The organism is Stenotrophomonas sp. YJH_SMC_64, from assembly GCF_059371375.1.
In genome coordinates, this window is record NZ_JCAFUN010000004.1 from 222,288 (window position 1) to 277,432 (window position 55,145).

Sequence of the window (55,145 nt, forward strand, 5' to 3'; positions counted from 1 at the left end):
CTGTCTTCGAAGAACATCACACCCAGCCGCGATTGGATCCAGTCGAAGTGCGCGGTGGGCAACGGATGCTGCTGTGCGTCGGCGACGATGAAGTCTGCGTCCAGTCCTGCCGCCTCGGCGCGTTGACGGGCCAGCGCCAGCATCGGCGCGGAGATGTCCAGGCCGGTGCAGTGCGCCGACGGGCGTGCGGCGGCTGATGCCAGCAGGCTGGCACCGGTCCCGCAGCCTACATCCAGCAGTTGCGTGACGGTGTCGGGCAGTTCGTCGACCAGCAGGTCGGCCAGGGGTTGGAACAGGCCGTCGAGGATGGCCTGCTGCGCAACCCAGATCTGACCGCCGGGGCCGTTCCACAGCGCGTTCTGATCAACGGGGAATGTACTGGTCATGGTCTTGCCTTGCGGGGAAGTCGCCCATAGGTTGGCGCTTGAAGGTCACTTGAGGTCAAGCCCGTGCGTGAACTGGATATCGGCGAGGTGGTCAAGCGCAGTGGCGTGCCGGCCTCGACCCTGCGCTACTACGAACAGCTTGGGCTGCTGCAGGCACTGGGCCGTCGCGGCCTGCGCCGGCAGTACGACGAGCAGGTGTTGGAGCGGCTGGCGCTGATCGGTCTTGGCCAGGCGGCCGGGTTGTCGCTGCAGCAGATCGGGTTGTCGCTGCCGCCGCAGCATGGATGTATCTCGCTGGACCGTGAGGCGCTGCTGGCACAGGCCGATGTGCTGCAGCGGCAGATCACCCAGTTGCAGCGGGTGCGCCGGCACCTGCAGCGCGCGGCGGCCTGCCCGGAAGCGCAGGACGCGCGGCAGTGCGGTTCATTCCGCAAGCTGCTGCGCGCACAGCAGCGCATGGCGGGTGGGTGAGAGAAGCATCCACGCATGGCGTGGATCTACTTCACCACGACCTCGGTAGATCCACGCCATGCGTGGATGAATCAATCGCGGGTGCTGACTTCCCAGGTGGCGTGCAGCACGCCCGGCACGTGTTCCATCCGCGCCAGCACCACATCCAGCTCATCGGCACTCACGGCGGTACTGACCAGCACCGCGATCACATCGGTGGGTGCATCGGCATGCTCGACCACCTGCACGTCGCCGACCGGATACTGCGCAGCCTCCAGCGCATCGACGAGACGCTCGCGCACCCGCGGCACGGCTTCGGCATCCACGCTCAGGCGCACTTCGTAGGTCGCTTCGGTGGCGGCCTCGTTGATCGGGATACGGTTGATCGCATTCACCAGCGGCCGCAGCAGGGTGTTGCCGGCGATGATCAGCACGGTCAGCAGCACGCCTTCGGCCAGCATGTCCGCGCCGGTGCAGCTGCCCACCGCCGCCGAGCACCACAGGGTGGCGGCGGTGTTCAGGCCGCGTACGTTCATGCCTTCCTTCATGATCACGCCGGCACCTAGGAAGCCGACGCCGGAGACCACGTAGGAGATCACCCGCACCGCCTCGGCGCTGCCGGCGATGCGCATGCCCAGGTCGACGAAGGCGGCGGCGCCGACGGCGACCAGCACGTTGGTGCGCAGGCCGGCGGTGCGTTGCCGGTACTGGCGCTCGGCGCCGATCAGCGTGCCCAGCACGAAGGCGGCCAGCAGGCTCACCACGGTGTCGGCGAAGGGACCGGCCTGGAAGGTCTCAATGAAGCGCATGGCCGGAGTCTACCCGGTCATGGTGACAGTAGATCCACACCACGCGTGGATTTCCAGCGGTCCACGCCACGCGTGGTTAGTCAGGTGCCAGAAACGACTTAATCCCCTCCGTCCCCTTTTTGCGGGATCAGTCGGTGTCCTCGACGCGCTCGCCCATCAGTTCGCGCTGGCGCTTGTCCAGTTCCTCGGCGTAGCGCTTGCGTACGAAGGCTTCAGAGACCACGCCCAGCACCTGGCCGTCGGCGGCGACCACGGCCAGTTCGTCGGCCTGGGTCTGGTCGAAGCGCTGCATCACGCTGACCACGTCCGCTGCTGGCGGCAGCGACACATCTCGGTTCTCGGCCAGCTCGCCAATCGTGGTCTCCGGCTTCACGCCGTCGCCGTAGACGCGCGGAATCTGCACGATGCCGGCGTAGTGGCCTTCGCTGTCGATCAGGATCACCCGGCTGCCCGAACCCAGCGGGAAGCGCTGGCGGAACGCGGCGGCATCGAGATCGGCCGGCGCGGTGGCCACGCCCTTGCGCATCAGCCGGCCGGCGTTGAGGTTCTGCACCCAGCCGACGTCGCGGGCGCTCTTGATGGTCTCGCCGCGCAGGTGCATGCGCCAGGTCGAGAACGAATAGCCGAACCACTGCCGCACCAGCGTGCTGGACACCAGCACCGCACTCATCACCACGCTGGTCAGCAGGAAGTCGTGGGTGCCTTCCAGCACCAGCATGGCCATGGTCATCGGCGCGCCGACCACCGCCGCGGCCAGCGCTGCCATGCCGGCCAGCGCGGCGGACGTGGCGTCGACCACCGGCACGCCGGTGGCCATCGCCAGCAGGCCGGCGAACAGGGCGCCGACCAGGGTGCCCATGAACAGCGAGGCGAAGAACAGGCCGCCACGGAAACCAAACCCGAGAGAGATGCCGGAGGCCAGGCACTTCAGGGTCAGCAGGCCGCCGATCCAGATCAACGGCAGGTGGGTAGTCAGGTCCAGGTGCAGCGCGCCATGGCCGGACGAGAGCACCTGCGGGCTGGCCAGGGCCAGCGGGATCAGCAGCAGGCCGCCCACCACCGGGCGACCCCACAGCGGCAATGGACTGCGCTTGACCGTGCCTTCGATCGAAGCGATCAGGCGCATGATGACAATGCCGACCATCGCGCAGCAGCAGCCGAGCAGGCCGTAGATGGCGTAGTCGGCGGCGCGCACGTCGATGGTCGAGGCAGCGGGCAGCAGGTAGGCCTCGATGCCAGCCTGGTCGGCCACGAACGCACCGGCCAGCGCGGCGACGGCCACCGGTGCCAGTGCGGCCGGGGTGTAGGCGCCAATGACGATTTCGAAGGCATAGAACGCACCAGCCAATGGCGCACCGAAGGCGGCGGCGATGGCACCGGCGGCACCGGCACCGACCAGGATGCGCACGTCGTTGCGACGCAGGCGCATCACCCGGCCCAGCTGCGAACCGCTGCCGGCACCCATCTGCGTATACGAAGCCTCCAACCCGACCGAGGCGCCGCAGCCATTGGACAGCAGTGTCTGGGTCAGCACGATCAAATTGTCGCGCATCGACATGCGGCCGCCATGCAGGGCATTGGCTTCCACCGCATCGAGCAGGGGGCGCTTAAGCCGCGTCGCGGCCAGGCTGACCAGGCCGACCAGCAGGCCGCCCAGTGGCAGCACCAGCAGCGCGGTCCAGGTCAGCGAGGGCAGGGAGCTCAGGCGCATGCCTTCGTCCAGCCCATACAGCGTGCCCTGCAACCAGCGCGCGATGCCCGACTGCAGCAGGGTCAGGTAGCCGGCGATCAGTCCGACCAGCAACGCCAGTGCGATGAACCACAGATCACTGCCGCGCAGCCGCAGGCGCAGGCCCTGGAAAGCTGAGTGCAGGCGCGATGACGAAACAGGCAGTGACATGGTGGCGGCATGATACGCCGCCACCGTGATCGCCACCGTCACTGCATCGGGCGATTACCGCTTCAGAAGCGGTAGTGGCCCTGCACGTAGAAGGTACGCGGCGCGGCCACCATGCGGCCGGCGTTGCCATCGACGTTGCGGGTGTACCAGCGCTTGTCGGCCAGGTTGTTCACGCCCAGGGCGATCTCGCTGTCACCCAGTCCCGGCACCTGCCAGGCCACCTGCGCGTTCCACAGGCGAACACCCGGCACGCGGCCCACGCGCGCATCGGCGCTCTCGGCCCAGGTGTTGGCGGCGTCGGCGTACTGGCCGCTCTGGTGGGTGCTGGAGACATTGAAGGTCCAGCCGGCCAGTGCGTAGCGGGCGCCGACGCTGTCGGTGTCGCGCGCGTAGAAGGGCACGTCCAGGCCACGGTTGTCGCCGGACTGCTGGATCGCCTTGGTCCAGGTGTAGTTGGCGTACAGCTCCAGCCCGGCCAGCGCGCTGTCCTCGGCGAAGCGGTATTCCAGTGCGCTCTCCACACCCTTGTGATCGGTGGCGCCGATGTTCTGGAAAGTCGGCGGAGTGATCCCCGGCACCTGCAGGATCTGGTTGTCGAAGCGCATCTTGAACACGGTTACTTCCGCGCGCAGTGCACCGTCCTGCCAGCGCGCACCGAGTTCGGTGGTCTTTGCAACTTCCGGGTTCAGCGGATTGCTGGCGGTCTGCGAATTCAGCTGGATGTTCTGCACCGGCCCGAACGAGGTGGTGTAGTTGCCGAACACGGTCAGCTGCGGGGTCAGCAGGTAGGCGATGTTGAGCGAGGGCAGGGCCTTGTCGTTGCGGCTGCTGAAGGTCGCCGTGCCACCGGCCTGGCGGCGGTCCATGTCGATCCATTCCATGCGCACGCCCGGGGTGATCCGCCACTGGCCGATCGCAATGCGGTCGTCGATGTAGAACGCGTGGGCGTCGGTGGCATTGTCGAAGCGGTTGGTGGCGCTGGCTACGCCGGTGCGGCGGGTGACGGTGTAGCTGCGGTCGTTGCCACGTTCGCGCAGGAAGCGGTAGCCGGCGGTGATGTCGTGCACGCTGGCGCCCCAGTGCAGGCGCTGGGTGTAGCGCGGCTCGATGCCGAGCACGCGGTAGTCACGCGGCTGCACGGTCAGCTGGGTGTTGGCGGCGTTGATCAGCGAGCTGGCGCGGCTGCTTTCGTTGTAATAGGCCAGCACCTCGAACTCGCTGTTGGCCGACAGCGTGTTGGTGTAGCCCAGGTCGATGCCGGTGCGGTGGCCCTTCCAGAAATCGGTGGGGCGGGTGTTCTGGAACGGATCGGCCTGGTACTGGGCGCGGGTCAGGCCGCCCGGGGTCAGCGAACGCACATCGTAGTAGGACAGTTTGGCGCGCAGTTCCTGCTGTTCGTCGATGGCATAGGCGAACTTCAGCGCGAGGTCGTTGAAGCGGTCATCGCTGCCCTGGCGCCAGCCGCGCCCGTCCTGGCCCGAGTAGAGCAGCGCCGCGCCGAGGCCGTTGCCGCCGGTGCCGCCGAGGAAGGCGTTGTACTGGGTGCTGTCACCGCCGCCATGGTCGTAGGCGCTGTAGCGCACACCCGCTTCGCCGTGCAGGCCCGCGCCGGTCGGAATGGCGCGGGTGCTGAAGTTGATGATGCCGCCCACGTTCTGTGGGCCGTAGCGCACCGCGCCGCCGCCGCGCACCACGTCGATCGATTCGATGTTGGACAGGCTGGTCGGTGCGAACGACAGCTGTGGCTGGCCATACGGCGCCACCGCCAGCGGCACGCCGTCCAGCAGTACGGTCGAGCGCGGCGAGTAGCGCCCGGTCAGGCCGCGCACGCCGATGTTCAGCGAGACCGAGCTGCCGGCCGTGCCGGAGTTGTCGGTGACCTGCACGCCGGGGATGCGGCGCATGGCATCGCCGATGCTGGCCGCGCCGCTGGCCTCGATGCGCTGGCGGTCGACCACCGTGCGCGCGCCGGCGAAGCTCTTGACGCTGTCATGCAGGCCGGTGCCCAGCCAGCTGCCGGAAACCTGGATGCTGTCCAGCGTGGTGGCGCCGTCCTGGGCGAAGGCACGGGTGGCCGGGAGCAGGCACAGGGCGAGGGCGGCAGCCAGGGGCAGGCGGGCCGGTTGCAGGGCGTGGATGGGCATCGGTGCGAGTTGTGGAAGGTCGTAAATGAGAATTATTGCTGATTCCATTCGCTATTGGAATGTGCCTCCGGTTCATGCCGATGCCCCGGTGGTAGAGTGGGCGATTGCTTCCTGACCCGCTGAGATCCGCCATGTCCCAAGCTGCCTTCTACCCCGTCGGAACCCCTGGCCAGCCGTGGGGAGCGGCGGAGCGGGAGGCGTGGCGTGGCCGCCAGCAGCGCCTGCGTCGCTATGACGAAGAGGTGCTGCCGCGCATCGAGGCGTTGGCTTCGCGCTTTGACAAGGTGGCCTACGGCCAGCTCGACTACGCGGGCGAAACCTACACCTTGTTCGCCCTGCGCAGCCGCGACTGGAACCCGGCGCTGCCGGCTGCCCTGGTCACCGGTGGCGTGCACGGCTATGAGACCAGCGGCGTGATGGGCGCGCTGGAGTTCCTCGAAAAGCACGCCGCCGACTATGCCGGCAAGGTCAACCTGCTGGTGACGCCGTGCGTGAATCCGTGGGGCTTCGAGCGCATCAACCGCTGGAACTTCGATGCGATCGACCCGAACCGCAACTTCCGGGCCGACGGCCCGGCCCGCGAATCGACCGCCGTCATCGAACTGATCGCGCCGTACAAGGGCCAGTTCGTGCTGCACATCGACCTGCACGAAACCACAGACAGCGACGAGAGCGAGTTCCGCCCGGCGCTGGCCGCGCGTGACGGCAAGCCGTTCGAGCCGGGCCTGATTCCCGATGGGTTCTACCTGGTGGACGACAGCGAGAACCCACAACCGGCCTTCCAGCAGGCGGTCATCGCCGCGGTGGAGAAGGTCACCCACATCGCGCCGGCCGACGACAAGGGCGAGATCATCGGTTCGCCGGTGGTGGCCCATGGCGTGATCGAGTACCCGTTGGTGAAGCTGGGCCTGTGCGCCGGCATTACCGGCGCGAAGTACACCACCACCACCGAGGTCTACCCGGACAGCCCGCGGGCAACCCCGCAGCAGTGCAACGACGCGCAGGCGGCGGCGGTGTGCTCGGCGCTGGATTACGCGCTCGCCCATCGTTGATCGGCAGTGCCGGCCGCTGGCCGGCAACCACGGGACACTGGGATTGCCGGCCAGCGCCCGGCACTACCTCATCCAAGCGCGTCGACCCACCACAGTGCGGCCGGTCCCGGCGGGGTGTCGCGACGCCACAGCAGTGCAACGACGCGCAGGTGGCGGCGGTGTGCTCGGCGCTGGATTACGCGCTCGCCCATCATTGATCGGTAGTGCCGGCCGCTGGCCGGCAACCACGGGACACTGGGATTGCCGGCCAGCGCCCGGCACTACCTCATCCAAGCGCGTCGGCCCACCACAGTGCGGCCGGTCCCGGCGGCATGTCGCGACGCCACAGCAGTGCAACGACGCGCATTTGGCGGCGGTGTGCTCAGCGCTGGACTACGCGCTCGCCCATCGTTGATCGGCAGTGCCGGCCGCTGGTCGGCAACCACGGGACACTGGGATTGCCGGCCAGCGCCCGGCACTACCTCATCCAAGCGCGTCGGCCCACCACAGTGCGGCCGGTCCCGGCGGGGTGTCGCGACGCCACAGCAGTGCAACGACGCACAGGTGGCGGCGGTGTGCTCGGCGCTGGATTACGCGCTCGCCCATCATTGATCGGTAGTGCCGGGCGCTGGCCGGCAACCACGGGACACTGGGATTGCCGGCCAGCGGCCGGCACTACCTCATCCAAGCGCGTCGGCCCACCATAGTGCGGCCGGTCCGGGAGGCGTGTCGCGGCGCCACAGCAGGTCGCTGTGGATGCGGCGCGGCCACCCGGGCAGGGTCAGTTCCACCAGTTGCCCGCGGTCGTAGCGTTGCACCAGCGCGCGGGGCAGCTCGGCCCAGCCGATGCCGTCCTCGGCCATCTCCATCACCATCAGGTAGTCGGTGGCGGTCCAGGCCAGGCCGGTGACCACGCGCGATTGATCGACTTCCGCGCTCAGGCGCACCTGCCGATGCCGCGCCAGTTGTGCTGCGGCGCGACGCCCGGCGCTGGCCAGCGGATGTTCGCGCGCCACGTATACCGACAGTTCGCTGTGATGGGCCAGCGGCCGGGCCATCAGGCCATCCGGATAGTGTTCCTGTCGCGGCAGCAGGCCCAGTGCGGCGCGGCCGCTTCCGACCAGCTCCAGCACGTCCTCACCCTCCGCATCCAGCCATTCCAGTTCGATCTCCGGGAACGCCTCGGAGAAGCGCTGCAGGATCCGCTGTTCGGGATCGAGCTGATAGACATCGGAGAACACCACGGTCAGTCGCGCTTCGACCGGTGCGGCCAGGCGCACGCTCAACTGTTGCAGGCGCGCATCGGCAGCCAGGATCTCCTGCGCGTGGCCAAGTACCTGTCGCCCGGCCTCGGTCAGCTGCGGGTAGCGCCCGCTGCGATCGAACAGACTCACGCCCAGGTCGGTTTCCAGGTGGGCAATGGCGGTACTGACTGTCGACTGGGTCTTGCGCAGGCGTCGCGCGGCGGCCGAGAACGAGCCCAGCGCCGCGGCTTCCACGAAGGCCTGCAGGGATTCAGGGGAGTAGGGCATATATCCATCGCTCCTGTCGATGGAATCCATTTTGATTCCACCGTAAAAGGCGATGATACTGGCCGCCGTCGCCCCTGTCTGCGGGGCGTTCCGGACCCTCCACGCCCGGCGTGGATCCATTGATGAGGCGGCGTGGTCCCCGCCCTGCAAGGAGCTTCACATGTCCCGTACTGTTCCCGCCCGTGGCGCGCTGGTCGCCTGGGCCTGCCTGACCGTGGCGATCGTCGCCGAAGTGGTCGGCACCTCGTTCATGGCCCACGCCGCCCGCGATGGCGGCTGGACCGGCTATCTGGTCATGGCCGGCGCGCTGGCGCTGTCCTACTTCTTCCTGGCGCAGTCGGTGCGCCGCATCGCGGTGGGCGTGGCCTACGCGGTATGGGAAGGCCTGGGCCTGACCCTGCTGACCGTGGTCGGCCTCACCGTCTTCGGTGAAAGCCTGTCGCTGCAGCAGCTGGCCGGCCTGGTGCTGGCGGTGGTCGGCATCGTCTGCGTCACTCTCGGGGAGGCACACTGATGAACACCCTGGCCCTGTTTTTCGTGATCTGTTCGGCGCTGATCGACGTCGCCGCCAACATGATGGTGGCCAAGTCGGAGGGCTTCCGCCGCTGGCGCTGGGGCGTTGGAGCCATCGTCATGGTCTGGATCGCCTTTGCCCTGCTGGGCCAGGCCGTGCGTTACATGGACCTGGCCACCGCCTATGCAATGTGGGGGGCGATCGGCGTGATCGGTACCGCCACCTGCGGCCGCCTGCTGTTCGGCAATCGCCTGCGTCCGATCGGTTGGGTCGGCATCGCATTGGTGACCGTCGCGGTGCTGCTGCTGAGTACCGCGAAGTAGCGCGTCGCCGTGCCAACCAAGGTTGGCATCTACCGGTGCGGAAGCGCTGTGCCAACCAAGGTTGGCGCCTGCCAGAGCGTGAGCCGCCGCAGGCAAGCGCCCCGAAGGATCTCTCCGGGGCGTTGCTGTTTCTGCAGCAGTTAGAACCGTGCGGTGAAGTTCAGCCGCGTGGTGCGGCCCGGGCCCGGCATCAGGCTCATCGCCAGCGTGTCCATGTAATAGGTGTTGCGCAGGTTGCTGACCACCAGTTCCACTTCGGCCTTCGGGGTGAACTGCCAGCGCGCATAGAAGTCATAGATCGCGGTCGGCAGGTAGATGTTCTGCAGGCCGGTCGAGCCGGTGGTGTTCCAGGGCTTGTCCAGTTCATGGGTGGGGCCGCTGTTGTAGGTGCGGCGGATGCCGGTATCCAATCGCTTGTCGAACAGGCAGACGCCCAGCGTGCTGTGGATCGAGTACTTCGGCGGGTTCTGCGCGTTGACGAACGAGGTGCCGAAGCCGCCGTCCACGCAGTCCGGTGTGGTGTCCAGCTTGCTCCACTTCGCATACGGGTCTTCGCGCAGGCGTTTGGCAGTGGCCGCATCGCAGGTGCGCGCGCGCTGGTAATAGCTGGCCGACAGGTCCAGGTAGGCGATGCCGGCGTCATAGCCGGACTGCAGCTCGTAGCCCGACACCGTGTAGTTGTCGACGTTGTCGACATGGAAGGCCCAGTTGCTGGAATCGAAGCGGCGGGTGATGGCGTTGTCGATATCGTTCTTGAACCAGGCCACCTTGAACGCCAGCCGGTCACCGTCGCGCCACAGGTCCTGCTTGAGCAGGCTGAAGCCGATGTCCCAGGAGCGGTTCTTTTCCGGCTTCAGGTCGGCCACCGGCGCCGAGGTGCTGTTGCCCAGCGTCGATTCGAACAGGCTGGGCATCTTCCAGCCCTGCGCGTACTTCACGTAGAAGAACGTGTCTGCGTCGAGGTTGAAGCGCGCCTCGGCATAGGGTGCGAAGCCGTGGCCCGAGCGCCGGATCGCCGGCTTGTAGCCCCAGGCGGTGGGAATCTGCTTGGTGTAGAAGCCATTGGCACCACGCGGATCGCGGATGAATCCGTCGAAATCGTAGCTCTGGCCCAGCGTGCTGTCGCCGTACGGCGTGGCGCGCAGCGAGTCATACGTGTAGTTGCCCTGTGCATCCGGGTACCACTCCTTGTACCAGCCCGGCAGCAGCTGGCCACCCTTGCTCAGGCGCGCGAAGGTGTAGCGCAGGTCGCGCGATTCACTGACGAAGGCCACGCGGTTGCGGTCGCGGGTGCGGTAGTCGATGAAGCGGCCGCCTGCGGTCAGCGACAGCCAGTCCCACGGCTGCCATTGCAACGACGCCACCACGCTGGCCTCGCGGCGCGTGCCCGATCGCAGGTAACGGTTGTTGTTGTAGTCCACCGGCAGCACCGGTGAGTTCGGTGCGGTGTCTTCGTGCTGGAAGGACGCGCCATAGCGCAGCGTCCAGTCGCCCAGATCGTTGCTGAAGCGGGTGGTGTTGCTGCTGTCCAGGCCCCAGCGCCGGGTCTTCACGTCCGACTGCAGGCCCGGGCCGTAGGTCTCGCCCAGCGTGTCGGGCATCTGGTCGTTGGGCACGTCCTTGAACAGCGGCGTGTTGGCGATATTGCTGTTGAACATGCGGCTGGTGGCGGTGGTGAACCACAGCGTGCTGCTCAGGTCCAGCCACGGGTGCGCCTCGGGGCGGTAACGATGGCGCAGCGAAGTGGCGTTGACCCGCATCTTCCCGGGCTCGAACTGGAACATCGTGTTGGCCTTGTCCACGTAGGTCACCCACTGGTTGGACTCACCCACGCGGCCGATCGCCGACGGCATGATTTCGCCGAAGCTGGAGTTGAAGAAGCGGTGGCTCAGCTCCAGGCGCTGGTCCGGGTTGGGCGTCCAGGTGAACTTCAGCAGCGCCGATTCGTTGTCGGTGTGCGTGTTCAGGACTTCATCGCCCGGGTGGTACAGCTTGGAAACGGCCTGGCTGGACATGCCGGTACCGCCGCTGGACAGGTGCTGGTCCTCGTAGCGGTGGGCGCCGTTGCTGCCGGCGAAGTAGTTGCCCTGGCGGCGCCGTGCGTAGGCTGCGACAAGCTGCCAGTCTTCGCCGCGCTGGGCGAAGGCGACGCTGCCGTTCCAGTCGCGCGGGTCGCGCAGGCTGTTGCGGTTGTCGCTGCCACGCGCGATCTGCTTGAAGGTGCGGGTGCGGTCGATGCTGTTGTCGGCCACGCCGCCGCGCACACGCAGTCCCCAGGCCTGGCCGTCATCGAGTATGTCCTCGGCCTTCAGCGTTTCCATGTAGACCACGCCACCGATCGCGCTGGCGGCATTGGCGGCCAGGCTCGGTCCCTTCTCGATGCTGATCGCGCTGATCAGGTCCGGGTCCAGGTAGCTGCGCTGCTGCACGCCGGCATAGCCGCGGTACACGTCGATGGCCTGCTGGCCGCCGTCGATGATCACCGGCACCCGGTTCTGGCCCTGCAGGCCGCGGATGTTGACGTCCAGCGCGCCGCCATTGCGTACGTCTCCGGTGTGCACGCCGACTGCGCCGGCCAGCACATCGCCGATCGACTGGCCGCGGAAGCGTTCCAGCTGCTGGTGGTCCAGGTGCACGCGCGAGCCGCTGTCACGGTAGACAGCATCGGCATCGGCAAGCCCCCACGGCGAAGCACCTTCGCTGGCCTGGCCGGCCACGCGCAGGGTGCCGATCTGGCGTACGCCGGCGTCGGTAGCCGGGGCGGCCTGCAGCACCACGCCGCTGGCATCACGCTGGAACGAAAGGCCGGTGCCGGTGAGCAGCTGTGCCAGCGCGGCCTCGGTGTTGAGCGAGGCCTGCACGCCACCGCTGTGCCGGCCGCGGGTCAGGCGCGCATCGGCAGCGATGGACAGGCCGGACTGCTGACCGAACGCGGTCAAGGCCTGGTCGAGCGGACCGGCCGGGATCTGCCAGCGAACGGCGGCGGCAGCATCCTGTGCGTGGGCGGCGGCCGGCAACAGGCACGGCGTGGCCAGGGCCAGGCACAGCGCGATGGCAAGCGGGCGAGGGGAAGGGCAGGGTAGTTTCATGGGGGCGGCGACATCCGCAATGGGTTCCCTTGTAGTGCCCGCCGAGCGCGCAGAAAGGGAACCGCGATTTCAACGCGGACGCACAACGGTCCACCATGGCCAGCGCTGCTCGATGCGGATCGGCAGGGCGCGCGCCAGCAGTTTCAGGGCCTGCAGGCTGTCCAGGCGCGGCAATACCGCGGTGACATTCAATGCGGACAGTGCCGGATCGCAGCCCAGATAGCCCCGATGGTGACGGGCCAGTTCGTCGATCACCCGGATCAGTTGCGTGTCCTGCACCTGCAGGCGTCCGTCCTGCCAGTCGCCGCGCAGAGGATCGGCAGCGACCGTTGTGAGCCCCCCCATCGGTCCGATCTGCAGCGCACTTCCCGCAGGCACATCCAGCGCCGCGCCGAACATCGGCAGGCACCGCACCACGCCCTCGAACACGTCCAACCGGCTGTGCTGCGCTTCGCGGCCGACCGCGAAGCGGGTTCCGATCGGCTGCAGGCGCGCGCCGGGTACATGCACGGCCAGGGGCAGGCCGACGAATGCGGGGTGGTGGCCGGTCTGCAGCAGCAGTTCGCCGCGCAGCAGATGCAGGGCGCGGTTGCCGTTGCCGATGTCGACGGTCACTTCGCTGCCGGCGTTGAGCCACAACTGGCTGCCATCGGCCAGCGTCCAATGACCGGTGCGCCCGGCAGCGGTGCGTTGCGTCTGCAGGTGGCGCTGCGCCTGCAGCCCGTGCAGGCCGAGAAGCGAGACCGCACCGATGCCGAGTGCGCCGCCGAGACTGCGAAGCGCGCGGCGGCGGCGATGGCCGGCGGCATCGAGCGCCGTTGCTGCCGCCGGTGCCGACAGCGGGGCGAACGACTGCCAGACCGCCTCGACCCGGCGCCAGGCGTCGGCGTGACCGGCGTCGGCCTGCAGCCACGCACGCCAGTGTTGCTGGTCGTCGTCGCTCCAGCCCTGTTGGCGCAGCGCGAACCACTCTGCCGCCTGCTCCAGCGCCGGGCCGGCCACTGCCGCGCTCATGCCGCCGCGTCGCCGGACAGGCGCAGGCAATGCAGCATCGCCTGCGCCATGTACTTCTTGACCATGCGCTCGGACACGCCCAGCTGTTGGCCGATCTCCGCATAGCCCAGTCCGGACAGCCGGGCCAGCAGGAAGGCACGCCGTGGCCGCTCGGCCAGGCCGGACAGCATGTCAGCGATGGCATGCAGCAGCTGCAGCGCCTGCGTACGCTCCTCCGCAGAGGGATGCACCGGCTCCGGTTGTGCGGCCAGCGCGGTCAGATAGGCGCGCTCCAGGTCCGCGCGCTGCCAGTGGTTGACCAGCAGCGCGTGCGCGATGGTGCTGAGATAGGCGCGCGGCAGGCGCAGTTCGGACGGATCGACGCGCCGGCTGAGCAGGCGCAGGAAGGTGTCCTGGGTCAGGTCGGCGGCGCAGTCGGCGTTGTGGGTGCGGCGGCGCAGCCAGCCCAGCAGCCAGCCATGGTGTTCGCGGTAGAACCCCGCCAGCGCGGTGCTGGAGGCGGCGGGCACGGCCATCGGCACGGGTCATTAATGAGAATGATTCCTATTATAGGGCGATCGGGCGGCGCACGACAAATCCTGCGCATGCCGCAGCAGGAGAGATCGCCGGATTTGCGATGCCCGGCGTGCTCGCCGACACTGCGGCTTTCCACAAGGAGTGCCCGCATGTTCAGCCACATCACCGTAGGAACGAACGACATGGATGCCGCGCGCCGCTTCTACGATGCCCTGTTCGCCGCGATGGGGGCACGTCCGGGTGTGTTCGACGAAAAGGGTCGGCTGCTGTACTTCAAGGATGGGCGGATGTTCGGCGTCACCGCGCCCATCGATGGGCAGCCTGCATGCCATGCCAACGGCGGCACCATTGGTTTCACCCTCGACAGTGCCGAGGCCGTGCGCGGTTGGCAGGATGCTGGCGTGGCCCATGGCGGTACGGCCATCGAAGACCCGGCTGGCATCCGCAGCATGGCCGGGCGCCAGCTGTTCCTGGCCTACCTGCGCGACCCGGACGGCAACAAGCTGTGCGCGGTGCATGTGGTGCATGTGATGTCGTGATTGGACAGTACGCGCGTGGCCGCGATGCACGCGGTCCGCGCGCGGCTGCGCTCGCAGGTACGCTTCGGCGCGCGCGTGATAACACGGAATGGCGGGCCGGGCCTGTGACCACAGGCCGCAACTTCATGCTCTGTCCACTGCGGTTCAGCCAGAATCGACCGGCTAACCCTTTGATCTACCGGAGAACGCCGCCCCATGGATGTACTGGAGCCGCAACAATCCCCGGTGCGCACCCTTCGGCCTGTGTTCGCCTTCGCGGCGATCGTTGTCGTGGCGTTCGCGCTGTTCGTCAGCCTGTTCCCGCTTGGTGCGGGCCGCCTTCTGCTGAAGGCACAGGACTGGGCCGCACTCAATGTCGGCTGGTATTACCTGCTGGCGATGACCCTCTACCTGGTGTTCGTGGTCGGCGTGGCGCTGTCCAAGTACGGTGGCATCAAGCTCGGCGCCGACCATGACGAGCCGGAGTTCAGCTACCTTTCCTGGGCCGGCATGCTGTTCGCTGCCGGCATCAGCATCACCCTGTTCTTCTTCTGCGTTTCCGAACCGCTGACCCACTACCTGCAGCCGCCGCAGGGCGATCCGGCCGCGGGCGAGGCCGGCGCGCGCCAGGCCATGCAGCTGCTGTTCCTGCACTGGGGCCTGCACGGCTGGGGTGTGTTCGCGCTGGCGGCGATGGCGATGGCCTACTTCGCCTACCGCCACAACCTGCCGCTGGCCCTGCGCTCGGCGCTGTACCCGTTGATCGGCAAGCGCATCAATGGCCCGATCGGCTACACCGTGGACGCGCTGGGAATTGTCGCTACCGTGTTCGGCATCGGCGCCGACATGGGCTTCGGCGTGCTGCATCTCAACGCCGGCCTGTCGCACCTGTTCAACATCCCGCATTCCAACCTGGTGCAGATCATCCTGGTGGTCAGCATGATGGGCGCGGCGGTGGCCGTGGCCGTCTCCGGCGTGGAGAAGGGCGTGCGCTGGATGGCCAACATCAACATGCTGCTGGCGATCGCGCTGGTGCTGTTCATGCTGTTTGCCGGGCCGACGCAGTACCTGTTCAGCACGCTGATGCAGAACCTGGGCGACTACCTGGGCAGCGTGGTCGGCAAGAGTTTTGATGTGTATGCCTACGGCGGCCGCCCCGAATGGCTGGGCGGCTGGACGGTGTTCTACTGGGCGTGGTGGATCGGCTGGGCGCCGTTCGTCGGCCTGTTCATCGCGCGCATCTCACGTGGCCGCACCATCCGCGAATTCGTGTTCGGCGTGCTGCTGATCCCGCTGGGCTTCACCCTGGCCTGGCTGTCGATCTTCGGCAACAGCGCGCTGGACCAGGTCCTGCACCACGGCCAGCAGCAGTTGGCACAGCTGGCGGTGGATGATCCACCGACGGTGCTCTACGCGTTGTTGGATGGCTACCCGTGGAGCCGCACGGTGATCGCGGTGACGGTGCTGGTCAGCTTCATTTTCTTTGTGACCTCGGCCGACTCGGGGGCGGTGGTGTTGTCCACGCTGTCCTCGCATGGCGGTGCACCGGAGGATGATGGTCCGCGTTGGCTGCGTGTGTTCTGGGGCACGGTGATCGCCGTACTGACCGCCGGGCTGCTGCTGGCTGGGAGCATCGATGCGCTCAAATCTGCGGTGGTGCTGGCGTCGCTGCCGTTCTCGGCGGTGCTGCTGCTGATGATGTGGGGGCTGACCCGCGCCTTCAGTGACGAGTCGCACCGCAAGCGCGCGCTGCAGTACCGGCCCTCGCCGCTGATCGGCGACGATCGCCATCACCAGGGCTGGCGTCAGCGCCTGAGCCAGGCCATGCACTTCCCGGTGCGCGACCAGGTCTACCGCTTCATGGACGATACGGTGAAGCCGGCGATGGAAGCGGTGGCCGAACAGCTGCGCGGGCAGGGTTGGGATGTATCCACCCGCTTCGAGGCCGGCGACATGGAGCTGACGGTCAATCACGGCGAGCAGCAGGACTTCCTGTACCGAGTGATCCTGAGCGGCTACCTGACCCCGTCGTTCGCCGCCCAGCAGCTGCGCAACCAGCGCTACTACCGCGCTGAAGTGCATCTGTTCGAAGGCAGCCAGGACTACGACCTGGTGGGCTACAGCCGCAAGCAGATCATCAACGACATCATCAGCCAGTACGAACGGCACCTGCAGTTCCTGCACCTGAGCCGGTGATGCGGTGGGTGCGGACCGTTGGTCCGCACACCCCTGCAGAGCCGAGCCCATGCTCGGCTCTGCAGGTGGCGCATCAGAACCGGTAGCGCGCCCCCAGCGAAACGAACTGCCCGCGCAGGTTGTACTGGCTGATGTCGAAACCATTGGAGCCACCGGCCGGGTCGAACGGCGGGTCCTTGTCGGTCAGGTTCAGCACCGACAGCGACAGCGTGGTGTTGGGAATCCCTTCGTACGCCACGTACAGGTCCAGCTGGTGATACGGCTTGATGCGATCACGCAGGCCGGGGTTGCTGGTCGCTGTCGCCACGCGCTGGTCATAGCCGCTCACGTACTGCAGGCTCAGCGTGCTGCTCCAGTCGCCCACTGCCCAGTTCAGCGACGTAGTGCCGCGGGTGCGCGGCAGTGCGCCGTGGCGGTTGTTGCCGGCCCCTTCATACGGTGCCTGACCGGCCACCAGCGGCTGCTTGAAGCTGAGCAGATGGGTCCAGCTGCCGGCCACGGTGAAGTTGCCCCAGCCTTCGGTGCGGAAGGTGCGGTTGGCTTCCAGGTCCAGGCCCGAGGTGGTCAGTTCGCCCTGGTTGGCATACTGGTTGGTGATGAACTGGATGCGTCCCTGTGCATCACGCTGCACGCGGCCGGGGAACAGCGTCGGGTTGTCGACGATGAACTGCGCGCTGTCCGGCTTGACCAGGTTGTCCTGCTCGATGCGGTACCAGTCCAGGCCGATGCTGGTATCGCCATCGGGCGACCACACCGCGCCCACGTTGAAGTTGCGCGAGCGTTCGGCCTTCAGGTCCGGATTGCCGGTGCGGATGTTGGTCACGCCACGGCTGCCACCGGGCTGCAACGGATCCAGCGGATCGATCACCGAGCCATAGCTGACGGTCTGGCCCGGCGCGATCTCCGGCAGCGAAGGCGCGCGGAAGCCACGCGAGAACGAACCACGCAGCAGCAAGCTGTCCAGCGGCTGCCAGCGCAGCGCCACCTTCGGCGAGAACGCGTTGCCGAAGTCGTCATAGTGGTCGCCACGACCGGCCACCTGCAGCTCCAGCGTGCGGTGCAGCGGCACGCTCAGTTCGGCGTAGGCGGCGCTGACCTGGCGCTCGCCGTTGACCACGTTGATGGCCGGGCGCAGCTCGGTGCCCGACAGCACCTGCGCACTGGTGCGCGCGTCCAGTGATTCCTTGCGGAACTCGGCACCCCAGGCGAAGCCGACCGCACCGGCCGGTAGCTCCCACAGCGAGGTCGAGGCCTTCACGTTCAACGAATGCAGCTTGTACCAGCCCGGACGCTTGGTCTGCAGGCGCAGTGCATCCAGCGCCCCCGGCGTGCTGGACGGGTTGAGGAAGTTGTAGTTGCCATCGCGCAGGATCTGCTCGAACGCGTAGCGGTTGACGAAGTTGTCGACGTATTCGCGCTGCGAGCTTTGCGAGGTCAGCGCCGCCACTTCCCAGTCCCATCGCTCGCCGCTGCCACGCACGCCGGCCAAGGCGCGGTAGAACACCTGCGTGTTGTCCTTCAGGCGCGGGCCGAGGTCGAAGAAGGTGTACTCGAACGGCAGTGGCGTGCTGCCCGGATTGTTCGGGTGGCCGACCGGCAGCACCGCCGGCACGTCGATCAGGGTGCCGGTGGCCGGGTTGTACGCGCGCAGGCCCGGGCCGACGGTCAGCGGCGCGCTGAAGATCTGGTCGGCCTTGTTGTGGCTGTACAGGACATCGGCGAACGCCTCGACGCTGTCGTTGAAGCGGTAGGTCGCGCTCAACGACGCCTGCAGGCGCTCGGCGCCGGGCTGCAGGGTCTTGAACGGCTGCGCGTTGAAGGCGCAGGCCTGGCCGGGCAGGGTGCTGCCGAAATCGCTGTACGGGCGCAGCTGGCTGCCATCCGGGCAGTTGGCGAACGGTTGCGGTGCGCGCGGGTTGGACAGCCAGTTGCCACCGGCGGTGGACCAACCGGCCAGGCGACCGCCGGGCTTGTCGCGGAAATCGCCGCTGCGGGTGTAGGCACGCTGGTCGGCGTCGAGGCGATCACGCTTGAGCAGGTCCAGCCCGAACAGCACGTTCCAGCCCTGCTGTTCGAGGTCACCGAAGCCAGCCAGCAGGTTGACCTTACGCTCGTTCAGGCCGCCTTGGGTGGCGGTACCGAAGCCGCCGCCGACTTCCACGCCCTGGAAGTTCTTTCGCAGGATGATGTTGATGACGCCGGCGATGGCATCGGAACCGTACACCGCCGAGGCGCCATCCTTCAGCACTTCGATGCGTTCCACTGCGCTGATCGGCAGCGCGTTGAGGTCGACGAAGGTGTCCTGGGTGTTGAGCGCAAAGCCGAAGTTGGACACACGATAGCCGTTGACCAGCACCAGTGTGTTCTTCGGCGACAGGCCACGCAGGCCGATCGAGGCCGAGCCGGCGGCGAAACTGCCGGTGTACTGCTCGTCGAAGCTGTTGCCGGCATTGGCCGACAGGTTGCGCAGCACGTCGGTGAGGGTGGAGCGGCCGGTCTGCTCGATCTGTTCGCGGCTGACGATCTGCACCGGATTCGGCCCGGCGGTATCGCTGCGCTTGATGTTGGAGCCGGTCACCAGCACGGCGCCGAGGGTGGTGCTGTCCTTGCCAGTATCGGCGGATTCAGCGGCGCCGGCAGCGCCGGCGGTGAGGCCCAGCGCGATCGCGCCGGCAAGCAGGTTCAGGGTGGTGCGGTACATGGAAGCGACAACGCCGAACGGGGGAGGAGCCGTCAGTACCGCACGCAGGCACGTGCGCCTTCCAATGACGAAAGCGCATTCAGTTATACATCACAGGTTCTTAACGAAAGTCGGTGCCTCCGTTGGAGCAGACCCACTCGGTGGGTGCGGGACCGATCTTTGGTGGGTGCGGACCGTTGGTCCGCACACCCTGCAGGGTCACAGCCCTTTCCCTGTGGAAAGAAGCCTTATCCCCCCACGCTACGCGCGAGAGTCGACTGACAGTCGACTCTACCGGGACAGCGCCATACCGGGACAGCGCCATTACCGGTGCAGCGCCATCCGCTGAGGCATCAAGGCCGCAGCAACACCTTGCCGTTACGGCCCGAACCGGCGCCGGCCTTCGCTGCCTGGGCGATGTCGTCCAGTGCGAAGATCTGCTCCACCGGCAGGGTCAGTTCGCCGCTCGCCGCACGCTTCAGCAGTTCGCCAACCAGCCGGCGCTTGTCCTCCACCGCCATCGCCTGGCTGACCTTGCTGCCCCAGAAGCCCTTCACCGTGGCCTCCTTGTAGATCAGGCCGCCGGACGGGATGCGCATCGGTTCGCCGCTCATCACACCGAACGACACCAGCGTGCCGTGGTGGCCGAGCAGGTCGACCAGGTCACCGCTGGCGTCGCCGCCGATGGAATCCACCGCGGCCGCGGCCTGTGCTTCGCCGGTCGCCTCACGCACGCGATCCTTCCAGCCGTCCAGCGAGGTGTCGAATACATGATCGATGCCCAGCGCCTGCAGCTGCGCGACCGCATCAGCATTGCGCACCAGGTTGGCCACATGCACGCCACGCGCCCGCGCCAGCATCGCCAGCGACTTGCCCACCGCGCCGTTGGCGGTGTTCTGCACGATCCACTGGCCCGGCTCGACGTGCAGGAACTCCAGCAGCATCAGCGCGCTCAGCGGCATGGCAATCAGCTGCGCGGCCATTTCGTCCGGGATCGCCTCCGGCATCGGAATCACCATGCGTGCCGGCGCAATGAACGCTTCGGCCCAGGTGCCGTGCACCGAGGCAGCGGCCACCCGCTGGCCGACCTGCAGGCCGTCGACGCCATCGCCGAGTGCATCGATCACGCCCAGTGCTTCACTGCCACCGATCGCCGGCAGGGTCGGTTTGTAGCCGTACAGGCCGCGCACGGTCAGCAGGTCGTGGTTGTGGATCGAGGCCAGCACGGTGCGGATGCGCACCTCGCCGGGGCCGGGCTCGGGCAGCGGCGCATCGGCAATGGCAAGGACGTCGGCCGGATCGCCGAAGGAGGGGTACTGGGCAGCGCGCATGGGCGGTGTTCCGGGGAAAGTTGATGTTGTACCGAACTGGGGACGCAGGCGCTGTCGACAAGGCGCCGCACGTGCAACACGGCATCCTGCGACTGATCGTCGCGACATGTATTGATTACCGCATCTTGTGTTGACGAGTTCGGATATCCCCACTATGTTGTGGCCGTCACTCCCGGTCAGCCGCCGCCGCCGGACATGCAGCAAACGTCCCGCGGCCCGCCCCTGAAGGCTTGCCGTGTCGACGCGGCCGCCATCGTGCGGACGCAGGTCGCCCCCACGGCCCGGATACCGGCCGCAGGCGCAGGCAGATGCCGACGACCTACGTTCCCGTGCCCTGGCAATCCACCCGTTCGCCCCGTGCGCCGGTATCGCGTTCAGGGCCGCCATGGCATCGACCGCCAAAGCGCGTGCGAGCCTGGAGTTTCACCACCATGACCGACAGTACCTTCCGCGTGGCCGATCTGGCCGGCGCTGGCGACGCCTTGCGCGCCGGTGGCGAGCGCGTGCCGACCTGGATCACCAAGGAGGCCGGCAACCGTCGCCTGCCGTTCGAGGCCGAGCGCCTGCAGCGCAGCATCGACGCCGTGCATGCCGAGTTCCCGCAGCTGGACGTGAGCGACTATCGCCGCGTAGTGCAGTCGATGGTCGAACGCAAACCGAGCATCAGCGCCGATGACCTGGTCGATCTGCTGATCCGCGAGGCCGAGTCGCGGGTGGACCTGGTTGCACCCGAGTGGGAACAGTTTGCCGCACGCATCTACCTGCGCCGCCTGTACAAGCGCGCCAGCCGCAACCGCTTCTACGACGTCGGTCTGAAGTACGGCTCGTATGTGGGCCTGCAGGAAAGCCTGGCCGACCGCGGCATCTACAGCAACGACATCCTGCGCTGCTATTCGAAGGAAGAGCTGCAGCAGGCCGGCGAGATGATCGATCCGAAACGCGACCGGCTGTTCGCCTACAACGGCCTGTACCTGCTGGCCACGCGCTATCTGGCCAGCGACCGCAGCCGCGAGGTCTACGAGCTGCCACAGGAGCGTTGGCTGACCATCGCGCTGTACCTCATGCAGGAGGAAAAGCCGCGTGAGCGGCGCATGCAGCTGGTCGGCGAGGCGTACTGGGCGCTGTCCAACCTGTACATGACCGTGGCCACACCGACCCTGGCCAATGCCGGCAAGGTGGGGGGGCAACTGTCCAGCTGCTTCATCGACACGGTGGACGACAGCCTGCAGGGCATCTATGACTCCAACACCGATATCGCCCGCGTGTCCAAGCATGGCGGCGGCGTTGGCGCCTACCTGGGCTATGTGCGCAGCAGCGGCGCACCGATCCGCGGCGTGGCCAATTCGTCCGGCGGCGTCGTGCCGTGGATCAAGCAGCTCAACAACACCGCGGTGTCGGTTGATCAGCTTGGCCAGCGCAAGGGCGCGGTGGCGGTTTACCTGGACATCTGGCACCGCGATATCGAAGCCTTCATGGACCTGCGCCTCAACAACGGCGACCAGCGCCTGCGCGCGCACGATGTGTTCACCTCGGTGTGCGTGCCCGACCTGTTCATGGAAGCGGTGGAGCGCCGCGCCGACTGGTACCTGTTCGACCCGCACGAGGTGAAGCAGGCCAAGGGCTGGTACCTGCAGGACTTCTACGACGAGAAGCGCGGCGCGGGCAGCTTCCGCCACCGCTACGCCGAACTGGTGGCCGACGAGCGCATCAGCCGCCGCACGGTGAAGGCCATCGATCTGTTCAAGCGGATCATGCTCAGCCAGCTGGAGACCGGCAACCCGTTCCTGTTCTACCGCGACGAGGTCAACCGCCGGAACCCGAACAAGCACGCGGGCATGATCTATTCCAGCAACCTGTGCACCGAGATCCTGCAGAACATGAGCCCGACGCGGATGATCCAGGAGATCGTCAGCGGCGACCAGATCGTCACCACACGCCGCGCCGGTGACTTCGTGGTCTGCAACCTGTCCTCGATCAACCTCGGCCGGGCGATCAGTGCGCCGGATGACCTGCTGGCCACCGACGTGCTGGAGCGCCTGATCCCGATCCAGGTGCGCATGCTCGACAACGTGATCGATCTCAATGCGCTGCCGGTGCCGCAGGCCACGATCACCAACCGCAAGTACCGCGCCATCGGCCTGGGCACGTTCGGTTGGCACCACCTGCTGGCGCAGCAGGCAATCCAGTGGGAATCACCGGATGCCGAAGAATTGGCCGACCGCCTCTACGAACGCATCAACTTCCTGACCATCCAGGCCAGCGCGCAACTGGCGAAGGAGAAGGGCAGCTACCCGATGTTCGCGGGCAGCGACTGGAACAACGGGCGTTACTTCCGTGACCGCGACTACAGTGGCGCCGCGTGGGACAGCCTGGCCCGCGAAGTGGCCACGCACGGCCTGCGCAACGGCTGGCTGCTGGCGGTGGCGCCGAACATGAGCACCGCGCAGATTGCAGGCTCCACGGCCTCGATCGACCCGATCTACAGCGCGTTCTACTACGAGGAAAAGAAGGACTTCCGGCGGCCGGTGGCGGCGCCGGGCCTGTCGCTGGAAACCTGGCCGTACTACGAGAAGGGTGCCTACAAGGTCGACCAGTTCGCCAGCGTGCGCCAGAACGCGCGCCGCCAGCGCCATGTCGACCAGTCGATCAGCTTCAACCTGTACGTGCCCAGCACCATCCGCGCCAGCACGTTGCTGGAGCTGCACCTGAGCGCCTGGCGCGAGGGCCTGAAGACCACCTACTACGTGCGCTCCAACGACATCGACATCAGCGAATGCGAGTGGTGCTCCAGCTGATCAATGGTAGTGCCGGCCGCTGGCCGGCAATCCCGCGATCTTAGGTAGTGCCGGCCGCTGGCCGGCAACCCCGCGATCTTCGGTAGTGCCGGCCGCTGGCCGGCAACCCCGTGATCTTCGGTAGTGCCGGCCGCTGGCCGGCAACACGATAGAAAGAGAACGAAGGCAGAAAACCATGGCAACTCCCCTCGACCGCATCAAGATCCTCGAACCTCGCCATCCCAACCGCAGTACCGGCATCATCAACGGCCAGACCAGCGGCATCCTCAACTGGAACGACATTCCTTATCCGTCGTTCTATCGGGCCTACAAGGAACTGTCCACCAACTTCTGGATTCCCGACGAGGTCGACATGAAGCTGGACGCTCGCCAGTACGGTGAGCTGAACGCGCGCGAGAAGAACGCCTACGACTCGATCATCGGCCTGCTCGCCACGCTGGATTCACCGCAGACGCGCTTCATCTACAACGTCGCGGAGTACATCACCGACCCGGCCGCGCACGCCAACGCGGCGATCATCGGGCAGCAGGAAGTGATCCACAACGAGAGCTACAGCTACGTGCTGGCCTCGATCACCGACCTGCCGAACCAGAACCGCATCTTCGAGATCGCCCGCACCCACCCGACCATCATCAAGCGCAATGCACCGATCATGGGGGCGTATGACGATTTCATGCGCGAGAAGACCGCCGAGACTCTGCTCAAGTCGTTGATCCAGTCCTCGATCCTGGAGGGCATCAATTTCTATTCCGGGTTCGCGTACTTCTACAACATGGTGCGGCAGAACCGCATGAACGGCACCGGCAAGATCATCAGCTTCATCAACCGCGACGAGCTGGCGCATACCAAATTCATCAGCGAGCTGATCCGCGCCATCATCGGCGAGAACCCGGAGTTGCAGACCAATGAACTGACCGCCTACGTACACCAATCGTTCGAGCATGCCATCGAGCTGGAGACGCAGTGGTCGTCGGAGGTGCTGGATGGCATCGACGGCATCGACGTGGACGAGATGGTGCGCTACGTGAAGTACCGCGCCAACAAGATGGCCGGCATGCTCGGCATCGAACGCCTGTACAGCGATACCACCGACAACGTGATGCCGTGGATCAAGGCCTACGCCGACAACTTCACCGAAACCAAGACCGACTTCTTCGAGATGCGCAATGCAAGTTACAAGAAGACCAACGTCGACAACGGCTTCGACGACCTGTGAGTCCGGCGCCGCGCTGAGCATCCTGGTGGTGGTCGCCTCGTTGAGCGGCAATACCCGCGAACTTGGCCGGCAGATTGCCGAGCGCTGCCGCGCTGCCGGTCATGCGGTTCACTGGCAGGACGCTGACGACCTGCGCCAGGCGCCGCCGCTGGCGGCCGACGAGGCCGACCTGGTGCTGCTGGGCTGCTGGACCGACAACGCCGGCCGCACGCCGTCGGAGATGAAGGCATGGGTGGCCGGCATCGCCGAACGCGGCGAGCGGCCGCGGCAGCTGGCGGTGTTCGGCACCGGCGAAACGCAGTGGGGGCAGGAGTACTACTGCGGCGCCGTGCACCGCCTGATCCGCTACTTCCGCAGCGACTATCCGCCGCTGGAAATCGAACAGATGCCGCATGGGCAACGCCATGCGGGGGCCATCGAGGCCTGGACCGACGCGGTCCTGGCCCACTATTGGAGCAACACTGATGCAGATCATCGACGCCACCACGCCTGAGCAGTTCCAGCAGCTGCTGGCCGAGCACCCGCGGGTGCTGGTGGATTTCCACAAGGACCAGTGCCCGGGGTGCCGGATGCTGGAGATGTCGTTGCACCGGGTGGCCAACAGCGCGGCGGGGCAGGGAACGACCCTGCTGCGCGTGCAGCTGGAAGTGCTGGGTGAGGCGTTCTTCAGGGAGCTGGGGCTGCGGCAGACGCCGACGCTGTCGCTGTTCCGTGACGGTGACGAACGTACGCGCCTGGCCGGATTCCAGTCGCCGCAACAGATCGAGGCCGCGATCGCGTTGCATCTGTAGCGTGGAGATGGTGGGGTCGGATCCCTTGCCAGAGGCAAGGGCTCTGACCCCGCATCGTGTAAAGGCATCCACGCATGGCGTGGATCTACTGGGTCCAACCCCTGGATCTGGCATCACCCGCCGCTGAAGGTATCCACCAGCAGCTTCACGTTCAATACCACGATCACCAGCGCGATCACCCAGGCAATCGCACCCAGCAAGCGCGGTGCGACCAACGCGCCCATCGTCATCTTGTCGGTTACGATCCGCACCAGTGGGATGATCGCGAACGGCAGCTGCATCGACAGCACCACCTGGCTCAGCACCAGCAGCTTTACCGCGCCCTGGTCGCCGAACAGCATGATCACCACCACCACCGGAATGATTGCCAGTGCGCGCGTGATCAGCCGCCGCAGCCACGGCGGCAGGCGCAGGTGCAGGAAACCTTCCATCACGATCTGGCCGGCCAGCGTGGCGGTTACTGTCGAATTCAGGCCCGACGCCAGCAGGGCCACTGCGAACAACGTCGCCGCCGCGCCCACCCCCAGCATCGGCGCCAGCAGCTGGTGGGCTTGTTCGATGTCTTCCACATCAAATCGGCCATTGGCATGGAACACCGCCGCCGCCAGGATCAGGATGCTGGCGTTGATGAACAGTGCCAGGGTCAGCGCAAGGGTGCTGTCGGTCACCGCCCAGCGCAGCGCGCTGCGACGGCCCTCATCGGTGCGCGGGTAGGCACGGGTCTGCACGATCGACGAATGCAGGTACAGGTTGTGCGGCATCACCGTGGCACCAATGATGCCGATCGCGATGTACAGCGCGTGCGGATCGGTCACTACCTGCGCGCGCGGAATGAAGCCGCCCAGCACGTCCATCACCGGCGGTGCGGCCAGCGCGATCTGCACCATGAAGCAGCCGAAGATCACCATCAGCAGCGCGATCACGAAGGCTTCCAGCGCCCGGAAGCCGCGGTTCATCAGCAGCAGTACCAGCAGCGTGTCCAAGGCGGTGATCACCGCGCCCCACAGCAGCGGCAGGTCGAACAGCAGTTTCAGTGCGATCGCGGTGCCGATCACCTCGGCCAGGTCGCAGGCGATGATCGCCGCCTCGCACAGCGCCCACAGCGCCAGGTTCACCGGCTTGGGGTAACGCGCGCGGCAGGCCTGGGCCAGGTCCATGCCGGTGGCGATGCCGAGCCGCGCCGACAGCGCCTGCAGGATCACCGCCATCAGGTTGGAGATGAGGATGACCGACAGCAGCAGGTAGCCGAAGCGCGAACCGCCGGCGAGGTCGGTGGCCCAGTTACCCGGGTCCATGTAGCCGACAGAGATCATGTAGCCCGGGCCGAGGAAGGCCAGCAGGCGGAACCACCAATGGCCCTTGTCGGGCACCGCCACCGAGGCGTTGAGCGCACCCAGGCTGGCCGGGGTGGGGGCCGAAGGGTCGCGGGGCGCCAGGGTGTTCATGGGTCCGAATATAGCTCCTGCTATAGTCATTAGCAATGTGAAACAATCGTCTTTATCGCGTTACTGGTCCAGAATTCAGTTTCAAACCCGGAGTAGACCGGAAGGACAGGCGCAGGCGTGGGCAAGACCGACGATTCGACATCGCTGAAAAGCACCCCCTTGATCGAGGCCGAGCGCCAGGTCGAGAGCTTCCGGCAAGTGCGCGAAGCGCACCGGATGGAGCTGGTGGAGGACTATGTCGAGCTGATCTCGGACCTGCTGGCCGATGGCGGCGAGGCCCGCCAGGTCGATATCGCCACCCGCCTGGGCGTGGCCCAGCCCACCGTGGCGAAGATGCTGCGGCGGTTGGCTCGTGATGGCTGGGTGGTGCAGCGCCCGTATCGTGGCGTGTTCCTGACCCCGGAAGGCGAGGCGCTGGCCCATGCCAGCCGCCAGCGGCACCAGACCGTGGAGCGTTTCCTGCTGGCGCTGGGCGTGGATGCGGATACCGCGCGGCGTGATGCCGAGGGCATCGAGCACCATGTGAGCGAGCAGACGCTGGCGCTGTTCGAGGCGTTCGTGCGCAAGGCCGAGGGCGGGGCGCCGTAGCGGTAGCGCCGGGCCATGCCCGGCGGGCGCGTCGCCGCCTTCATGGCTTTCGCCGGGCATGGCCCGGCGCTACCGTGGTTGGATGGCGCCGTTGGGGCAGCGCGCCTGCGCTTGCGCGCACGCGCGTTTCGTCCATTCCTTCAACACCGGCTGCAGGCCTTCGTAGCGTCGCCCTTGCCATCCATTGGCCAGCACCTTGCCGTCGGCATCGATCAGCACCAGGTTCGGTGGTGCCAGCCCAGCCAGGGCCTGCAGCGCCGGCATGCGCGCGGCGCGGCGCGGGTCCAGCACCGGCCACGGCATGTCCTGCGCGTGCATGTAGCGGCGCAGCGCACTCTCGCTCTCATCCAGACTGACGTACACCACTTCGGTATCGGCGCCGGCCTCGCGCAGCGCGTCGCGTACGCTGCGCAACGTGGGTACGAAGGCATGGCACGGTGCACACCAGTCGGCACCGAAGTACAGTGCCACCAGCTTCGGCGGCGGCGTCCACTGCATCGGCCGCAGCGAGCGCTGTTCCGGCCGCATCAGCGAGGCCGAGACCTGCGCGTGCAGGTCCGCAGCCATCGCCGGCGCGCCCAGCAGCAGGGCACAGGCCAGCAACAGCGCTCGTAGTGGCTCAGAACGCATAACGCAGGTTGACGTACCACGAGCGCGCGAAACGCGGCCCGTAGACGTAGTCGCTGTCACGCAGCGCGCCTACCTCCAGATCCTTCTGGCGCTGATCGAACACGTTCTTGACGCCCGCGGCCACCGACACTTCCTGCTGTGCCTGTGCGCCCAGATGCCGGTGCCAGCGCGCGCCAAGATCGGTGACCAGGAACGAACGTGTGCGGTGCAGTTCGCCCAGCCGGTTGTTCAGCACCGACATCGGGCCGGTATGGCGCAGCGCGACGAAGGTTTCCCACGGCTCGGCGGGCATCCAGCTGAGCTGGGCCAGGCCGGTCCAGCGCGGGGTTTTCAGGTAGTCGCGGCTTTCGATGACGGTGTCGCCACCGTCGCCGGTGTCGTCGAAGATGCGCTGCGGTTCGCGGAAGCGCGAGCGGTACCACGATGCACCCGCGGTGAGGCGCCACTGCGGCGATGGCTGCCAACCGAGATTGGTTTCCGCGCCCAGCACGTTGGAGCCGGAAGCGTTGTAGCGCAGCTGGCTCAACTGTCCGTCATCGCCGCGCTGGATCTCGCCCAGTGCGAAGGTGTCGCGGATTCGTGCATAGGAGGCGGTGGCATCCCAGCTCCACACCGGATTGGCCGGGTCCGATCGCCAGTCGAAGCCGAACAGGGTGGTCAACGCGCGCTCTTCCTTGAGACCGTCGGTGTTGCGCACGCGCACCTGTTCGCCACCCAGCGTATCGACATGCACATCCTCGACGAAGATCTCCGGTGCGCGGAAGCCGGTGGCGATACCGGCCCGCCACTTCAGGTTTGGCGTGGCCTGCCAGGCCAGCGCGATGCGCGGCGAGAACACCGCGTTGTCCAGCTCCGAGCTCTTGTCCACGCGCGCACCCAGCACCAGGTCAACGTTGTCGCGCAGGCTCCACTCGTCCTGGATGAAGGCGCCCAGGTTGTGGAAGGTGGCATCCTCCAGCACGGCAATACGCTGCCCGTCACCGGTGCGGTTGTCGTCGCGCAGCGCCTCGTGCTTGTACTGCACGCCGAAGGCCAGCGCATGCGCACCCAGCCGCCAGTTCAACTGGCTGTCGATGTAGTGCAGCGGGTTGTGGGTGCGACCGTACTGGCGCCACGAACGCGAGGCCGCGCTGCCGGCCACGTTGTGGTCCAGCTGCGACGGGTCATAGCCGGGCGCTGAGGGATCGGTAACGACGTCGCCCAGACCGCCGTAGAAACTGTCGCGGTCGATGTCGGCGAAGGCGTATGCCAGGCGGAAATCGACGTCGGCATTGATTTCCTGGTCCCACGACACGCTGCCGCGGCGGTATTTTGTATCCAGCGATTCGGCGATGTTGGCCAGGTATTCCGGCTGGTCCAGTCGATTGCCGCCACGCCGGGTTTCATCGGTCACCTGCAGGTCCAGGCGCAGCCGCGTGCCCGGCGTGGGCGCATACCAGGCCTGCAGCCCGCCGACCTTGAGGTTCTTGCGGGTGATCTCGGTATAGCCGTCACCGTTGTAGTCGATGCCACTGTTCCAGTTGCGCTGGGCAATCACTGAAAGCCCCGCGTCGGCGTCTTTCGCCACCAGGTCCAGGCGCACGTCGGCATTCTTCTGCGGCGTGCCCTTCAGCACGTCCACGCCGGCCTGCACATGGCCGCCGCTGCGTGCAGGCAGCGGCGGAATCAGGTTGATCACACCGGCCACCGCGCCCGGGCCGTACAGCGCCGAGCCACCGCCCTTGACCACTTCGATGCGGTCGACGAAGCCGGCCGGAATCTGTTCCAGGCCATAGACGCTGCCCAGCGTGGACAGCAGCGGAATGCCATCGAACAACAGCTGGTTGTAGGCGCCGGGCAGGCCCAGCAACTGCACTTCGCTGGTGTTGCAGTTCTGGCAGTTGCTCTCCACGCGCAGGCCGTTGATCAGCTCGGCGGCGCGCGAGAAGTCGGTGGCCGCGCGCAGCGCGATGTCTTCCTTGCGCAGCACTTCGGTGCGGATCGGGACATCCGACAGCAGGCGTTCGCTGCGGGTGGCGGTGCTGACCTTGACCTGCACGCGGTCCAGTTCGGTCGGCTTCGGTGTGGTTGCCAGTGCGGGCAGCGGCAGGGTCAGGGCGATGGCGGCGGCCAAGGGCAGCCGACGGAAGAGGGGATTGGCAACGGGCATGGGGGCGTCGTCCTTGGGGGAAGAAAGGCGGCGAGGGCGACCTGGCTGACGCATATGAAAGCAGAGGGTTATAGATATAGCAACGGCTATATAAATAAGTCGGTGCAATCACAAAGCCGAGAGCGGGATCAGAACATCGCGGACGAAGGTGTTATAACATTACAAATAAGTGCCAGAACCCTGCCGGATGTCATGCACGGCAGGGTGCGAGAGGAGTTGAGGAACGCCGCCCCAGGCCTGGGCCCGGGGCGGCGTTGGCCTTACCAGGCGGCGCGCAGACCCACCTGGGCACCGTGGTTGCGGTAGCCGCTGTCGCCACGCTGCACGCGCAGGTCACCCCATGCGCTCCAGCGCTGGCCCAGCTGCAGCTGGGCACCGGCCTGCACTTCGTAGCGGTTCTCCGGCGTCTTCGCGCTCAACGACTCGCTGTTGAAGCGCATCGACTCATCGCGCTGGCCACGCAGCCAGTTCGCTGCCAGGAACGGCTGCACGCGGTTGCCCTGCAGCGTGCCCTGGCCAAACAGGCGCACGCCGAGGCGGCTGTTGAGGCCGCCGCCGCGACCCTCTTCGACCGTGGTGCCATTGGCCTCGACCAGGCTGTCGCCGTCGTAGTCGGTCCAGGTCAGCTGCGCCTGCGGCTGCAGGTACAGCGTGCTGGCCTCGCTGCTGCGGATGGCCCAGGCATAGCCGGCTTCCAGCGACGCGCTGCGGGTCCTGGAGTCGTAGCTTTCGCGGGCGATGCCTTCGCCTTGTACCTCGTTGTCGAAGCGCGCCGCCTGCAGCCAGCCGTCCACGTACAGGCCAGCACTGCTCTGTGCATCCTGCACCCAGCCCAGGTAGACACCGGCCGACTTGCCCTTGACCTTGCCGCGCGTGCCGTAGCCGCTCAGCGTCGACACTGCCTGCGTGGTCGCCTCGCCGCTGCCGAGCATCACGCCGACCTGGCCACGACCATCGGCCCAGCGCCAGACATCGCTGCCCAGTTGCAGGGTGTTTATGTGGGTGCGGGCATCGACCTGGCTGGCCACGTTCGCCTGCAGCTGGTCACGCCCGGCGCGCACCCAGGTGCCGCTGCGGGCGCGGTCGAAACCGGGCTCGCCACGGTCGTGGCGACGCAGCTGGAACATCTGCACGGCCGCGGCCTGGTTGGCCAGGTACGCGCCCGGCTCCGGACGCAGCACGGGGACCGGATCGACCGGATCGACCGGATCGATGGGATCGACCGGGTCCACAGGGTCGACCGGATCGACGGGCTTGCACTCCGGCAGCGACGGATTGATGTCGCAGGGATCGCCGGTGTAGGCCGAGGTCAGGTACCAGTTGCCGTTGTTGGCGCCCGGAGTGCCCTTGCGCAGGAAATACTCGTACATTCCACCGATGGCGCGGCCCTGCAGCGCGAGGTGGCCATTGCTGGCACCGTCCACCTGCACCAGCGGAATGCCGTTGACGGTCTGGGCACCGGCGCCGGCAATGTTGTTGACGGTGACCTGGGTGGTACCACTGGTATCGCCGGTGACGTGCATGCGCGAACTTGCTGCGTCGTCGCCGGCCAGCACCGTGTTGAAGTGCAGGGTGCCGCCATTGCCGGTGTAGTTGCCGTTGACGGTCAGCTGCGGATAGGCCGCAGTGTTTGCAGCACCAAGGAAAATGTCACTTCCCGCGCCCAGGGTGAGGTTGCCGGTGTTGCTGTCGCCGGACAGCGTCCAGCGACCGCCCTGATCGACGATGACGTCGGCCGGGCCGAGGATGCGGCCGGTGAGGTCGAGGCCGTCGAGCAGGCTGATCTTTGCGGTGGCGGTATCGGCGATGGTGATGTCGCCGTTGAGCTTGGAGGTGCGGGCGGTGAAGTCGAGCAGGGCGTTGTCGCGCGCTTCGATCATTACGCTGTTGCCGCCCGTGAGCGTGGCGCCGTTCTGAGCGGTGATACGTACGGTCTCGTCACCGCTACCGCGGGTGACGAGGATTGCGCTCCCCGCGGTTCCGGCGACCGAGGATCCATCGATTGTCAGTCCCCACTCGCTGAAGTTCTCCGCAAATCTTGTATCACCGTTGTAATTGACGGAGATGCCGTTGGTATCCCCTTTTACGGACGTCCCGGCGTTGAGATTGACCGTGGCGCCGGTGACGAGAATTCGGCTGTTGAACAGGGTGGCTTCGCTATCGAGGCGACCACCAGCCGATGCGGCGAAAGAGATGCCTCCTGTTCCGGCGACGGTGCTTCGAATCAACGACACATGAGAGCGTGGAAGCGCAGAAGCACCCACAGTCGTGGACAGCGTGATACGGCCGTCGATATTCGAGTCCTGGATGACGGCATTGCTGTTGATCAGAGTGTTTATGCCTCCCCCGGTGACCGTGGCGTTCTGCAGTGCGATGGAAGCAGGGGCGCTGCCCGCGTAGCGACCGGTGATCGTGGATGTTCTGGCGTTCTGGACGATCAGCGTTCCACCATTGACGGAGAAGGTCTCACCTTCCAGCGTGCTGCCAGGCGTGACAGTTACTGTCTGCCCGGGGTTGACGGTTGCTGCGCCGGTTGCGCCTGCGGCACTGAAGAGCAATGAGGCGATTATGGCCAGGCCCAGTCGTGATCGCACTGGGGGAGTGGAAGCAAGCATCGGCGTGAACTGCGTCATACGCATGGGTGTTTCTCCTTGAAGCAGTTGGGTGTGGCCCGCATCCGCAGGGCCAAAGGCGGCACTGTGCGGATCGGGTCTTGCCTGGGCCATGCAATTGCAATTGATCGAGAACGCGGGGCGCGTTAGGGAAGTGGGCGGAGCAGAATTCAGTCTTTGAATCTGCTCCTCGCGGGCATTTCGCCGAGTAGGGAGAGCCTTACCAGGCGGCGCGCAGACCCACTTGGGCACCATGGTTGCGGTAGCCGCTGTCGCCGCGCTGCACACGCAGGTCACCCCACGCGCTCCAGCGCTGGCCCAGCTGCAGCTGGGCACCGGCCTGCACTTCGTAGCGGTTCTCCGGCGTTTTCGCGCTCAACGACTCGCTGTTGAAGCGCATGGCCTCATCGCGCTGGCCACGCAGCCAGTTCGCCGCCAGGAACGGCTGCACGCGGTTGCCCTGCAGCGTGCTCTGGCCAAACAGGCGCAGGCCGAGGCGGCTGTTGAGGCCGCCGCCGCGACCGTCTTCGACCGTGGTGCCATTGTTTTCGACCAGGCTGTCGCCTTCGTAGTCGGTCCAGGTCAGCTGCGCCTGCGGCTGCAGGTACAGCGTGCTGGCCTCACTGCTGCGGATGGCCCAGGCATAACCGGCTTCCAGCGATGCGCTGCGGGTCCTGGAGTCGTAAGTCTCACGGGCGATGCCTTCGCCCTGCACCTCGTTGTCGAAGCGCGCCGCCTGCAGCCAGCCGTCCACATACAGGCCGGCACTGCTCTGTGCATCCTGCACCCAGCCCAGGTAGACACCGGCCGACTTGCCCTTGACCTTGCCGCGGGTGCCATAACCGCTCAGCGTCGACACCGCCTGTGTGGTCGCATCGCCGGTGCCGAGCATCACGCCGACCTGGCCACGGCCATCGCCCCAGCGCCAGACATCGCTGCCCAGCTGCAGGGTGTTGATGTGGGTACGGGCATCGACCTGGCCGGCCACGTTGGCTTGCAGCTGGTCACGCCCGGCGCGCACCCAGGTGCCGATGCGGGCGCGGTCGAAGCCGGGCTCGCCGCGGTCATGGCGGCGCAGCTGGAACATCTGCACGGCCGCGGCCTGGTTGGCCAGGTACGCGCCCGGCTCCGGACGCAGCACGGGGACCGGATCGACCGGATCGGTGGGATCGACCGGGTCCACAGGGTCGACCGGATCCACCGGGTCCACCGGCGTGCACTCCGGCAGCGACGGATTGATATCGCACGGATTGCCGGTGTAGGCCGAGGTCAGGTACCAGTTGCCGTTGTTGGCGCCCGGAGTGCCCTTGCGCAGGAAATACTCGTACATGCCACCGATGGCGCGGCCCTGCAGTGCGAGGTGGCCATTGCTGGCACCGTCCACCTGCACCAGCGGAATGCCGTTGACGGTCTGTGCGCCAGCACCGGCAATGTTGTTGACGGTGACCTGGGTGGTGCCGCTGGTATCACCGGTCACGTGCATGCGCGAGCTTGCTGCGTCGTCGCCGGCCAGCACGGTGTTGAAGTGCAGGGTGCCGCCATTGCCGGTGTAGTTGCCGTTGACCGTCAGCTGCGGATAGGCCGCAGTGCCCGCTGCACCGAGGAAGATGCTGCTGCCTGCACCCAGGGTGAGGTTGCCGGTGTTGCTGTCGCCGGACAGCGTCCAGCGACCGCCCTGGTCGACGATGACGTCGGCTGGGCCGAGGATACGGCCGGTGAGGTCGAGGCCGTCAAGGAAGCGCAGCGTGCCGCTGGCGGTATCGGCAATGGTGATGTCGCCCTTGAGCGTGGAGGTGCGGGCGGTGAGGTCGAAGTGGGCGTTGTCGCGGGTAGAGATGATGACGCCGTTGCTCCCCACCAGAGTCGCATCATTCTGTATCAACAGCGTATCCGGGCGGGATACAGAAGGCAGATGAGCGCCGAACAGAATGGCGCTGCCGTTGCTTGCTTCGACGTGTGAACCATCAACCATCACGCCCCAGTCGGCGAGATTCTCTTCGATGGTTGGGCTCGAGATGATCAGGATTCCAGCTGTGGCTCCGTTGACCGTCGAGCCATTGCGCAGCGAAACGGAGCCCGCACCGACAGAGACCCCATACGTACCGCCGGAAATGGTCGAACCGTCTACATCAGCGTAGCCGCCGGCGAGCACCTGCAGTCCGATGCGTGTGGAAGTGAGCGAGCTGTCGATCAACGACACTCTGGGGTAGGGGCGTCCATTGCCATCGACAGCGCCTGATCGTGCCAAACCAAGGGCCGGGCCGGTTGTGGCGCTCAGCACCGAATTGCGGAAGACCGCTGTTGAGCTCCGTACGAAATTGCCTGTGGTTGACGTGAAGCCAGCACCATCTGCGTTGATGATTGTCTGGTGTGTGCCGCCTGCAGAGAACGAGTCCAGTGCGCCCATGCGGGCGCCCAGAACATTGGCGGTTCCTCCATGGACGGAGAGATTCTGTCCCTCGAAGGCACTTCCTGGGGTAATGGTGACGGTCTGGCCTGGGCCGACGTCGACAGCATTTGCGGTGCCCATGGCGGCGAGCATCAATGAGCTGGCTACGGCCAGACCCAACCGCGAACGGACAAACGTGGAAGGAAACTTCGGCGTGAACTGCATCATGCGCATGGGTGTTTCTCCTTGAAGCTCATTGGGGTGGGACCTGCATCCGCAGGGCCGGAAGGCGGCACTTTGCGGATCGGGTCTTGCCTGGGCCATGCAATTAATCTGAAGCGACTGCAGCGGCACGTGCCGGGTTCAAACCCCGTTCAATAACTCACCAAACTGAATGGAGTGCGCGGTCTGAATAATTCAGCGTGCGTGAGATCTCAGTGAATGGCGCGTGCAGGATGTCCAACCTGCGCATTCGCGAAACAGTTCTGTGATGGCGCCCACGGTTCACCGGCACGGCAGTGCCGTGTGGGAGGCTGGAGTCCAGGTGTGCGGGGCAGGGCCCTTTCCTGCGGAAAGGGATCCGGCCCAGGGGAGCTTGATCAGCCGCGGCGGAACGCGGCGGGGGTGCGGGCGCCGACGATGATCATGCGGATCATCGTGGAGATCTGCTCGACCAGTTCCGGATCCTTCTCCGGCGGCAGGTCCATGGCGGTGGCGCCCATGGCGAACACCAGGCGGGTGATGGCCTTGGCCACCAGTTCCGGGGCATGCAGTACGGCGCCATCCAGTGCGGCCAGGCGCACCAGGTCGTGCTGCAGCTCTTCTTCGAAGTAGTGCAGCTCGCGTTCGACCGCGTGCTTGAAGTCGTCCGAGCCGACCGCGCCTTCGCGCAGCAGCACGTGCAGCAGCTTGTCGTCGGCACGCAGCTGCTCCATGAAGGTCTCCACGGACACGCGCACCACGCTGGTGGCGGTGGAGGTGGCGCGCTGGCGGGCCTCGCCGATGATGGTGCGCAGCGAGCGGCCGGCGGCGTCGATCAGCGCCACGGCCAGTTCATCCATGTCGCGGAACTGACGGTAGAAGCTGTTCGGCGCGATGCCGGCCTCACGTGCCACTTCGCGCAGGCTGAGCGTGGACAGGCTGCGGTGCGGCCCGATCAGTTTCAGGGCGGCGGCCAGCAGATCCTCGCGGCTCACCGTACGGCGGGCCGGGCTGTTGGCATCTTCGGGCGTCGACAAGGCGGTGGCGGCGGCCATGGGGGTTCCGGTGGGGCGAGGCTGAATCATACCCAATCCGGTTCAATATACACATGTATACACAGGTGTATGTGCGCCCGTATAGTTCGCTCATGAGCGCTGTCGTCCGTCCGTCCCTGTTCTCTCCGTACCGCTGGGTCTCGCCGTCGCTGTTCGATTTCTGGGCGGGCCAGCTCAATCCCCTGTGGACCCTGCGCGAGCCGGTGGCCCGCCTGGTCCGGCGTGAGCCGGCCGGCGAGGGCGCGGCGACGCTGGTCCTGCGCACCAACCGGCACTGGGCCGGCATGCGTGCCGGCCAGCACGTCACCCTCGGCGTCGAGATTGAAGGACGCCTGTGGCAGCGCAGCTACAGCCCCACCGCACTGGGTCGGCGCGAGCTGGCGATCACCGTCAAGGCGATCGACGGCGGCCGGGTCAGCCAGCATCTGGTCAACCACGCGCAGCCGGGCGAACTGTTCCGCCTCGATGCCGCCTTCGGCGAGTTCCATATGCCGGCCGCGGCGCCGGTGCTGCTGCTGGCGGCTGGCAGTGGCATCACGCCGATGCGCAGCCTGTTGCGCGACGCCTGCCAGCGCCCGCTGGCAGCGCCGGTGGACCTGTTCTACTGGGAGCGCACCGCCGCCCATCTGCAGTTCCGTGATGAACTGCAGGCGCTGGCCGCGGCCCATCCGAACCTGCGCGTGCACCTGCTGACCACCCGCGAGGGTGAGGCGCCGGCCGCGCGAATCGATACCCATGATCTGCAGGTGGCCGGCGATGACACGCCGCTGGCGCAGCGCCATGTGCTGGCCTGCGGCCCGGACGGCTTCGTTGCTGCCGCGCGTGAGCGCCTGGCGCACCAGGTGGCTGGCTTCCAGGCCGAAGCCTTCACCCCGCCGGCGCCGCTGTGCGATGCCAGCAGCGAAGGCGAGGTGTCGCTGACGCTCGCGCGCAGTGGCCGCCAGCTGAGCGTGCCGCGTGGCCGCTCGCTGCTGGAAAGCCTCGAAGCCCATGGCATCAAGCCCAAGCATGGTTGCCGCATGGGCATCTGCAATACCTGCACCTGTGATCGCGTCAGTGGCGCCACCCGCCATCTGCGCACCGGCGACCTGCAGTCCGAATCGGCACAGCCGGTGCGGATCTGCGTGAGCGCACCGACCACCGACCTGACTTTGGATCTCTGAGGACGCCTGCCATGACCCGCGCTACCGACCGTGCCCTGAGTACTGCCGAGATGCATGCCTTCGGTGAGGAACTCGACGCGATCCGCGACCGTGTGATCGGCAGCCTCGGCGCCTCCGATACCCGCTACATCCGCCGCGTTGCCGCCGCCGTGCGCTGGTTCGGCGTGGGCGGCCGTGGCCTGCTGTTCCTTGCGGCGTTCTCGCCACTGTTCTGGATGCCGCTGCTGTGGCCGGCCGCGATCACCGGCACGCTGCTGCTGGCGCTGTCGAAGATCCTGGAGAACATGGAGCTGGGCCACAACGTCATGCATGGTCAGTTCGACTGGACCGGCGACCCCAAGCTCAACGGCAACACCTACGAGTGGGACATCGTTGCCACCGCCGACAACTGGCGCAAGACCCACAATTTCCGCCACCACACCTACACCAACGTGCGTGGCATGGACGATGACATCGGCTACGGCCTGCTGCGCATCTTCCCGGAACAGCGCTGGAAGCCGTTCTACCTGCTGCAGCCGATCATCGCACCGATCTTCGCGCTGCTGTTCCAGTGGGGCGTGGCCGCGCAGGACCTGCGGCTGGGCCGTTGGCTGAAGGGTCGTATCAGCGGCCGTGCGATGTGGATGCAGACCCGCCCGGTGGCGCGGAAAATGGCCCGCCAGGTGCTGAAGGACTACGTGTTCTTCCCGCTGCTGGCCGGCCCGTTCTTCCTCACCGTGATGCTGGGCAACATGGTGGCCAACGGCCTGCGCAACATCTGGACCTACGTGATCATCTTCTGCGGCCACTTCACCGCCGAATCGGAAACCTTCCCGAAGGAATGCCTGCGCAATGAATCGCGCGGCCACTGGTACCTGCGCCAGCTGCGCGGGTCGTCCAACATCAGTGGCGGCTTCCTGATCAACGTGCTGTCGGGCAACCTCAGCCACCAGATCGAGCACCACTTCTACCCGGACCTGCCGGCCAACCGCTATGCGGCCATCGCCAAGGAAGTGAAGGACATCTGCCGCCGTTACGGCCAGCACTACAACAACGGCTCGCTGCCGCGCCAGTTCGGCCAGGTGGTCTGGCGCATCCTGCGTCACGCGTTCCCGAGCAAGCCGCGCCGCCTGCCGATGTCGGACATCATGTCCGCACCGGCATCGGCCAACGCGGGCTGATCGACTCAGCCCGCTTTCGCCAGGTCCGCCTGCTCGCGGTCAAGGCGTCGCAGGAACACCTGCATTTCCTTGCGTGCCTGCTGGTCGCCCTTGCTGCCGGCCACGCTCAGGCCGCGTTGCCATGCTTCGCGCGCCGCCTGCGGCTGGCCACTGGCCAGCCAGGCCTTGCCCAGCAGCTTCCACGCCGCCGAGTACTGCGGATCAAGCACCACGCAACGGCCCAGATGGGTCGCCGCGCGCACCGGGTTGCCGGCATCCAGCCAGCCCTTGCCCAGGCCGAAGCGCAGCAGCGCGCCGTCCTTGCCGGCGGCAAGCATGCATTCCAGAGCTTCAATGTTCATCAGCGCACCTCCACCAGCAGCTCGGCTGGGCCGGGCTGGAAGCGGCCCCGATGGAACAGCAGCGGCGCGCCGCCGTTCTCGTGCACGTCGATGATGCGGCCGGCCAGCAGCAGGTGATCGCCCACCGGCCACTGTGCGTGGCGGGTACAGGTGAGATGGGCGACCGCACCGGCGATGCGCGGTGGGGCATCCTCGTCGTCATCCAGCAATGCCAGGCCATCGAAGCGGTTGCCCACCTGCGGATCGGCAAAGCGCCGGGCCAGCGCTTCCTGGTCGGCCGCCAGCACGCTGATCGCAAAGCGGGTGGCGCGCTGGAAGGTGGACAGGCTCTGCGCGTGCAATGCCAGGTTCCACAGCACCAGCGGCGGCTGCAATGACACCGGCACGAACGAATTGATGGTCAGGCCGATGGGCTTGCCCTGCGCATCGCGTGCGCAGACGATGGCCACGCCGGTAGGAAAGTGGCCGAGCAGCCGCCGCAGTGCGCGCGGCGGCATCTCGACCGACGGCACCGGCGCCGGGGCGGGGAATACTCCCGCCCACGGCCCGGCGTACGGCAGTGTCTCGCCGCTCATGAGGCCCTGGCCTGGCGGTAGCGCCGGCCGACCTCGGCCCAGTTGATGATGTTGAAGAACGCACCGATGTAGTCCGGGCGACGGTTCTGGTAGTGCAGGTAGTAGGCGTGTTCCCAGACATCCAGTGCGAGGATCGGGGTGTTGCCCGACAGGCCCACGGCTGCACCCATCAACGGGCTGTCCTGGTTGGCGCTGCTTTCCACCTGCAGGTGGCCATCGCGATCGCTGGTCAGCCAGGCCCAGCCGCTGCCGAAGCGGGTCTGAGCCGCCTTGGTGAAGGCGTCCTTGAAGGCATCGAAGCCGCCAAGATCGCGGTCGATGGCGGCGGCCAGCTCACCATCGGGTGCACCACCGTGGGGGCTGAGCACGGTCCAGAACAGGCTGTGGTTGGCGTGGCCACCGCCGTTGTTGCGGACCGCGCCACGCTGCGCCTCGGGCACGGCATCGAGGTTGGCGATCAGCGCCTCGACTGGCTGCTCGGCGATGCCGGCCTGCTCGATGGCGGCGTTGAGATTGTTGACGTAGGTCTGGTGGTGCTTGCTGTGGTGGATCTCCATCGTGCGCGCATCGAAATGCGGCTCAAGGGCGTCGTAGGCGTAGGGGAGCGGGGGAAGCGAGTACGACATCGAAGCAATCTCCGTGGGGAAGACCAGAGGGCTGGCCGTGGGGAGACTGTTATCGCACCTCAACATTGGTTGAGGTCAAGGGGCGGGGGATGAAATGCGTGAAAGGGAGCAGGAGCGGCATGGTAGTGCCGGCCGCTGGCCGGCAATCAGCGAAGGTCGGGTTGCCGGCCAGCGGCCGGCACTACCAGAACCCGCGTTTCGAACCTCGCCGGCGCGCTGACGTGCCCGCTGCCAGCGTTATCATCAACTCAACCAGTCCTTGCACGCACCATCCACCTGGTCACCGCATGCCTGCTGCATCCGCTGCTGCAGCCGCGCCAGCGTCTCCGCACCCTGGTGCTTGCCGCTCCACGTCTTCAACTGCCCGGCCAGGCGCTCGAAGCGCTGGCGGGTGCGCTGGTGGTAGCCCGACGGCTGCGCTTCCAGTTCGGCGATCAGCGACGCGGTGGCCTGCTCGATGCGTGGTGCGTCGTCCGGTGCCAGCTTCAGCAACCCTTCCACGTACAGCACGCCCCACTGCACGCGGGTGGCCGGGCCCTGTGCACCGTCGTAGGCGCGCTTCAACCACTCCAGTGCACCGGCGGTATCGCCGCGCTGTTCGGCCAGCTCGGCCAGCTCGGGCATGTAGTAGTACGGCTGCTCGCTGCGCTTCAGCTCGGCCAGCAACAGCGCCTCGGCGCCCGCGTCGTCGACGACCTGGCGCAATGCGTACGCCGCGCTGCTGATCGTCGCCTGGCGTGCGTGCGCATCGGTGGTGGCCGCATCGGCAGCGGCCACCCGCTGCTTGACCCGCTCAACCAGGGCCGCGGGCAGTGCGCCCTTCGGCTGCTGCTGGCGCGCCAGCGATACTTCGGTCAGCGCACGCGACAACGCGTCGTCCGCGCGATCACCGCGCTCGGCGTCCGCGCGCTCCAGTGCGACCAGCAGCTGCTGTCCCAGCGTGTTGCTGGTGGCTGGCCCAGCGCTGGCCTGCTTGACCAGCTGCACGCCTGCATAGCCCAGCAACTCACGGTTGCGGCGTACTTCTGCCGGTTGCGCCAGCACTGCCTGCAGCAGCTCGCGTACTTCGGTGGGCGAGGCAGCGGGTTTTTCGGCCGTTGCCAAGGCAAGCAGAGCGAAGCGGCGCTGCAGGGCGGCATCCGGTGCGGCCTTGGACAACTGGCGCAGTACGTCCTGGCTCCTGCGCTCGCCGGCCAGGCGGTTTGCGTCCACTTCCCAGCCGTAGTCGCCCAGTACCTGCCAGTCTTCGGTGGCCAGTCGGTCCGGCGTTGCCAACGCGGTGGCCAGGGTGGCGGCAACAGCACTGCGGCGGCCTGCGGCAACGGTCAGTGCCCGGGTCAGTTCGGCGGCGTCATTGCCGCCGGCCACGCGGGTGATTTCGTTGCGCTGTGGGTCCAGCACGATCAGGGTCGGATAGCCGCGTACGCCGAAGCGCTCGCCCCAGGCCTGCGCACCTTCCTCGTCGCCATCCAGATAGACGGGAACGAATTTGCTGGTCAGCGCGATGAAGGCCGGGTCCTTGAACAGGCCCGCCTTGAGCTGGTTGCACGGTGGGCACCAGACCGCGCCCCAGTACAGCAGCACCGGCTTGCCGCTGTCGGCGGCTTCGGCGAAGGCATCGTCCACATCGCCCTGGCGCCAGGCGATGGCGGACGCCGGCGCGGGTGCCTCGGCGGAGTTGGCGGTGGAAACCGGGGCCGGGGTGCAGGCGCTCAGCGCCGAAGCCAGCAGCAACACGGAAAGCGCGACGCGCATCGGCAGCATCTCGAAGGGCAGGGTGACAGGCCATTGTAGGAACCGCCGGGGAGCCCGCTGATTCAGTTTGCTCATGACGGGCGTGCTGCAGGGCATGACGCCCACCGGGCATTGCCGGGCAACGCCGGGCGGATGCCTTCAGGCCGCTGCCCGCACCATCTGCTGATACACCAACCCATTGAACTCGCCGACGTCACCGTCCAGCGCAAAGCCATAGCGCAGGTAGGTCGGTACCGCATTGAGCGAGGCGCGCACGGTAAGGACCGGCTCGCGCACCTGTGGAAGCACCGCCTCGAACAAAGCATGGCCGATGCCCTGGCCCTGGCAGGCGGGATCGACGAACAGCATCGCAAGATGCCGGCCTTCCTTCAGTTCGATCACGCCGACGACGCGACCGTCCTGCTCGGCCACCAGGATGTGGTTGTCACCGTGCAGGCGCGCGCCGAACGCTTCGGCAGCGGCGACACTGCCGAAGGTGGCGATGCCGGCCGCGCTGAGCGAAGGCGCGACCGCCGCAGTGAACGCAGCCAGGCACACCGCACTGATCGCGGGCAGGTCATCGACGTGGGCAGGGCGGATCGTCGGCATGCAGTGTTCTTCCGGTAGTGGGCGGCGCGTCATCGTTGCCGCAGGCCTGCACGCTAAGCTGGCGGCATGAGTGAGTTCAATCCTGCTTACGCTGCCTTGTTTCCGCAACAGGGCCTGAGCCTGGGCCTGATGACGCCTGTCGCCGCGCATGGACTGGCCGATCCGCATGAGGCGCGGCGCATTGCGCGACTGGCCGATGATCTGGGCTTTGCCGCATTGTGGACGCGTGATGTACCACTGATGGTGCCGCAGGGTCCGGACGCGACAGCAAGCGCGCTGGATGACCCGTTTCTGTGGCTGGGCATGCTGGCTGCCGCGACCGGACGCATCGTGGTCGGCAGCGCGGCCATCGTGCTGCCATTGCGGCAGCCGCTGCAGGTGGCGAAGTCGGCCTTGAGCCTGGACCGGATCAGCGGCGGGCGCTTCGTGCTGGGCCTGGGTTCGGGTGACCGACCGGAAGAGTTCGCCGCATTCGGTGAGGATCTGGAGGGCAGGGCGGCGACGTTCCGTGAGCGCTGGACCTTGTTGCGGGCGGCGCTGTCACCGGAGGCCGATGAGCGGACGGCCGTACTGCAGGCGACGGGTGGCTTCGACGTGCTGCCGGCGCCGGCAACCCGCATCCCGATGCTGGTGGTGGGTACCGCGCGGCAGAGCCTGCAGTGGATCGCGCGCGAGGCCGAAGGCTGGGCCACCTATCATCGCGACGAGGCCGCACAGGAAGGGCGCATCGGCCTGTGGCAGCAGGCGCTGGTGCAGCGTGGTGGGCCAGCCAAGCCGTTCGTGCAGTCGATGCTGCTGGATCTGCAGGCCGATCCGCAGGCGCCAGCCGAGCCGCTGCCGCTGGGCCTGAAGGTCGGCCGCGATGGCCTGCGTGACTACCTGCTGCGCGTGCATGCGCAGGGCGTGGCGCACGTGATGTTCAACCTGGTCGACAACGGGCGGCCGATGGACCTGGTGCTGCGCGAGATTGGTGAGCACGTTCTGCCATACACGCTCCGGTAGGTGTCCACCTTGGTGGACACGCTCCAGCAGTCGAGCACGGTTCGACTCTACATGGGGTTCGCATCTGCGTATCATTCGCATTTGATACCCCCATGCCGGAGCCCCGCGTGACCCAACATTCCCCCATGCACCCGACCGGACGTCTGTTCGCCGCGGTCGCTTTCATCGAGGCCGTGACCTGGGCCGGCCTGCTCATCGGCATGTGGATGAAGTACGGCCCGATGGCCAACGTGGCGCTGGTGAAGCTGTTCGGGCCGCTGCACGGCGTGGCCTTCCTGGTCTATGTGGCAGTCACCCTGTTCGCGGCGGTGCGCCTGCGCTGGCCGTGGTGGGCCAGTGCCCTGGCGCTGCTGGCAGCCATCCCGCCGCTGGTGACGCTGCCGCTGGAGTGGTGGTTCAAGCGCCGTGGCCTGCTCGGCCTGCATGCAATGCGCTGAACCCACTGTTGCGCGCCCATTCAAGAGAATGGGTATCAAATGCAAATACGAGCCGTTATCATTTAAGGGTGGCGTCCGGTCCTGAGCAGGGCCGGTGCCGGGCGGGGTGCGCAGGCGTGCCCGGCCATCCTTTCCTGTTACGGCTGGTGTTCCATGCACGCACGTCCCGTCGTTCCCGGCTTGCCGGCGCTGGTGTTGGCTGCCCTGATCGGCACCATGGCGATGATGTCCTTCGTCGCCGTGATCGGCCCGGTGGTCCGCATGCTCGGCTTGTCCGAGTGGCATGCCGGCCTGTCGGTCACCGCCGCAGGCGTGTTGTGGATGCTGGCCGCGCGCCCCTGGGGCCAGCTCAGCGACCACATTGGGCGCAAGCGCGTGCTGATCCTGGCGATGAGTGCCTATACGGCGGTCTACATCGCACTGGCGGTGTTCATCGACGTCGCCCTGCAGGCGGTGCCGCCGGTACTGGTGTCGGTGCTGGTGCTGGTCGGCGCGCGCGGCTTGATCGGGCTGTTCTACGCGGCCGTGCCGCCCACGGCCGCTGCGCTGATTGCCGACAAGGCACCGACCGGGCAGCGCGCCAGTTTCCTCGCCCGGCTGGGCAGTGCCAACGCGCTGGGCATGGTACTGGGTCCGGCCGCTGCCGGCTGGCTGGCCTATACCAATCTTTCGCTGGCGCTGTACGTGGCCGCGTTGCTGCCGTTGCTGGCACTGGCATTGCTGGCCTGGCGGCTGCCGGCTACACCACCGGTGGTGGGCGCGTCCGCACAGCGCCGCACGCCGATGAGCCGTCTCGACGCGCGCCTGCGCCTGCCGCAGCTGGCAGCGTTCATCGCGATGGTCTCGGTGACCATCGCGCAGGTCACGGTCGGCTTCTTCGCGATTGATCGCCTGGGCCTGGATGCGGCGGCCGGTGCACGCATGGCCGGCATCGCACTTACCGCCGTTGGTGTCGGCCTGATCCTGGCGCAGGCGCTGGTGATGAAGCTGGAGGTACATCCACGCCGTTGGATCGTCCTTGGCGCCCTGATTTCCGGCATTGGCTTTGCTTCGGTGGCGGGCGTGCAGCAGGGCTGGCAGTTGCCGGCGGCGTACGCGTTGGCCGCGTTTGGCATGGGCTTCGTATTCCCCTCGTTCCAGGCGCTGGCCGCCGATGCGGTGGAGGCGCACGAGCAGGGCGCCGCCGCCGGCACCGTCGCTGCCGCGCAGGGGCTGGGCATGGTGGCCGGGCCGATGCTCGGCACGCTGTTGTATCGCGGCGGGCCGAGCCTGCCTTACCTGCTGGTCGGTGCGCTGCTGCTGTTGCTGTGCGCGCTGGCTGCAGCGCATCGGACGAAGGAGACCCCATGAACGATTCCCTGATGCAGGGCGCGTGGCCGGAGGCTGCGCCAGCGTCACTGGACAGCACCGACGACGCGTCGCTGTTCCTGCTGCAGCATGCCGGCCAGCACGTGCATGCACGCGGCTGCCGCGCCACGCTGCCGGCCGGTGCACTGGCGACATTGGCAGAACGCGTCTCGGCGTTCTTTGCCCGGCAGCGTGGCGGCCCGGGCCTGCTGGTTGGCGCAGTGCCGTTCGAACCGCGTGCGGACGATGCGCTATTCCAGCCCGAGCGCCTGCTGCCGGCACTGGCACTGCAGCCGCAGGCCGCACCGCCGCTGGACGGTTCCCTGAAGGCCGAGCCTGCGCCGCAGGACTATGCGTCAGCGGTTGCCGCGGCGGTGCAGGTACTGCGCGCGCCCGATCTGAACCTCCAGAAGGTGGTGCTGGCGCGCAGCCTGCTGGCACGCACCCGCCAGGCGCTGTCTCCGGACGTGCTGCTGGCACGCCTGGGCGCAGATCCGTCGGTGGCGACCTACGCGGTGCCGTTGCCGGTGGAGCTGGGCCAGGCACCGGCCTGGCTGGTGGGGGCGACGCCGGAACTGCTGCTGCGCAAGCGCGGCGCCGAGCTGTTGTCGCATCCGCTGGCCGGTTCCGCGCGGCGCAGCGCCGATGCCGCCGAGGACGAGCGTGCGGCGCAGGCGCTGCTGGCCTCGGCCAAGGACCACGACGAGCACCGCCACGTGGTCGAAGCCATCGTCGAGGGCCTGGCACCGTACTGCAGCCACATCGATGCGCAGCCGCGCCCGGTGCTGCATGCCACCGCCAGTATGTGGCACCTGGGCACCCGCATCCACGCCACCCTGAAGGATCCGCAGGCGTCTGCCGCCGAACTGCTGGCGCAGCTGCACCCCACGCCGGCAGTCTGCGGTACGCCACGGTTGGCGGCGCTGCAGCGCATCCGCGAGCTGGAACCGGTGCCGCGCGGCTTCTACGCCGGTGCCGTGGGCTGGTTGGACGCGCAGGGTGACGGCGACTGGTACGTGGCGATCCGCTGCGCGCGCCTGCAGGGCACGCAGCTGCGCCTGTATGCCGGTGCCGGCATCGTCGCCGAGTCACACCCCGAGGCCGAGGTGGCCGAAACCGCAGCGAAGTTCGCTGCCCTGTTGAACGCGCTGGGTGTCCATGAATCCGCGCCCGCCATCGAGCCTGCCGCATGAGTACCTCCACTGACTCTTCCCGCCTGCCGCTGCAGCAGGTGTGGCCCGACACGCTGGTGGCGCGCTATCGCGACGCCGGTCACTGGCGTGGCGAGACCTTCCCGGGTTTCCTGCGCGAGCGTGCAGAACGCTATGCCGATGACATCGCGGTGGTCGCCGGCGACGTACGCCTGAGCTATGCGCAGCTGTGGCATGAGGCAGGCCGCATCGGTGCGGGCCTGCTGGCGCTCGGCCTGCAGCCTGGCGAACGGGTGCTGGTGCAGCTGGGCAATACCGCCGGGTTCATCACCACCGTCTGCGGCCTGTTCCGCGCCGGCCTGGTGCCGGTGTATGCGTTGCCGGCGCACCGCATCACCGAGCTGGTCCACTTCGCCAGCAAGGCGGAAGCCAGTGCCTACATCACTACCAGCCTGCACGATGGCTTCGATCATCGTGGGTTGGCGCGGGCGCTGCAGGCCGAAGTGCCAGCGGTTCGCCACGTGGTGATCGACGGCGATGCGGCGGAGTTCATCGCACTGGAAACGCTACAGGGTGATCGCAGCCAGCTGCCGAACGATCCGGACCCGCAGTCGGTAGCGTTCCTGCAGATCTCCGGCGGCAGCACCGGGCTGTCAAAGCTGATCCCGCGCACGCACGACGACTACATCTATTCGTTCCGTGCCAGCAATGACCTCTGCGGCATCGACCGCGACAGCGTCTATCTGGTCGCGCTGCCGGCCGCACACAACTTCCCGATGAGTTCGCCTGGTTTCTTCGGCGCGCTGTATGCCGGTGCCCGCGTGGTGCTCAGCCCGGGCCCCGGCCCGGATGCGGCCTTCCCGCTGATCGCCCGCGAGAAGGTGACCTGCTGTGGACTGGTGCCGCCGCTGGCGCTGCTGTGGGCGCAGGCGGCCGCCACCAGCAAGCATGACCTGTCCAGCCTGCAGGTACTGCAGGTGGGCGGTGCCAAGCTGGTGCCGGAAGCTGCACGACGGGTGATCGACGGCCTCGGCTGCACCTTGCAGCAGGTATTCGGCATGGCCGAAGGGCTGGTGAACTACACCCGCCTGGACGATCCGGAAGAACTGATCGTGGCCTGCCAGGGCCGGCCGATCAGCCCTGACGACGAAGTGCGCGTGGTCGATGACCATGACGAGCCGGTGGCCGAAGGCGAGGTGGGGCATCTGCTGACGCGCGGCCCTTACACCATCCGCGGCTATCACAACGATGCGGTGGCCAATGCACGCGCGTTCACCGACGATGGCTTCTACCGTACCGGCGACCGCGTGCAGCAGCTGCCCGGTGGCTACCTGGTGGTGCAGGGCCGTGCGGGTGACCACATCAACCGTGCCGGAGAGAAGATCTCCGCCGAAGAGATCGAAGATCACCTGCTGGCCCACCCCGGTGTGTTCGACGTCGCCGTGGTCTCCATTCCCGATGAGTACCTGGGCGAGCGCAGCTGCGCCTTCGTGATTCCGCAGGGCGAGCCGTTCAAGGCGCCGGCGCTGAAGTCCTGGATGCGCGGGCGCGGCCTGGCCGCGTTCAAGGTGCCCGACCAGGTCGTGTTCGTCGACAGTTTCGATACCACCGCGGTCGGCAAGATCAGCCGCCGCGAACTGCGCGCGCAACTGCGCGCGCGTCATCTGCAACAGACAGGAGGAACGCGCTGATGGCGCTGCCCCGTATCACCGATTACCCCTTGCCGACTGCCGCCGAGCTGCCACAGGCACGCGGCCCGTGGCGCCCGCAGCGCGATCGCGTCGCGCTGCTGGTACACGACATGCAGCGCTACTTCCTGGCTGCGTTCGACGCCGGCAACGCACCGCTGCGGCCGGCCGTGGACAACATCGCACGCCTGCTGGCGCATTGCCGCGCGCACGGCATTCCGGTGTTCTACACGGCCCAGCATGGCGACCAGGACCGCCGTGACCGTGGCCTGCAGGCCGACCTGTGGGGACCGGGCATGCGCCGCAGCGCCGACCATGAACCGATCATCGAGGCGCTGGCACCGCAGCCGGGCGAGCACGTGCTGGTCAAGCACCGTTACAGCGCGTTCCAGCGCAGCAACCTGGAGACGCTGATGCGGGCGCGCGGGCGCGACCAGCTGCTGGTGACCGGCGTGTACGCCCATATCGGCTGCACGGCGACCGTGGTCGAGGCGTTCCAGCGTGATATCGAGGCCTTCATTGCCGCCGATGCCGTGGCGGACTTCTCGCGCGCCGATCACGATCAGGCGCTGCACTGGATCGCGCGCACCAGCGGGGTGCCGATGACCACCGACCAGTTGCTGGAGGTGCTGTGATGGCTGCCACCGCTGAGATGCTGGATCTGGAGCGGATGCGTGCCGACGTGGCGCGCGTTCTGGAATGTACGCCTGCCGAGATCGGTGACGACGACAACCTGATCGACCTGGACCTGGACTCGATGCGCATGCTCGGCCTGGTCCTGGCCTGGGGCAACACCGGCCTGCCGATTGAGTTCTCGCAGCTGGCCGAACACACCACGCTGCGCCAGTGGTGGAACGTGGTGCAGACGCTGCAGGCCGCGCAGAACGCATGAACGCCGCTGCGCTGGCCACGCCGGTGGCATTGACCGAGGCCCAGACCGGACTGTGGTTTGCACAGCGGCTGGCGCCGGACAATCCGTCATTCAATACCGCGCACGCGGTGTGGATCGATGGCCCGCTGGACGTGACCGCGTTCGTTGCAGCGGCAGACCAGGCTGCGTTCGAAGCCCAGGCCTTTGCGCTGCGCTTTGCCGAAGGGGCCGATGGCCAGCCGCTGCAGTGGTACGACCCGGCACACGTGCCGCTGCTCTCGGTGCGTGATGTTTCCGCCGAAGCGGATGCTGCCGCTGCGGCACGCAGCCTGATGCACGCCGACCGGCTGAGCCCGGTCGACCCCGCCCGCGACCGGATCAGCCAACAGATGCTGCTTGAGCTGGGCGGGCAGCGCTGGGTCTGGTACCTGCGGGTGCATCATCTGGCGGCTGATGGCTATGGCATGGCGCTGTTCACCGATCGCGTGTGCGCGTTGTACGCCGGCCGCATGGGTGAGCCACTGCCGGGGCTGGCGGGCGTGCTGGCCGATGATGCCGCTTATCGTGCCGATCCGCGCCGCGCGCTGGCCGGGCAGTGGTGGCGTGAGCACATGCAGGGCGCACCGGCAGGCGTGGGCCTGGCCGGCACGCTCGCGGCCAGTGACGACGCGCTGCGCTGGGTGCAGCCGCTCGATGCGGCCTTCCGTGAGCAGCTGCTGCAGGCCTCTGTGCGTTGGCTGCAGCCCTGGCCGGATGTGCTGGCCGCGTTGTCGGCCGAGTACCTGCGGCGGATGAGCGCGGCCGATGAAGTGGTGCTGGGCGTGCCCTACATGGGGCGGCTCGGCAACGCGTCGGCGCGGGTGCCGGCGATGGTGATGAATGTGTTGCCGCTGCGCGTGGCGGCCGGCGAGGGCAGCGTGGAGGCCTTCACCCGCGGCCTGGGCCGGCAGCTCAGCCAGGGTCGCAAGCACGGCCGTTACCGCGGTGAGCAGCTGCGCCGGGACCTGGGCCTGGTCGGCGCGCAGCAGCGCCTGCACGGTCCGCTGGTGAATGTGCAGCCGTTCTACAAGCCGCTGGCGCTGACTGGCGTGCAGGCGACGCTGGAGGTGCTGTGCACCGGGCCGGTGGATGACCTGACGCTGGGCTTCCGTGGCGATGGCCAGGCGCTGCTGGATCTGGAAATCGAGGCCAATCCCGCGCTGTACAGTCGCGAGGATGTCGAGGCGCACGCGGCGCGGCTGCTGCATTTCGTATCGGCGGCGCTGCAGGCTGACGATATCGCAGCCGTGCCCCTGGCGACGCCCAAGGAGGCGCAGCAGGTGCTGCAGGAATTCAATGCCACCGCGCACGCGCTGCCGGAGACGACCCTGGTCGAGCTGCTGCAGCAGGGCATGGATCGGGACCCACACGCGCCTGCGCTGGTGTTCGGTGACGCTGCTTTGGATTACGCAACGCTGGAAGCGCGCAGTTTCGCGCTGGCTGCACAGCTGCGGGCGATGGATGTCGGCCCGGGCAGCGTGGTGGCGGTGGCATTGCCGCGCTCGCTGGAGCTGGTGATCGCTCTGGTCGCGGTGCTGCGCGCAGGCGCGGCCTACCTTCCGCTGGACCTGGCCCATCCCGATGAGCGGCTGGCACGTATTTTCGCGTCGGCACAGCCGGTGTGCGTACTGGCTGCGGCCGAGGATTCGGCGCGCATGACCGGCGTGCCGGTGCTCGCGCCGGAGCAGTGGACGGCGCTGAGCTTCGCCGCGCCATGGGCCGATCCGGCGCCCAGCGATGCGGCGTATGTGATCTATACCTCCGGTTCGACCGGCGAGCCGAAGGGCGTGGTCATCGAACATCGTGCCATCGTCAACCGCCTGCTGTGGATGCGCGAGCACTACAGCATCCGTGCCGACGACCGCGTGCTGCAGAAGACCCCGGCCACCTTCGATGTCTCGGTCTGGGAGTTCTTCCTGCCGCTGCTGTGTGGGGCCACCCTGATGGTCGCCGGGCCTGACGCGCATCGCGATCCCACCGAACTGGCGCGCTTGATCCGTGGGCATGGGATCACCACGGCGCATTTCGTGCCGTCGATGCTCGATGCCTTCCTCGCTGCGCCGGCTTCGGCAGGGCTGCAGCTGCGCCGGGTGTTCACCAGCGGTGAGGCGCTGGACGCATCGCTGCGCGATCGTTTCCATGGGCGCGTGCAGGCCGAGCTGCATAACCTGTATGGCCCGACCGAGGCCGCAGTGGATGTCAGCTACTGGCCGGCGTCGGCGCAGGATCGCTCGCGGCCGGTGCCGATCGGGTTCCCGGTCTGGAATACCCGCCTGTACGTGCTGGACGCGCGGATGCAGCCGGTGCCGATAGGCGTGGCCGGTGACCTCTACCTGGGTGGCGTGCAACTGGCACGTGGCTATCTCGGTCGCGATGACCTGACTACCGAGCGCTTCCTTGCCGATCCTTTCCTGCCGGGCGAGCGTATCTACCGCACCGGAGACGTGGCACGCTGGCGGCGCGATGGTGCGGTCGAGTACCTGGGCCGCAGCGACCACCAGGTGAAACTGCGCGGCCTGCGCATCGAGCTGGGCGAGATCGAGGCGGCACTGCGCGAGCTGCCTGGCATGGAGCGGGTGGAAGTGCTGCTGCGCCAGGATGCTCCCGGCGATGCGCGTCTGGTGGCCTATGTTCCAGCGGCGCATGCCGACGCCGTGACGCTGCGCAGCCACCTCGCCACGCGTGTGCCGGACTACATGGTGCCCTCGGCCTTCGTTGGTGTGGACCACTGGCCGGTGACCGCCAACGGCAAGCTCGATCGCAACGCGTTGCCGAAGCCACCGCAACTTGAAGTTGCCGGCTTGGCGCCGCGCACGCCGTTGGAACAGGAGCTGGCGTTGCTGTTCGCACAGGCGCTTGGGCGTGAGGCGCCGGTGGCGGTGGATGCGGACTTCTTCAGTCTCGGCGGTGACTCGCTGTCGGCGGTGCATCTGCTGCTGGCGATCGAGCAGCGCTGGCGCTGTGATCTGGGTCTGGGTGCCTTGTTTGCCCAGCCCACCGTGGCCGCGCTGGCCGTTCGCATTGCCGAGCCACCCGCGCTGGCCGATCACGCACTGGGGCCAGTGATCGCGCTGGCCGCGACCGACGCTGCCGGGCCCACGCCGCTGTTCGTGCTGCACCCGGCCGGGGGCATCGCCTGGAACTACCGCACCCTGGCCCGGGTACTGCAGCCGGCACGCCCGGTGTATGGCCTGCAGTCGCCGGCCCTGGACGCGCGGCTGCCGCTGCCGAGCAGCATCGAGGCGATGGCCAACGACTACGTACAGCGCGTGGTCGCATTGCAGCCGAAGGGGCCGGTGCATCTGCTGGGCTGGTCGGTGGGTGGCATCCTCGCCCAGGCGATGGCGGTGCGCCTGCATGAGATCGGGCGCGAGGTTGGCGAGCTGGTGCTGCTGGACGCTTATCCCAGCGAGTGCTGGCGGGCCGAGCCGGAACCCGATGCCATCGCTGCATTGCGGGCACTGCTGGCGATTGCCGGTCATGACCCGGATGCGCATCCGGAACTGGACAGCCGTGAACGCATTCTCGCGTTCCTGCGACGTGGTGGCAGTGCACTCGGCAGCCTGCCGGATGTGGTGCTCGATGGCGTGGTGCGCGCGGTGACCGGCACCAATCGATTGATCCGCGAACACATCCACCAACCGTTCGACGGCACGCTGGTGCACGTCCGCGCGGGCCGGGATCACCACGCGCGGCCGCAGCTGCAGTCGGCGTTGTGGCGGACCCACGCGCGCAAGGTGCAGGCGCTGGAACTGCCGTTCCTGCACGCCGAGCTGACCGGCCGCGATGCGGTGGCGCAGCTGGCGCCGTGGTTGTCGGCGCGGTTGCGCCAATGGGACGAGCAACAGGAGATCGCAACATGCAGTTGACCGGTTTTGAAGGCCGCGTGGCGTTGGTGACCGGTGCCGCCGGCGGCATCGGCGAGGCACTGGTACGGCTGTTGGCCGAGGCCGGCTGCACGGTGGTGGCGACCGATCGTGAGGCGCCACACGTGGCCGATACGCGGGTCAGGTCGTTCGCACTCGACGTGACCGACAGCGCAGCGGTGGACGCCCTGGTGGATCAGGTCGAATCCAGCATCGGGCCGATCACGCTGGCGGCCAGCGTGGCCGGCGTGCTGCACGTGGGCAGCGTCGCCGAGACCGGCGACGCCGACTGGCGCCGGGTGTTCGCGGTCAACGCCGACGGCGTATTCCACGTTGGGCGCGCCTTGGCGCGGGTGATGTCGCCGCGCCAGCGGGGCGCGATCGTTACCGTCAGTTCGAATGCCGCCGGTGTGCCGCGGCATGGCATGGCGGCGTATGCCGCGTCCAAGGCCGCCGCCACCATGTTCACCCGCTGCCTCGGGCTGGAGCTGGCGCCGCTGGGCATCCGCTGCAACATCGTCGCCCCGGGGTCCACGTTGACCCCGATGCAGACCGGCATGTGGCAGGACGAGCGCGGTGCCGAGCGGGTAATCGCCGGCAGCCTGGAGTCCTACAAGGCCGGCATTCCACTGCGCAAGCTGGCCACCCCCGAGGACATTGCGCACTCAGTGATGTTCCTGCTCTCGGAACAGGCCGGGCACGTGGCGATGAGCGACCTGTACGTGGACGGCGGCGCCACCCTGCGCGCCTGAGCCCCGACCGCCGCCTGCCGGCAGTGGTAGTGCCGGCCGCTGGCCGGCAATCCATAGTCCCGGTAGTGCCGGCCGCTGGCCGGCAACCCACAGCTCCGGTAGTGCCGGCCGCTGGCCGGCAACCTCATTCAACTTCAGACATCTCCCAACCTCCATCGAGGCATGGCCCGACAGCCAACGCCCAATGATCGACCCACCATGGCGCATGAGCAGCCATCGCCTCCGTCTGGGCCGTCACTCGATCATCGGCCAGTCCTACGTTCTGACAACCACGACACACCAGCGCCGCCGGCTCTTTGAAAGCGAAGCTGCAGCAGCATGTGTAATCGACCAGTTCCACTACATCGAACAGCGCGGGCTCGTAAAGTCACACGCATGGGTCGTCATGCCGGATCACGTCCACTGGATGTTCGAGCTGCGCGCAGCTCACCTTCCCGACATCGCGCGCCGGATGAAATCGTCGAGCGCGCTTGCGCTGAATCGCCTTGTGGGGCGTCGATGTACGGTCTGGCAGTCTGGCTACTTTGATCATGCCGTGAGGGCCGAGGAGTCGCTGGCGCAGCAAGCGCTGTACACCCTGGGGAATCCGGTGCGCGCCGGTCTTGCTGGGCAGATTGGCGAGTATCCGTATGCATGGTCGGCCTGGTTGTGATGCCGGCCAGCGGCCGGCACTACCAAAGCAAGGGCGAAGCGCAGCGCAGATTGCGTTCCGGCGCACAGAGCACCCTCGGTGGTAGTGCCGGCCGCTGGCCGGCAACCCCATGACCCGTGCGGAGATGCATGGCTGCCGGCCGGCAGCCGGCACTACCAGTCGATGTTCAGCACGGCCATTCGCTGTTCAGCGCCGCTTGCGCGCGCCTCGGCCGTGGTCGGTCTGGTTGTGATGCCGGCCAGCGGCCGGCACTACCACAGCAAGGGCGAAGCGCAGCGCAGATTGCGTTCCGGGACACAGAGCAGCCTCGATGGTAGTGCCGGCCGCTGGCCGGCAACCCCATGACCCGCGCGGAGATGCATAGCTACCGGCCAGCGGCCGGCACTACCAGTCAATGTTCAGTGCGGCCATTCACTGTTCAGTGCCGCTTGCGCGCGCCTCGGCCGTGGTCGGTCTGGTTGTGATGCCGGCCAGCGGCCGGCACTACCACAGCAAAGGCGAAGCGCAGCTCAGATTGCGTTCCGGCGCACAGAGCACCCTCGACGGTAGTGCCGGCCGCTGGCCGGCAACCCCATGACCCGCGCGGAGATGCATGGCTGCCGGCCGGCAGCCGGCACTACCAGTCGATGTTCAGCACGGCCATTCGCTGTTCAGCGCCGCTTGCGCGCGCGTCGGCGATGGTCGGTCCGGTTTGATGCCGGCCAGCGGCCGGCACTACCACAGCAAAGCCGAAGCGCAGCGCAGATTGCGTTCCGGCGCACAGAGCACCCTCGGTGGTAGTGCCGGCCGCTGGCCGGCAACCTCATGACCTGCGCGGAGTTGCCTGGC

The 55,145-nt window shown here is 67.3% G+C and carries 44 protein-coding genes (1 of these 44 only partly in view); 23 read left to right on the top strand and 21 right to left on the bottom strand.

Features of this window, described 5'->3' with window-relative positions; genetic code table 11:
- Positions 1 to 386, bottom strand: the 5' portion of a protein-coding gene (locus AC5P9L_RS05820; RefSeq protein WP_227416089.1) for a class I SAM-dependent methyltransferase. The gene continues 442 nt to the left of window position 1, outside the view; only the first 386 of its 828 coding nucleotides appear in the window; the start codon lies at positions 384 to 386; its stop codon lies beyond the left edge, outside the window.
- A 63-nt stretch (positions 387 to 449) separates the two neighbouring features.
- Between AC5P9L_RS05820 and AC5P9L_RS05825 the strand changes: the two genes are divergently transcribed.
- Positions 450 to 857, top strand: coding sequence for a MerR family transcriptional regulator (locus AC5P9L_RS05825; protein ID WP_111687405.1), 408 nt, complete (start codon positions 450 to 452; stop codon positions 855 to 857).
- A 71-nt stretch (positions 858 to 928) separates the two neighbouring features.
- Here the strand turns inward: AC5P9L_RS05825 and AC5P9L_RS05830 are convergent, their stop codons facing one another.
- The 3 genes from AC5P9L_RS05830 to AC5P9L_RS05840 all read right to left on the bottom strand — a co-directional run bounded on the left by AC5P9L_RS05830 (position 929) and on the right by AC5P9L_RS05840 (position 5,689).
- Positions 929 to 1,645: an MgtC/SapB family protein gene (locus AC5P9L_RS05830; protein ID WP_005409984.1), complete on the bottom strand. Its 717-nt coding sequence runs from the start codon at positions 1,643 to 1,645 to the stop codon at positions 929 to 931.
- A gap of 127 nt (positions 1,646 to 1,772) precedes the next feature.
- A complete protein-coding gene (locus AC5P9L_RS05835; protein ID WP_062606260.1) occupies positions 1,773 to 3,545 on the bottom strand; it encodes a chloride channel protein in 1,773 nt (590 codons plus the stop codon).
- Between the two features lie 62 nt (positions 3,546 to 3,607).
- Positions 3,608 to 5,689 carry a TonB-dependent receptor family protein gene (locus tag AC5P9L_RS05840; protein ID WP_062606233.1) on the bottom strand — a complete coding sequence of 694 codons (2,082 nt, stop codon included), beginning with the start codon at positions 5,687 to 5,689 and terminating at the stop codon, positions 3,608 to 3,610.
- A 131-nt stretch (positions 5,690 to 5,820) separates the two neighbouring features.
- On the opposite strand from AC5P9L_RS05840, the gene AC5P9L_RS05845 reads away from it, so the two are divergent.
- A complete protein-coding gene (locus AC5P9L_RS05845) occupies positions 5,821 to 6,741 on the top strand; it encodes a M14 family metallopeptidase (protein ID WP_111196782.1) in 921 nt (306 codons plus the stop codon).
- Between the two features lie 659 nt (positions 6,742 to 7,400).
- Here the strand turns inward: AC5P9L_RS05845 and AC5P9L_RS05850 are convergent.
- The gene (locus tag AC5P9L_RS05850) at positions 7,401 to 8,252 is read right to left on the bottom strand and encodes a LysR family transcriptional regulator (protein WP_059034663.1); all 852 of its coding nucleotides are present in this window, start codon (positions 8,250 to 8,252) and stop codon (positions 7,401 to 7,403) included.
- Between the two features lie 160 nt (positions 8,253 to 8,412).
- On the opposite strand from AC5P9L_RS05850, the gene AC5P9L_RS05855 reads away from it, so the two are divergent.
- Together AC5P9L_RS05855 and AC5P9L_RS05860 are read left to right on the top strand one after the other, a co-directional pair.
- Positions 8,413 to 8,766, top strand: a complete 354-nt coding sequence (locus tag AC5P9L_RS05855) for an SMR family transporter (protein ID WP_005409979.1) — start codon at positions 8,413 to 8,415, stop codon at positions 8,764 to 8,766.
- The gene (locus AC5P9L_RS05860) at positions 8,766 to 9,089 is read left to right on the top strand and encodes a DMT family transporter (RefSeq protein WP_005409978.1); all 324 of its coding nucleotides are present in this window, start codon (positions 8,766 to 8,768) and stop codon (positions 9,087 to 9,089) included. Before AC5P9L_RS05855 ends, AC5P9L_RS05860 begins: the two co-directional genes overlap by 1 nt.
- 140 nt (positions 9,090 to 9,229) lie before the next feature.
- On the opposite strand, the gene AC5P9L_RS05865 is transcribed toward AC5P9L_RS05860, so the two are convergent.
- The 3 genes from AC5P9L_RS05865 to AC5P9L_RS05875 all read right to left on the bottom strand — a co-directional run bounded on the left by AC5P9L_RS05865 (position 9,230) and on the right by AC5P9L_RS05875 (position 13,707).
- Positions 9,230 to 12,178 carry a TonB-dependent receptor gene (locus AC5P9L_RS05865; RefSeq protein ID WP_279915895.1) on the bottom strand — a complete coding sequence of 983 codons (2,949 nt, stop codon included), beginning with the start codon at positions 12,176 to 12,178 and terminating at the stop codon, positions 9,230 to 9,232.
- Positions 12,179 to 12,247: 69 nt separating this feature from the next.
- Positions 12,248 to 13,192 (bottom strand): FecR family protein, encoded by a 945-nt coding sequence (locus tag AC5P9L_RS05870; protein ID WP_065183530.1) that lies wholly within the window; start codon positions 13,190 to 13,192, stop codon positions 12,248 to 12,250.
- Positions 13,189 to 13,707, bottom strand: a complete 519-nt coding sequence (locus AC5P9L_RS05875; RefSeq protein WP_005409975.1) for a sigma-70 family RNA polymerase sigma factor — start codon at positions 13,705 to 13,707, stop codon at positions 13,189 to 13,191. Before AC5P9L_RS05875 ends, AC5P9L_RS05870 begins: the two co-directional genes overlap by 4 nt.
- 150 nt (positions 13,708 to 13,857) lie before the next feature.
- On the opposite strand from AC5P9L_RS05875, the gene AC5P9L_RS05880 reads away from it, so the two are divergent.
- Positions 13,858 to 14,247, top strand: a complete 390-nt coding sequence (locus AC5P9L_RS05880) for a VOC family protein (RefSeq protein WP_005413725.1) — start codon at positions 13,858 to 13,860, stop codon at positions 14,245 to 14,247.
- 195 nt (positions 14,248 to 14,442) lie between these two features.
- On the top strand, positions 14,443 to 16,422 hold the full coding sequence (gene betT / locus AC5P9L_RS05885; RefSeq protein WP_164173254.1) for a choline BCCT transporter BetT: 1,980 nt from the start codon (positions 14,443 to 14,445) through the stop codon (positions 16,420 to 16,422).
- Between the two features lie 73 nt (positions 16,423 to 16,495).
- On the opposite strand, the gene AC5P9L_RS05890 is transcribed toward betT, so the two are convergent.
- Entirely contained in the window at positions 16,496 to 19,123 is a 2,628-nt protein-coding gene (locus AC5P9L_RS05890; RefSeq protein ID WP_060380292.1) for a TonB-dependent receptor, read from the bottom strand.
- A 332-nt stretch (positions 19,124 to 19,455) separates the two neighbouring features.
- Positions 19,456 to 20,433, bottom strand: a complete 978-nt coding sequence (locus AC5P9L_RS05895) for a zinc-binding dehydrogenase (RefSeq protein ID WP_279915888.1) — start codon at positions 20,431 to 20,433, stop codon at positions 19,456 to 19,458.
- Positions 20,434 to 20,864: 431 nt separating this feature from the next.
- Here AC5P9L_RS05895 and AC5P9L_RS05900 point away from each other — a divergent pair, with 431 nt between their 5' ends.
- From AC5P9L_RS05900 to AC5P9L_RS05915, 4 genes are all read left to right on the top strand, one after another.
- Positions 20,865 to 23,228, top strand: coding sequence for a ribonucleoside-diphosphate reductase subunit alpha (locus AC5P9L_RS05900; RefSeq protein WP_323162961.1), 2,364 nt, complete (start codon positions 20,865 to 20,867; stop codon positions 23,226 to 23,228).
- A gap of 175 nt (positions 23,229 to 23,403) precedes the next feature.
- The gene (locus AC5P9L_RS05905) at positions 23,404 to 24,444 is read left to right on the top strand and encodes a ribonucleotide-diphosphate reductase subunit beta (protein WP_005413719.1); all 1,041 of its coding nucleotides are present in this window, start codon (positions 23,404 to 23,406) and stop codon (positions 24,442 to 24,444) included.
- A gap of 25 nt (positions 24,445 to 24,469) precedes the next feature.
- On the top strand, positions 24,470 to 24,937 hold the full coding sequence (locus AC5P9L_RS05910) for a flavodoxin (protein WP_080334823.1): 468 nt from the start codon (positions 24,470 to 24,472) through the stop codon (positions 24,935 to 24,937).
- On the top strand, positions 24,909 to 25,235 hold the full coding sequence (locus AC5P9L_RS05915; protein ID WP_043035264.1) for a thioredoxin family protein: 327 nt from the start codon (positions 24,909 to 24,911) through the stop codon (positions 25,233 to 25,235). Before AC5P9L_RS05910 ends, AC5P9L_RS05915 begins: the two co-directional genes overlap by 29 nt.
- A 113-nt stretch (positions 25,236 to 25,348) precedes the next feature.
- On the opposite strand, the gene AC5P9L_RS05920 is transcribed toward AC5P9L_RS05915, so the two are convergent.
- On the bottom strand, positions 25,349 to 26,680 hold the full coding sequence (locus tag AC5P9L_RS05920) for an Nramp family divalent metal transporter (RefSeq protein WP_227415945.1): 1,332 nt from the start codon (positions 26,678 to 26,680) through the stop codon (positions 25,349 to 25,351).
- Positions 26,681 to 26,797: 117 nt separating this feature from the next.
- Between AC5P9L_RS05920 and mntR the strand changes: the two genes are divergently transcribed.
- A complete protein-coding gene (mntR, locus tag AC5P9L_RS05925) occupies positions 26,798 to 27,268 on the top strand; it encodes a manganese-binding transcriptional regulator MntR (RefSeq protein ID WP_005413716.1) in 471 nt (156 codons plus the stop codon).
- A 69-nt stretch (positions 27,269 to 27,337) separates the two neighbouring features.
- On the opposite strand, the gene AC5P9L_RS05930 is transcribed toward mntR, so the two are convergent.
- The 5 genes from AC5P9L_RS05930 to fabR all read right to left on the bottom strand — a co-directional run bounded on the left by AC5P9L_RS05930 (position 27,338) and on the right by fabR (position 36,304).
- Complete coding sequence (locus AC5P9L_RS05930) at positions 27,338 to 27,898, bottom strand: thioredoxin-like domain-containing protein (protein WP_164146740.1); 561 nt, start codon at positions 27,896 to 27,898, stop codon at positions 27,338 to 27,340.
- Positions 27,888 to 30,047 carry a TonB-dependent receptor plug domain-containing protein gene (locus AC5P9L_RS05935; protein WP_111203845.1) on the bottom strand — a complete coding sequence of 720 codons (2,160 nt, stop codon included), beginning with the start codon at positions 30,045 to 30,047 and terminating at the stop codon, positions 27,888 to 27,890. Before AC5P9L_RS05935 ends, AC5P9L_RS05930 begins: the two co-directional genes overlap by 11 nt.
- A 260-nt stretch (positions 30,048 to 30,307) precedes the next feature.
- Positions 30,308 to 31,927 carry an autotransporter family protein gene (locus AC5P9L_RS05940; protein WP_227415944.1) on the bottom strand — a complete coding sequence of 540 codons (1,620 nt, stop codon included), beginning with the start codon at positions 31,925 to 31,927 and terminating at the stop codon, positions 30,308 to 30,310.
- A 952-nt stretch (positions 31,928 to 32,879) separates the two neighbouring features.
- Positions 32,880 to 34,541: an autotransporter family protein gene (locus AC5P9L_RS05945; protein ID WP_227415943.1), complete on the bottom strand. Its 1,662-nt coding sequence runs from the start codon at positions 34,539 to 34,541 to the stop codon at positions 32,880 to 32,882.
- Between the two features lie 1,106 nt (positions 34,542 to 35,647).
- Positions 35,648 to 36,304 carry an HTH-type transcriptional repressor FabR gene (gene fabR, locus AC5P9L_RS05950; RefSeq protein WP_005409961.1) on the bottom strand — a complete coding sequence of 219 codons (657 nt, stop codon included), beginning with the start codon at positions 36,302 to 36,304 and terminating at the stop codon, positions 35,648 to 35,650.
- Positions 36,305 to 36,396: 92 nt separating this feature from the next.
- Between fabR and AC5P9L_RS05955 the strand changes: the two genes are divergently transcribed.
- On the top strand, positions 36,397 to 37,467 hold the full coding sequence (locus AC5P9L_RS05955) for a ferredoxin reductase (protein WP_262101627.1): 1,071 nt from the start codon (positions 36,397 to 36,399) through the stop codon (positions 37,465 to 37,467).
- Positions 37,468 to 37,478: 11 nt separating this feature from the next.
- The gene (locus tag AC5P9L_RS05960; protein ID WP_005413710.1) at positions 37,479 to 38,627 is read left to right on the top strand and encodes a fatty acid desaturase family protein; all 1,149 of its coding nucleotides are present in this window, start codon (positions 37,479 to 37,481) and stop codon (positions 38,625 to 38,627) included.
- A 5-nt stretch (positions 38,628 to 38,632) separates the two neighbouring features.
- On the opposite strand, the gene AC5P9L_RS05965 is transcribed toward AC5P9L_RS05960, so the two are convergent.
- The 5 genes from AC5P9L_RS05965 to AC5P9L_RS05985 all read right to left on the bottom strand — a co-directional run bounded on the left by AC5P9L_RS05965 (position 38,633) and on the right by AC5P9L_RS05985 (position 42,512).
- Entirely contained in the window at positions 38,633 to 38,968 is a 336-nt protein-coding gene (locus tag AC5P9L_RS05965; RefSeq protein WP_005409958.1) for a tetratricopeptide repeat protein, read from the bottom strand.
- Positions 38,968 to 39,543 carry a flavin reductase family protein gene (locus AC5P9L_RS05970; RefSeq protein WP_279915722.1) on the bottom strand — a complete coding sequence of 192 codons (576 nt, stop codon included), beginning with the start codon at positions 39,541 to 39,543 and terminating at the stop codon, positions 38,968 to 38,970. Before AC5P9L_RS05970 ends, AC5P9L_RS05965 begins: the two co-directional genes overlap by 1 nt.
- Positions 39,540 to 40,169: a superoxide dismutase gene (locus tag AC5P9L_RS05975; protein ID WP_111188378.1), complete on the bottom strand. Its 630-nt coding sequence runs from the start codon at positions 40,167 to 40,169 to the stop codon at positions 39,540 to 39,542. The genes AC5P9L_RS05970 and AC5P9L_RS05975 overlap by 4 nt, the downstream gene beginning before the upstream one ends.
- 243 nt (positions 40,170 to 40,412) lie before the next feature.
- The gene (locus AC5P9L_RS05980) at positions 40,413 to 41,933 is read right to left on the bottom strand and encodes a thioredoxin family protein (RefSeq protein ID WP_495230571.1); all 1,521 of its coding nucleotides are present in this window, start codon (positions 41,931 to 41,933) and stop codon (positions 40,413 to 40,415) included.
- 129 nt (positions 41,934 to 42,062) lie between these two features.
- Positions 42,063 to 42,512 (bottom strand): GNAT family N-acetyltransferase, encoded by a 450-nt coding sequence (locus AC5P9L_RS05985; protein WP_049451603.1) that lies wholly within the window; start codon positions 42,510 to 42,512, stop codon positions 42,063 to 42,065.
- A 66-nt stretch (positions 42,513 to 42,578) separates the two neighbouring features.
- Between AC5P9L_RS05985 and AC5P9L_RS05990 the strand changes: the two genes are divergently transcribed.
- From AC5P9L_RS05990 to AC5P9L_RS06035, 10 genes are all read left to right on the top strand, one after another.
- Entirely contained in the window at positions 42,579 to 43,514 is a 936-nt protein-coding gene (locus AC5P9L_RS05990) for a TIGR03571 family LLM class oxidoreductase (protein WP_099473584.1), read from the top strand.
- Positions 43,515 to 43,639: 125 nt separating this feature from the next.
- On the top strand, positions 43,640 to 43,951 hold the full coding sequence (locus AC5P9L_RS05995) for a DUF3817 domain-containing protein (RefSeq protein ID WP_005413704.1): 312 nt from the start codon (positions 43,640 to 43,642) through the stop codon (positions 43,949 to 43,951).
- A 153-nt stretch (positions 43,952 to 44,104) separates the two neighbouring features.
- Entirely contained in the window at positions 44,105 to 45,301 is a 1,197-nt protein-coding gene (locus AC5P9L_RS06000) for an MFS transporter (RefSeq protein WP_062606205.1), read from the top strand.
- On the top strand, positions 45,298 to 46,491 hold the full coding sequence (locus tag AC5P9L_RS06005) for an isochorismate synthase (protein WP_227415940.1): 1,194 nt from the start codon (positions 45,298 to 45,300) through the stop codon (positions 46,489 to 46,491). Before AC5P9L_RS06000 ends, AC5P9L_RS06005 begins: the two co-directional genes overlap by 4 nt.
- Entirely contained in the window at positions 46,488 to 48,140 is a 1,653-nt protein-coding gene (locus tag AC5P9L_RS06010) for a (2,3-dihydroxybenzoyl)adenylate synthase (RefSeq protein WP_227415939.1), read from the top strand. Before AC5P9L_RS06005 ends, AC5P9L_RS06010 begins: the two co-directional genes overlap by 4 nt.
- The gene (locus AC5P9L_RS06015) at positions 48,140 to 48,772 is read left to right on the top strand and encodes an isochorismatase family protein (RefSeq protein WP_279915721.1); all 633 of its coding nucleotides are present in this window, start codon (positions 48,140 to 48,142) and stop codon (positions 48,770 to 48,772) included. The genes AC5P9L_RS06010 and AC5P9L_RS06015 overlap by 1 nt, the downstream gene beginning before the upstream one ends.
- A complete protein-coding gene (locus AC5P9L_RS06020; RefSeq protein WP_005409947.1) occupies positions 48,772 to 49,029 on the top strand; it encodes a phosphopantetheine-binding protein in 258 nt (85 codons plus the stop codon). The genes AC5P9L_RS06015 and AC5P9L_RS06020 overlap by 1 nt, the downstream gene beginning before the upstream one ends.
- Positions 49,026 to 52,916 carry an enterobactin synthase subunit F gene (locus tag AC5P9L_RS06025; protein WP_279915720.1) on the top strand — a complete coding sequence of 1,297 codons (3,891 nt, stop codon included), beginning with the start codon at positions 49,026 to 49,028 and terminating at the stop codon, positions 52,914 to 52,916. Before AC5P9L_RS06020 ends, AC5P9L_RS06025 begins: the two co-directional genes overlap by 4 nt.
- Positions 52,907 to 53,665, top strand: coding sequence for a 2,3-dihydro-2,3-dihydroxybenzoate dehydrogenase (locus tag AC5P9L_RS06030; RefSeq protein ID WP_099473574.1), 759 nt, complete (start codon positions 52,907 to 52,909; stop codon positions 53,663 to 53,665). Before AC5P9L_RS06025 ends, AC5P9L_RS06030 begins: the two co-directional genes overlap by 10 nt.
- A gap of 205 nt (positions 53,666 to 53,870) precedes the next feature.
- Complete coding sequence (locus AC5P9L_RS06035; protein ID WP_049396235.1) at positions 53,871 to 54,317, top strand: REP-associated tyrosine transposase; 447 nt, start codon at positions 53,871 to 53,873, stop codon at positions 54,315 to 54,317.
- Positions 54,318 to 55,145 lie beyond the last annotated feature (828 nt).

Coding starts and splice junctions, on each gene's coding strand:
- AC5P9L_RS05830 (WP_005409984.1), bottom strand. CDS start 1,645: ATGCGCTTCATTGAGACCTTCCAGGCCGGTCCCTTCGCCGACACCGTG.
- AC5P9L_RS05835 (WP_062606260.1), bottom strand. CDS start 3,545: ATGTCACTGCCTGTTTCGTCATCGCGCCTGCACTCAGCTTTCCAGGGC.
- AC5P9L_RS05840 (WP_062606233.1), bottom strand. CDS start 5,689: ATGCCCATCCACGCCCTGCAACCGGCCCGCCTGCCCCTGGCTGCCGCC.
- AC5P9L_RS05845 (WP_111196782.1), top strand. CDS start 5,821: ATGTCCCAAGCTGCCTTCTACCCCGTCGGAACCCCTGGCCAGCCGTGG.
- AC5P9L_RS05850 (WP_059034663.1), bottom strand. CDS start 8,252: ATGCCCTACTCCCCTGAATCCCTGCAGGCCTTCGTGGAAGCCGCGGCG.
- AC5P9L_RS05855 (WP_005409979.1), top strand. CDS start 8,413: ATGTCCCGTACTGTTCCCGCCCGTGGCGCGCTGGTCGCCTGGGCCTGC.
- AC5P9L_RS05860 (WP_005409978.1), top strand. CDS start 8,766: ATGAACACCCTGGCCCTGTTTTTCGTGATCTGTTCGGCGCTGATCGAC.
- AC5P9L_RS05865 (WP_279915895.1), bottom strand. CDS start 12,178: ATGAAACTACCCTGCCCTTCCCCTCGCCCGCTTGCCATCGCGCTGTGC.
- AC5P9L_RS05870 (WP_065183530.1), bottom strand. CDS start 13,192: ATGAGCGCGGCAGTGGCCGGCCCGGCGCTGGAGCAGGCGGCAGAGTGG.
- AC5P9L_RS05875 (WP_005409975.1), bottom strand. CDS start 13,707: ATGGCCGTGCCCGCCGCCTCCAGCACCGCGCTGGCGGGGTTCTACCGC.
- AC5P9L_RS05880 (WP_005413725.1), top strand. CDS start 13,858: ATGTTCAGCCACATCACCGTAGGAACGAACGACATGGATGCCGCGCGC.
- betT (WP_164173254.1), top strand. CDS start 14,443: ATGGATGTACTGGAGCCGCAACAATCCCCGGTGCGCACCCTTCGGCCT.
- AC5P9L_RS05890 (WP_060380292.1), bottom strand. CDS start 19,123: ATGTACCGCACCACCCTGAACCTGCTTGCCGGCGCGATCGCGCTGGGC.
- AC5P9L_RS05895 (WP_279915888.1), bottom strand. CDS start 20,433: ATGCGCGCTGCCCAGTACCCCTCCTTCGGCGATCCGGCCGACGTCCTT.
- AC5P9L_RS05900 (WP_323162961.1), top strand. CDS start 20,865: ATGACCGACAGTACCTTCCGCGTGGCCGATCTGGCCGGCGCTGGCGAC.
- AC5P9L_RS05905 (WP_005413719.1), top strand. CDS start 23,404: ATGGCAACTCCCCTCGACCGCATCAAGATCCTCGAACCTCGCCATCCC.
- AC5P9L_RS05915 (WP_043035264.1), top strand. CDS start 24,909: ATGCAGATCATCGACGCCACCACGCCTGAGCAGTTCCAGCAGCTGCTG.
- AC5P9L_RS05920 (WP_227415945.1), bottom strand. CDS start 26,680: ATGAACACCCTGGCGCCCCGCGACCCTTCGGCCCCCACCCCGGCCAGC.
- AC5P9L_RS05930 (WP_164146740.1), bottom strand. CDS start 27,898: ATGCGTTCTGAGCCACTACGAGCGCTGTTGCTGGCCTGTGCCCTGCTG.
- AC5P9L_RS05935 (WP_111203845.1), bottom strand. CDS start 30,047: ATGCCCGTTGCCAATCCCCTCTTCCGTCGGCTGCCCTTGGCCGCCGCC.
- AC5P9L_RS05940 (WP_227415944.1), bottom strand. CDS start 31,927: ATGATCGAAGCGCGCGACAACGCCCTGCTCGACTTCACCGCCCGCACC.
- fabR (WP_005409961.1), bottom strand. CDS start 36,304: ATGGCCGCCGCCACCGCCTTGTCGACGCCCGAAGATGCCAACAGCCCG.
- AC5P9L_RS05955 (WP_262101627.1), top strand. CDS start 36,397: ATGAGCGCTGTCGTCCGTCCGTCCCTGTTCTCTCCGTACCGCTGGGTC.
- AC5P9L_RS05960 (WP_005413710.1), top strand. CDS start 37,479: ATGACCCGCGCTACCGACCGTGCCCTGAGTACTGCCGAGATGCATGCC.
- AC5P9L_RS05965 (WP_005409958.1), bottom strand. CDS start 38,968: ATGAACATTGAAGCTCTGGAATGCATGCTTGCCGCCGGCAAGGACGGC.
- AC5P9L_RS05970 (WP_279915722.1), bottom strand. CDS start 39,543: ATGAGCGGCGAGACACTGCCGTACGCCGGGCCGTGGGCGGGAGTATTC.
- AC5P9L_RS05975 (WP_111188378.1), bottom strand. CDS start 40,169: ATGTCGTACTCGCTTCCCCCGCTCCCCTACGCCTACGACGCCCTTGAG.
- AC5P9L_RS05980 (WP_495230571.1), bottom strand. CDS start 41,933: ATGCTGCCGATGCGCGTCGCGCTTTCCGTGTTGCTGCTGGCTTCGGCG.
- AC5P9L_RS05985 (WP_049451603.1), bottom strand. CDS start 42,512: ATGCCGACGATCCGCCCTGCCCACGTCGATGACCTGCCCGCGATCAGT.
- AC5P9L_RS05990 (WP_099473584.1), top strand. CDS start 42,579: ATGAGTGAGTTCAATCCTGCTTACGCTGCCTTGTTTCCGCAACAGGGC.
- AC5P9L_RS05995 (WP_005413704.1), top strand. CDS start 43,640: ATGCACCCGACCGGACGTCTGTTCGCCGCGGTCGCTTTCATCGAGGCC.
- AC5P9L_RS06000 (WP_062606205.1), top strand. CDS start 44,105: ATGCACGCACGTCCCGTCGTTCCCGGCTTGCCGGCGCTGGTGTTGGCT.
- AC5P9L_RS06005 (WP_227415940.1), top strand. CDS start 45,298: ATGAACGATTCCCTGATGCAGGGCGCGTGGCCGGAGGCTGCGCCAGCG.
- AC5P9L_RS06010 (WP_227415939.1), top strand. CDS start 46,488: ATGAGTACCTCCACTGACTCTTCCCGCCTGCCGCTGCAGCAGGTGTGG.
- AC5P9L_RS06015 (WP_279915721.1), top strand. CDS start 48,140: ATGGCGCTGCCCCGTATCACCGATTACCCCTTGCCGACTGCCGCCGAG.
- AC5P9L_RS06020 (WP_005409947.1), top strand. CDS start 48,772: ATGGCTGCCACCGCTGAGATGCTGGATCTGGAGCGGATGCGTGCCGAC.
- AC5P9L_RS06025 (WP_279915720.1), top strand. CDS start 49,026: ATGAACGCCGCTGCGCTGGCCACGCCGGTGGCATTGACCGAGGCCCAG.
- AC5P9L_RS06030 (WP_099473574.1), top strand. CDS start 52,907: ATGCAGTTGACCGGTTTTGAAGGCCGCGTGGCGTTGGTGACCGGTGCC.
- AC5P9L_RS06035 (WP_049396235.1), top strand. CDS start 53,871: ATGAGCAGCCATCGCCTCCGTCTGGGCCGTCACTCGATCATCGGCCAG.